At 59.9% G+C, this 55,030-nt stretch carries 58 protein-coding genes (1 of these 58 cut by a window edge); 32 read left to right on the top strand and 26 right to left on the bottom strand.

Annotation, left to right across the window (positions count from 1 at the left end; genetic code table 11):
* The 3 genes in view from ACSQ83_RS20585 to ACSQ83_RS20575 are tightly spaced (at most 18 nt apart) and all read left to right on the top strand, a layout consistent with a single transcriptional unit that may run on beyond the window.
* Positions 1-803: the 3' portion of an ABC transporter permease gene (locus tag ACSQ83_RS20585; protein ID WP_436229415.1), read on the top strand. The gene continues 184 nt to the left of window position 1, outside the view; 803 of the gene's 987 nt are visible here — the last part of the coding sequence; the start codon falls outside the window, past its left edge; the stop codon is at positions 801-803.
* 12 nt (positions 804-815) lie between these two features.
* Positions 816-1,598, top strand: coding sequence for an ATP-binding cassette domain-containing protein (locus tag ACSQ83_RS20580; RefSeq protein WP_414955223.1), 783 nt, complete (start codon positions 816-818; stop codon positions 1,596-1,598).
* Between the two features lie 18 nt (positions 1,599-1,616).
* Complete coding sequence (locus ACSQ83_RS20575) at positions 1,617-2,807, top strand: ROK family transcriptional regulator (protein ID WP_414955222.1); 1,191 nt, start codon at positions 1,617-1,619, stop codon at positions 2,805-2,807.
* Positions 2,808-4,015: 1,208 nt separating this feature from the next.
* Here ACSQ83_RS20575 and ACSQ83_RS20570 read toward each other — a convergent pair.
* Positions 4,016-4,270, bottom strand: a complete 255-nt coding sequence (locus tag ACSQ83_RS20570; protein WP_414970180.1) for a GlsB/YeaQ/YmgE family stress response membrane protein — start codon at positions 4,268-4,270, stop codon at positions 4,016-4,018.
* A 260-nt stretch (positions 4,271-4,530) separates the two neighbouring features.
* Here ACSQ83_RS20570 and ACSQ83_RS20565 point away from each other — a divergent pair, with 260 nt between their 5' ends.
* Positions 4,531-5,028, top strand: coding sequence for a hypothetical protein (locus tag ACSQ83_RS20565; RefSeq protein WP_414953520.1), 498 nt, complete (start codon positions 4,531-4,533; stop codon positions 5,026-5,028).
* Between the two features lie 27 nt (positions 5,029-5,055).
* Here ACSQ83_RS20565 and ACSQ83_RS20560 read toward each other — a convergent pair whose 3' ends face one another.
* Entirely contained in the window at positions 5,056-5,931 is an 876-nt protein-coding gene (locus ACSQ83_RS20560) for a lipid A biosynthesis lauroyl acyltransferase (protein ID WP_414953519.1), read from the bottom strand.
* 403 nt (positions 5,932-6,334) lie between these two features.
* On the opposite strand from ACSQ83_RS20560, the gene ACSQ83_RS20555 reads away from it, so the two are divergent.
* Positions 6,335-6,637, top strand: a complete 303-nt coding sequence (locus ACSQ83_RS20555) for a YciI-like protein (protein ID WP_436229452.1) — start codon at positions 6,335-6,337, stop codon at positions 6,635-6,637.
* A 36-nt stretch (positions 6,638-6,673) separates the two neighbouring features.
* Here the strand turns inward: ACSQ83_RS20555 and ACSQ83_RS20550 are convergent, their stop codons facing one another.
* Both ACSQ83_RS20550 and ACSQ83_RS20545 read right to left on the bottom strand, forming a co-directional pair.
* Positions 6,674-7,717, bottom strand: coding sequence for a LysR family transcriptional regulator (locus tag ACSQ83_RS20550; protein ID WP_436229414.1), 1,044 nt, complete (start codon positions 7,715-7,717; stop codon positions 6,674-6,676).
* A gap of 146 nt (positions 7,718-7,863) precedes the next feature.
* A complete protein-coding gene (locus tag ACSQ83_RS20545; RefSeq protein ID WP_436229413.1) occupies positions 7,864-9,231 on the bottom strand; it encodes a mechanosensitive ion channel family protein in 1,368 nt (455 codons plus the stop codon).
* Positions 9,232-9,396: 165 nt separating this feature from the next.
* Here ACSQ83_RS20545 and ACSQ83_RS20540 point away from each other — a divergent pair, with 165 nt between their 5' ends.
* The 6 genes from ACSQ83_RS20540 (at position 9,397) to ACSQ83_RS20515 (ending at position 13,542) form a co-directional block, all read left to right on the top strand.
* Positions 9,397-9,618 carry a hypothetical protein gene (locus tag ACSQ83_RS20540; RefSeq protein ID WP_436229412.1) on the top strand — a complete coding sequence of 74 codons (222 nt, stop codon included), beginning with the start codon at positions 9,397-9,399 and terminating at the stop codon, positions 9,616-9,618.
* A gap of 16 nt (positions 9,619-9,634) precedes the next feature.
* Complete coding sequence (gene crcB, locus ACSQ83_RS20535; protein ID WP_165104547.1) at positions 9,635-10,012, top strand: fluoride efflux transporter CrcB; 378 nt, start codon at positions 9,635-9,637, stop codon at positions 10,010-10,012.
* Positions 10,013-10,031: 19 nt separating this feature from the next.
* Positions 10,032-10,502, top strand: coding sequence for a GNAT family N-acetyltransferase (locus tag ACSQ83_RS20530; protein ID WP_436229411.1), 471 nt, complete (start codon positions 10,032-10,034; stop codon positions 10,500-10,502).
* Between the two features lie 120 nt (positions 10,503-10,622).
* Complete coding sequence (gene hutH / locus ACSQ83_RS20525; protein ID WP_436229410.1) at positions 10,623-12,158, top strand: histidine ammonia-lyase; 1,536 nt, start codon at positions 10,623-10,625, stop codon at positions 12,156-12,158.
* Positions 12,159-12,178: 20 nt separating this feature from the next.
* Complete coding sequence (hutC, locus tag ACSQ83_RS20520) at positions 12,179-12,874, top strand: histidine utilization repressor (protein WP_436229409.1); 696 nt, start codon at positions 12,179-12,181, stop codon at positions 12,872-12,874.
* Between the two features lie 338 nt (positions 12,875-13,212).
* Positions 13,213-13,542: a DUF4148 domain-containing protein gene (locus ACSQ83_RS20515; protein ID WP_414953510.1), complete on the top strand. Its 330-nt coding sequence runs from the start codon at positions 13,213-13,215 to the stop codon at positions 13,540-13,542.
* Between the two features lie 164 nt (positions 13,543-13,706).
* Here ACSQ83_RS20515 and ACSQ83_RS20510 read toward each other — a convergent pair whose 3' ends face one another.
* The gene (locus tag ACSQ83_RS20510) at positions 13,707-14,390 is read right to left on the bottom strand and encodes a TetR family transcriptional regulator C-terminal domain-containing protein (protein WP_436229408.1); all 684 of its coding nucleotides are present in this window, start codon (positions 14,388-14,390) and stop codon (positions 13,707-13,709) included.
* A gap of 406 nt (positions 14,391-14,796) precedes the next feature.
* On the opposite strand from ACSQ83_RS20510, the gene ACSQ83_RS20505 reads away from it, so the two are divergent.
* The 5 genes from ACSQ83_RS20505 (at position 14,797) to hydA (ending at position 21,908) form a co-directional block, all read left to right on the top strand.
* The gene (locus ACSQ83_RS20505; RefSeq protein ID WP_414953508.1) at positions 14,797-16,056 is read left to right on the top strand and encodes a Zn-dependent hydrolase; all 1,260 of its coding nucleotides are present in this window, start codon (positions 14,797-14,799) and stop codon (positions 16,054-16,056) included.
* 59 nt (positions 16,057-16,115) lie between these two features.
* A complete protein-coding gene (locus ACSQ83_RS20500; RefSeq protein ID WP_436229407.1) occupies positions 16,116-17,453 on the top strand; it encodes an NAD(P)-dependent oxidoreductase in 1,338 nt (445 codons plus the stop codon).
* Positions 17,454-17,478: 25 nt separating this feature from the next.
* On the top strand, positions 17,479-18,771 hold the full coding sequence (preA, locus tag ACSQ83_RS20495; protein WP_436229406.1) for an NAD-dependent dihydropyrimidine dehydrogenase subunit PreA: 1,293 nt from the start codon (positions 17,479-17,481) through the stop codon (positions 18,769-18,771).
* A gap of 128 nt (positions 18,772-18,899) precedes the next feature.
* Positions 18,900-20,408: an NCS1 family nucleobase:cation symporter-1 gene (locus tag ACSQ83_RS20490; protein WP_436229405.1), complete on the top strand. Its 1,509-nt coding sequence runs from the start codon at positions 18,900-18,902 to the stop codon at positions 20,406-20,408.
* Between the two features lie 21 nt (positions 20,409-20,429).
* Positions 20,430-21,908 carry a dihydropyrimidinase gene (gene hydA, locus ACSQ83_RS20485; protein WP_436229404.1) on the top strand — a complete coding sequence of 493 codons (1,479 nt, stop codon included), beginning with the start codon at positions 20,430-20,432 and terminating at the stop codon, positions 21,906-21,908.
* 48 nt (positions 21,909-21,956) lie between these two features.
* Here the strand turns inward: hydA and ACSQ83_RS20480 are convergent, their stop codons facing one another.
* The 8 genes from ACSQ83_RS20480 to ACSQ83_RS20445 are packed head-to-tail and all read right to left on the bottom strand — an operon-like array spanning position 21,957 to position 28,875.
* Complete coding sequence (locus ACSQ83_RS20480) at positions 21,957-23,237, bottom strand: MSMEG_0569 family flavin-dependent oxidoreductase (protein WP_436229403.1); 1,281 nt, start codon at positions 23,235-23,237, stop codon at positions 21,957-21,959.
* Positions 23,238-23,263: 26 nt separating this feature from the next.
* On the bottom strand, positions 23,264-23,548 hold the full coding sequence (locus tag ACSQ83_RS20475; protein ID WP_436229402.1) for an MSMEG_0570 family nitrogen starvation response protein: 285 nt from the start codon (positions 23,546-23,548) through the stop codon (positions 23,264-23,266).
* 9 nt (positions 23,549-23,557) lie between these two features.
* A complete protein-coding gene (locus ACSQ83_RS20470; protein WP_436229401.1) occupies positions 23,558-24,730 on the bottom strand; it encodes an MSMEG_0565 family glycosyltransferase in 1,173 nt (390 codons plus the stop codon).
* A gap of 11 nt (positions 24,731-24,741) precedes the next feature.
* Entirely contained in the window at positions 24,742-25,707 is a 966-nt protein-coding gene (locus ACSQ83_RS20465; protein WP_436229400.1) for a sll0787 family AIR synthase-like protein, read from the bottom strand.
* Positions 25,704-26,264, bottom strand: a complete 561-nt coding sequence (locus ACSQ83_RS20460; RefSeq protein WP_414953499.1) for an MSMEG_0567/Sll0786 family nitrogen starvation N-acetyltransferase — start codon at positions 26,262-26,264, stop codon at positions 25,704-25,706. Before ACSQ83_RS20460 ends, ACSQ83_RS20465 begins: the two co-directional genes overlap by 4 nt.
* Before the next feature lie 2 nt (positions 26,265-26,266).
* Entirely contained in the window at positions 26,267-27,349 is a 1,083-nt protein-coding gene (locus ACSQ83_RS20455) for an MSMEG_0568 family radical SAM protein (RefSeq protein WP_436229399.1), read from the bottom strand.
* Positions 27,342-28,355 (bottom strand): Nit6803 family nitrilase, encoded by a 1,014-nt coding sequence (locus tag ACSQ83_RS20450; protein WP_436229398.1) that lies wholly within the window; start codon positions 28,353-28,355, stop codon positions 27,342-27,344. The genes ACSQ83_RS20455 and ACSQ83_RS20450 overlap by 8 nt, the downstream gene beginning before the upstream one ends.
* Positions 28,356-28,392: 37 nt before the next feature.
* Entirely contained in the window at positions 28,393-28,875 is a 483-nt protein-coding gene (locus ACSQ83_RS20445) for an MSMEG_0572/Sll0783 family nitrogen starvation response protein (protein WP_056365868.1), read from the bottom strand.
* A 413-nt stretch (positions 28,876-29,288) separates the two neighbouring features.
* Between ACSQ83_RS20445 and ACSQ83_RS20440 the strand changes: the two genes are divergently transcribed.
* From ACSQ83_RS20440 to ACSQ83_RS20430, 3 genes are all read left to right on the top strand, one after another.
* Positions 29,289-30,680, top strand: a complete 1,392-nt coding sequence (locus ACSQ83_RS20440) for a PLP-dependent aminotransferase family protein (RefSeq protein ID WP_414953496.1) — start codon at positions 29,289-29,291, stop codon at positions 30,678-30,680.
* 52 nt (positions 30,681-30,732) lie between these two features.
* Complete coding sequence (locus ACSQ83_RS20435) at positions 30,733-31,515, top strand: CDP-diacylglycerol diphosphatase (RefSeq protein ID WP_436229397.1); 783 nt, start codon at positions 30,733-30,735, stop codon at positions 31,513-31,515.
* Between the two features lie 100 nt (positions 31,516-31,615).
* Positions 31,616-32,323: an aspartate/glutamate racemase family protein gene (locus ACSQ83_RS20430; protein ID WP_414953494.1), complete on the top strand. Its 708-nt coding sequence runs from the start codon at positions 31,616-31,618 to the stop codon at positions 32,321-32,323.
* A 33-nt stretch (positions 32,324-32,356) separates the two neighbouring features.
* Here ACSQ83_RS20430 and ACSQ83_RS20425 read toward each other — a convergent pair whose 3' ends face one another.
* From ACSQ83_RS20425 to ACSQ83_RS20405, 5 genes are all read right to left on the bottom strand, one after another.
* Positions 32,357-32,695, bottom strand: a complete 339-nt coding sequence (locus tag ACSQ83_RS20425) for a hypothetical protein (RefSeq protein WP_436229396.1) — start codon at positions 32,693-32,695, stop codon at positions 32,357-32,359.
* Between the two features lie 94 nt (positions 32,696-32,789).
* A complete protein-coding gene (locus ACSQ83_RS20420) occupies positions 32,790-34,034 on the bottom strand; it encodes an aspartate carbamoyltransferase (protein WP_414953524.1) in 1,245 nt (414 codons plus the stop codon).
* Between the two features lie 81 nt (positions 34,035-34,115).
* On the bottom strand, positions 34,116-34,535 hold the full coding sequence (locus ACSQ83_RS20415; RefSeq protein WP_414953492.1) for a secondary thiamine-phosphate synthase enzyme YjbQ: 420 nt from the start codon (positions 34,533-34,535) through the stop codon (positions 34,116-34,118).
* Positions 34,536-34,703: 168 nt separating this feature from the next.
* The gene (locus tag ACSQ83_RS20410; protein ID WP_436229395.1) at positions 34,704-35,024 is read right to left on the bottom strand and encodes a DUF4148 domain-containing protein; all 321 of its coding nucleotides are present in this window, start codon (positions 35,022-35,024) and stop codon (positions 34,704-34,706) included.
* 81 nt (positions 35,025-35,105) lie between these two features.
* Entirely contained in the window at positions 35,106-35,381 is a 276-nt protein-coding gene (locus ACSQ83_RS20405) for a DUF4148 domain-containing protein (RefSeq protein WP_436229394.1), read from the bottom strand.
* Between the two features lie 347 nt (positions 35,382-35,728).
* Between ACSQ83_RS20405 and ACSQ83_RS20400 the strand changes: the two genes are divergently transcribed.
* The 4 genes from ACSQ83_RS20400 to ACSQ83_RS20385 all read left to right on the top strand — a co-directional run bounded on the left by ACSQ83_RS20400 (position 35,729) and on the right by ACSQ83_RS20385 (position 38,749).
* A complete protein-coding gene (locus ACSQ83_RS20400; protein ID WP_436229393.1) occupies positions 35,729-36,403 on the top strand; it encodes an anti-sigma factor family protein in 675 nt (224 codons plus the stop codon).
* Between the two features lie 161 nt (positions 36,404-36,564).
* Positions 36,565-37,083 (top strand): RNA polymerase sigma factor, encoded by a 519-nt coding sequence (locus ACSQ83_RS20395; protein ID WP_414953488.1) that lies wholly within the window; start codon positions 36,565-36,567, stop codon positions 37,081-37,083.
* Positions 37,080-37,943 (top strand): anti-sigma factor family protein, encoded by an 864-nt coding sequence (locus ACSQ83_RS20390; RefSeq protein ID WP_414953487.1) that lies wholly within the window; start codon positions 37,080-37,082, stop codon positions 37,941-37,943. Before ACSQ83_RS20395 ends, ACSQ83_RS20390 begins: the two co-directional genes overlap by 4 nt.
* A 266-nt stretch (positions 37,944-38,209) precedes the next feature.
* Entirely contained in the window at positions 38,210-38,749 is a 540-nt protein-coding gene (locus ACSQ83_RS20385; RefSeq protein WP_436229392.1) for a cytochrome b, read from the top strand.
* A gap of 31 nt (positions 38,750-38,780) precedes the next feature.
* On the opposite strand, the gene ACSQ83_RS20380 is transcribed toward ACSQ83_RS20385, so the two are convergent.
* Positions 38,781-39,818 (bottom strand): S1C family serine protease, encoded by a 1,038-nt coding sequence (locus tag ACSQ83_RS20380; protein ID WP_436229391.1) that lies wholly within the window; start codon positions 39,816-39,818, stop codon positions 38,781-38,783.
* 189 nt (positions 39,819-40,007) lie between these two features.
* Between ACSQ83_RS20380 and ACSQ83_RS20375 the strand changes: the two genes are divergently transcribed.
* From ACSQ83_RS20375 to ACSQ83_RS20340, 8 genes are all read left to right on the top strand, one after another.
* The gene (locus ACSQ83_RS20375) at positions 40,008-41,030 is read left to right on the top strand and encodes an aliphatic sulfonate ABC transporter substrate-binding protein (RefSeq protein ID WP_414953484.1); all 1,023 of its coding nucleotides are present in this window, start codon (positions 40,008-40,010) and stop codon (positions 41,028-41,030) included.
* A gap of 7 nt (positions 41,031-41,037) precedes the next feature.
* Positions 41,038-42,285 carry a sulfite dehydrogenase gene (soxC, locus tag ACSQ83_RS20370; protein ID WP_436229390.1) on the top strand — a complete coding sequence of 416 codons (1,248 nt, stop codon included), beginning with the start codon at positions 41,038-41,040 and terminating at the stop codon, positions 42,283-42,285.
* On the top strand, positions 42,278-42,793 hold the full coding sequence (locus ACSQ83_RS20365; protein ID WP_436229389.1) for a c-type cytochrome: 516 nt from the start codon (positions 42,278-42,280) through the stop codon (positions 42,791-42,793). The genes soxC and ACSQ83_RS20365 overlap by 8 nt, the downstream gene beginning before the upstream one ends.
* A gap of 17 nt (positions 42,794-42,810) precedes the next feature.
* A complete protein-coding gene (locus ACSQ83_RS20360) occupies positions 42,811-43,839 on the top strand; it encodes a sulfonate ABC transporter substrate-binding protein (protein WP_436229388.1) in 1,029 nt (342 codons plus the stop codon).
* Positions 43,840-44,077: 238 nt separating this feature from the next.
* A complete protein-coding gene (gene ssuD / locus ACSQ83_RS20355; protein WP_414953480.1) occupies positions 44,078-45,226 on the top strand; it encodes an FMNH2-dependent alkanesulfonate monooxygenase in 1,149 nt (382 codons plus the stop codon).
* 13 nt (positions 45,227-45,239) lie between these two features.
* Entirely contained in the window at positions 45,240-46,034 is a 795-nt protein-coding gene (gene ssuC / locus ACSQ83_RS20350) for an aliphatic sulfonate ABC transporter permease SsuC (RefSeq protein WP_414953479.1), read from the top strand.
* A complete protein-coding gene (locus ACSQ83_RS20345) occupies positions 46,031-46,855 on the top strand; it encodes an ATP-binding cassette domain-containing protein (RefSeq protein WP_414953478.1) in 825 nt (274 codons plus the stop codon). Before ssuC ends, ACSQ83_RS20345 begins: the two co-directional genes overlap by 4 nt.
* A 98-nt stretch (positions 46,856-46,953) precedes the next feature.
* Entirely contained in the window at positions 46,954-47,169 is a 216-nt protein-coding gene (locus ACSQ83_RS20340; RefSeq protein ID WP_031357267.1) for a TOBE domain-containing protein, read from the top strand.
* A 20-nt stretch (positions 47,170-47,189) separates the two neighbouring features.
* Here ACSQ83_RS20340 and ACSQ83_RS20335 read toward each other — a convergent pair whose 3' ends face one another.
* From ACSQ83_RS20335 to ACSQ83_RS20305, 7 genes are all read right to left on the bottom strand, one after another.
* Entirely contained in the window at positions 47,190-47,936 is a 747-nt protein-coding gene (locus tag ACSQ83_RS20335) for an ABC transporter ATP-binding protein (RefSeq protein ID WP_436229387.1), read from the bottom strand.
* Positions 47,933-48,796, bottom strand: coding sequence for an ABC transporter permease (locus tag ACSQ83_RS20330; protein WP_436229386.1), 864 nt, complete (start codon positions 48,794-48,796; stop codon positions 47,933-47,935). Before ACSQ83_RS20330 ends, ACSQ83_RS20335 begins: the two co-directional genes overlap by 4 nt.
* On the bottom strand, positions 48,793-49,794 hold the full coding sequence (locus tag ACSQ83_RS20325) for an aliphatic sulfonate ABC transporter substrate-binding protein (protein ID WP_414953475.1): 1,002 nt from the start codon (positions 49,792-49,794) through the stop codon (positions 48,793-48,795). Before ACSQ83_RS20325 ends, ACSQ83_RS20330 begins: the two co-directional genes overlap by 4 nt.
* 163 nt (positions 49,795-49,957) lie before the next feature.
* A complete protein-coding gene (locus tag ACSQ83_RS20320) occupies positions 49,958-50,761 on the bottom strand; it encodes a MetQ/NlpA family ABC transporter substrate-binding protein (RefSeq protein WP_436229385.1) in 804 nt (267 codons plus the stop codon).
* Positions 50,762-50,923: 162 nt separating this feature from the next.
* A complete protein-coding gene (locus ACSQ83_RS20315; protein ID WP_436229384.1) occupies positions 50,924-51,778 on the bottom strand; it encodes a CmcJ/NvfI family oxidoreductase in 855 nt (284 codons plus the stop codon).
* Between the two features lie 117 nt (positions 51,779-51,895).
* Positions 51,896-52,711: a MetQ/NlpA family ABC transporter substrate-binding protein gene (locus ACSQ83_RS20310; protein WP_414953472.1), complete on the bottom strand. Its 816-nt coding sequence runs from the start codon at positions 52,709-52,711 to the stop codon at positions 51,896-51,898.
* Between the two features lie 118 nt (positions 52,712-52,829).
* Positions 52,830-53,621 carry an SDR family NAD(P)-dependent oxidoreductase gene (locus ACSQ83_RS20305; protein WP_414953471.1) on the bottom strand — a complete coding sequence of 264 codons (792 nt, stop codon included), beginning with the start codon at positions 53,619-53,621 and terminating at the stop codon, positions 52,830-52,832.
* A 223-nt stretch (positions 53,622-53,844) separates the two neighbouring features.
* Here ACSQ83_RS20305 and ACSQ83_RS20300 point away from each other — a divergent pair, with 223 nt between their 5' ends.
* Positions 53,845-54,792 carry a TauD/TfdA dioxygenase family protein gene (locus ACSQ83_RS20300; protein WP_436229383.1) on the top strand — a complete coding sequence of 316 codons (948 nt, stop codon included), beginning with the start codon at positions 53,845-53,847 and terminating at the stop codon, positions 54,790-54,792.
* Positions 54,793-55,030: the final 238 nt, after the last annotated feature.

Here is a 55,030-nt window from a genome sequence, read left to right as displayed (position 1 = left end):
TGATCGCGATCGGCCAGACGCTGATCGTGCTGACTGGCGGAATCGATTTGTCGTGCGGCATGCTGATGGCTTTCGGTTCCATCGTGATGACGAAGTTCGCCGTCACCATGGGCGTGCCTCCTGTACTCGCCATTATCTGCGGCGTGGCCGCAAGCACATTGTTCGGATTGCTGAACGGTACGCTGATCACGAAGATCAAGCTGCCCGCGTTTATTGTCACGCTGGGGACGCTCAACATAGCGTTCGCGCTCACGCAGGTGTACTCGAATGCCGAGAGCATCTCGAACCTGCCGGACGCCATGATGTTCTTCGGCAACACGTTTCATCTCGGCGGCGCGGAGGTCACGTATGGCACCGTGCTGACCTTGCTGATGTATCTCGTCGTGTGGTTCGTATTGCGCGATACGGTGCCCGGCCGCCATCTTTACGCACTCGGCAATAACGCGGAAGCTGCGCGCCTGATGGGACTTTCGTCGCAGAAGATCCTGATTACCGTCTACACGCTCGCGGGCTTTTTCTACGGCATCGCGGCATTATTGTCGGTGGCGCGAACCGGTGTGGGCGATCCACAGGCGGGCCAGACCGAGAACCTCGACAGCATCACGGCCGTCGTGCTGGGGGGCACCAGTCTGTTCGGCGGACGCGGCACGATTGTCGGTACCTTGCTGGGCGCGTTGATTGTCGGCGTGTTCCGCAATGGGCTGACGCTGATTGGCGTGTCGTCGGTCTATCAGATTCTGATCACCGGCATCCTGGTCATTCTCGCGGTTGCCGCCGATAAACTCGCGCGTCCCCGCGCCTGAGGAGCCAAGCTCATGAGCGACACAATCAAACCCGTTCTGGAAGCACGCGGCGTCATCAAGCGCTACGGCTCGGTGACCGCACTCGACGGCGTCGATTTCGAATTGATGCCCGGCGAAATCATGGCGGTGATCGGCGATAACGGTGCAGGCAAGTCGTCGCTGATCAAGGCGCTGTCCGGTGCGCTCGTACCCGATGAAGGCGAGATCCTGCTGGATGGAAAACCCGTACATTTTCGCAGTCCGCTCGATGCGCGCTCGCAAGGTATTGAAACCGTCTATCAGGACTTGGCAGTCGCGCCGGCGATGAGCATCGCAGAGAATCTGTTCCTTGGGCGCGAGCTACGGCGTCCCGGCATCCTTGGCTCCGTGTTCATGATGATCGACAAGCGGCGCATGTTGCAGGAAGCCATCGCGCATATGGAGGGTTTGCAGATCGGCATCCGTTCGATGAAGCAGGCGGTCGAAACACTGTCCGGTGGTCAGCGTCAGGGCGTGGCGGTAGCACGCAGCGCGGCATTCGCGCGGCATGTGGTGATCCTCGATGAACCGACTGCTGCACTCGGCGTTAAGGAATCGAACATGGTGCTGGAGTTGATCCGGCGCGTGCGCGATCGCGGGTTGCCCGTGATTCTCATCAGCCACAACATGCCGCATGTGTTCGAGATCGCGGACCGCATTCATATCCAGCGGCTTGGGCGGCGCGCGGCGCTTGTCAAGACGAAAGACATCCATATGTCGGAAGCCGTGGCCATCATGACCGGTGCGAAGCAGGCCGACGTGCAGGCGATCGCCTGATCCGTTATGACGCCTTCAATGTCCGCAAGCACGGCATCGCCGAAGCCAGCCGGCATGCGGCAGATGAACGAGCGTATCGTGCTTCAGGCAGTGCGTGTCCACGGTCCATGCCCCAAGTCCGAGATCGCGCGCCTGACGCATTTGAGCACGCAGACTACGTCGCTGATCGTGGATCGTTTGATCGATGACGGCTTGCTCGCCCGGGAAGCCAGGACGCGTGTGCAGGGGCGCATGGGGCAGCCGTCGGTGCCGATCTCGCTGCGTGCGGATGGCGCGTTTTCCATCGGCGTGAAAGTGGGGCGGCGAAGTCTCGATGTGCTGACCATGGATTTCGCGGGTCAGGTGCATGCGCGTGATGTGATTGAGTATGCGTATCCCGATCCGCGCACGGTGTTCGATTTGCTTAGCAAGAAGATCGACCAGATGATGATCGCGCTCGGAAAAAACGCTGCGAAGGTGGTTGGAATCGGCGTTGCGGCGCCGTTATGGCTTGGCGGCTGGCGCAATTTCTTCGATACCCCGCCCGATGTTTTTGCCGCGTGGAACGAGATCGATATCTGCGCGCGGGTCCAGGCGCTGACCACGTTGCCGGTGGAGTTCGCGAAGGACACGACCGCTGCGTGCGCCGCTGAATTGCTGATGGGGCAAGGGCGCGGATTGGGCGACTTTTTGTATGTGTTTATCGGCACGTTCATTGGCGGCGGCCTGGTCATCGATGGACGGCTGCATGCCGGGCCAAAGGGCAATGCGGGCGCGATCGGGTCGTTTCCGCTGATGAGCGAAGGCACGCCGCAGTTGCTTAATGTTGCGTCGGTGTATGTGCTGGAAAAGCGCTTCACCGATGCCGGATTTCCTGCTGCTGCCGCTCACGATCAAAGAGCGTTGTCGCCGGAATTGTGGCCTCTTTGCGAGGCGTGGCTCGATGCTGCTTGCCCGGCACTCGCGACGGCCATTGCGACGGCTGCGGCGCTGGTCGACGTCGATGCAATCGTGATTGATGGGGAACTGGACCGCCAGTTGTTGCGGGAAGTGTTGAGCCGGACGCATAGCGCGCTCGATGCTTTCGACTGGCAGGGGATGGTGCGGCCTAGACTCGTTGAAGGGGAGATTGGCGCCGATGCCCGTGCGATGGGTGGCGCGATTTTGCCCTTGTACGCGCACTTTGCTCCACGCCATGTGTTGTTCTTGAAGTCGGGGATGAGCGCATAGCGGTTGGTTTTCTTGCTCGCACCGGTGGACGGGGTTTGTGGTTTTGGTGGTGCGGGGGGGGGGCGTGGTGGTCTGGGTTGGTGTCGGGTTGCTGCTGTCCAGGTTTTTGCGCGCTTAGTGTTAGCTGATTTCTTTTGCGCTATTAGCCACTGCGCGTGGCGGCGCGTCATTTCTTGGTCCTTAGCGACAAAGAAACGAAGCAAAGAAAACGCTTTCACCGCTCTACCCTAAGTGTCCACAGCGTGCAGTTTTCATTCATGGGTGCCCCAAAAGCACGGTGCTCGCAAGAGCTTAGGATGTTTGAAACCCTCCTTCTCGCGAATCCTGACATTAAAACGCTTCGCCCCGTACGCTCTCGGGGAAGCACCAGTGCCCCACGGACCGGCACGGCCTCACGTGCTTTTAAGGCTCCGTTTCTCGGTCGCTTGGTTGTCCGGTTCGCGCTGCAGAGGCGTGTGGCCAGCTTCGCCAATTACAGCCTGATGCGTATATCTGCTTCAATTTTTGGTGAGTTGATTGGTCGGTTGCATGGAATTCGTGGGTACGGCCTCACGCGTTTTGGTGTGCCTGTTTCGAGGTGGGTTGGCATTTTGGTTCGTCATGCGTACAAATTCGGTGATTGATTTTCCGCGGATAGCGCGGGGCGCTCCTTGGGCAGGTTCAGTCGCTAGTGCTAGCCCGAGAGCGTACGGGGCGAAGCGTTTTACTGTCAGGATTCGCGAGAAGGAGGGGTTCACACATCGGTGGCTCTGGCGAGCACCGTGCTTTTGGGGTACCAATGAATGAAAACCGCACGCTGTGGACACTTAATTTTTAGAGAGGTGAAAGCGTTTTCTTTGCTTCGTTTCTTTGTCGCTTTGGACAAAGAAATGACGCGCCGCCACGCGCAGTGGCTAATAGTGATAAAGAAAACAGCTAACCTAAGCAGACCACTAACCCCGAAAGCACCAACCCGGCAATGAACCAGACCGCTAACGCCAGAACCCGTGCTACCGGGCATTGACCCCGACCGCTAACGCAAGAACCGACCACCCATAAATCAACCCCGCCCACTATCCCCAAAACCGCCAGACCCTTAAACCCCGTCCACCGGCGCGAGCAAAAAAACCGGCGAATTAGGCAAAAAAAAGGCCGCTCCAACCTTCGTTGGAAACAGCCTCTTCCATTCAACCCGAAAAACTCATAAGAACAAATCGAGTCTCAAAGATTCAAGCCCGCCGCCGCACGACCAACCCCCAAATAAACAGCAAGACGATAGCGCCGACGATCGAGGCAATCCACCCTGCAGCCTGCCCTTCGTGATACCAGCCGAGTGCACGGCCGGCATAGCCTGCTACAAGCGAACCGGCAATGCCCAGCACGATGGTCATGATCCAACCCATGCTGTCGTCGCCTGGTTTGATCGCTCGCGCAATCAGACCAATGATTCCCCCGATAATAATGGTCCCGATAATTGAAAACATGAAGATTCCTCCGTTGTGTTAGCGAAAGTTGGCAAATCGCCCGGATTATCCGGGGCGCACGCCGGCGCACATGCGCGCGACACGCCTGCAACAAAAACGGCAGACGGCGTGCAATGTGCCCGTCGAGTAGACCGATCGGCCAGCGTGTGGGCATTTTCGACGATGCCGCGGCTTCTTGCAGGTTAAAATTCGTCGCTTAGGCACTCTGCAACACCCGCGTGCTCCCACACCGTTTCATGCAACTCGAGCTTCTTATTCTCATGACCGATTCAGACTCCGATCTCCAACCCGCCGAAGACACCACGCTCCACGAAGCCCGCCTATGGCGCGACGACGGCTGGACCGCGAAGGTGATCAAGAACGAAGATGACGACGGCTGGGCAGTCGAGATGATCAAGGACGGCGAAGCCGAACCAGCGCTCACCGGTCCCTGGACCATGGGCCGCGACAAAAAGAACCCAAAGCCGCTGGATCCGAACGCGTTCCGCACGCTCATCAAGACGGCGTCCGAAGTATTGCGCCGGCACGAGCAACAGCTTCACGCCATGCTTCACAAGGATTTTACGGTTCGCGCGGACGGCGAGGATGTGACGGTGTCACTGGATATCGTGCCTAATGAGGACGATCCCTACGCAGACCTGAAGGCCCTTGACTCGTTCGGCGCGCTGCTTGCCCACGTGCGAGTGTCCGCGGGATTCAAGCTCACTAAGACGAGCGCGCAGGCCTGGGTGGACAACGACTTCCGCAAGCCTGACTGATCGCGGCGCGCACTGGCACTGGCATTATCAGTAGACGCCGGCCACACCCTCCGGCCGATGTTTAAAGCGACGATGCACCCAGTAATATTGTTCCGGAAAACGCACTATTTGCGATTCCAGGAATTCGTTCATCCGGCGCGCATCGGTTTCATCGCTTGCCGACGGAAAGTCGGCTAGCGGCTCGAAGATCGTCATCTTGTAGCCCTTGTAGTCGGGCAGCACTTCGGTCACAAACGGCACCACGCGCGCGCCGCCAAGCCGCGCCAGTCGCGACACCGAGGTCAACGTGCAGGCCTGTACGCCGAAGAACGGCACGAAGACCGAGTTTTCGATTCCATGATCCATGTCGGCGGCCAGCATGACGGAGCCGCCCTTGCGGAGCAGTTTCAGAATGCGGCGGGCGCTGTCGGCGCGCATGACCATGTCGGCGCCAAAACGGCCTCGCTGTTCGACGGCCAGCGTGTTGAGCCGCTTGCTGGACATCGGCGTATAAAGCGCCGTGATGGGCAGCTTCATGGAGTACAGCATGCAGCCCACTTCAATGGCGACGAAGTGAAAGCCCATGAAAATAGTGGGCTGGGCGTTTTCGTCGTCGAGATCGATACGGCTCTCAAGCTGCACGAGTTTTTCGATAGCGCGAGCCGAGCCGAACCACTGCACGCCGCGCTCGACATAACTGCGCACAACGTGACGAAAATGCGAACGCCCGAGCAGTTCGTATTCAGCGGCGGTCTTTCCGGGGAAGCACAGTTGCAGATTGACCTGCACAATATGTTTGCGACGGCTCGGAATGGAATAAAGCAGTGCGCCGAGGCCGCTGCCGAATCGCGCGACCAGGCCGTATGGCAGGCGAGCGAGCGCGCGGAGCAGCGCTACGACGAGCGCGAAACCGAAATTATTCAAATTTGCCCCTTGAAACGGGCGGCGAAATACGTGTCACGGGCGCCGGGTGAATTTAAACTTCGACGATCGGCATGCGGCCGGATGTCGAAGAGGAGTAACGGCGAAACCCAAGCGCGGCGAGAGTGATTAATCCGAGTGATTAACCCTTCAACCGAAGAACCAAGAGGCGAAAAAGCCGCGGAACAGGCATGTTCCGGAGTATGTCCGACGCTGCCGGAATCTTGAGCGTCGCGGGCAATTCGCGAATCTGCGCGAAGGTAAAAGTCGAAAGTGCCGCCATGATCGCACACACGGACTCCGGCATACAGTTCGACGTCGCTACCCGCTCTTACGCGCGCGTATGTCAGCCTCAAAAGCGGCACAATCGTGCGATTTACGTCTGTTTCATACCGGAGACAAGCTGATGCACTTCCTGTTGATTTACGAATTGAACGCCGATTATCTAGAACGCCGCACAGCGTTTCGTGACCGCCATCTGACGGCGGCGTGGACATCGGCGGAACGCGGGGAGTTGTTGCTGGGCGGGGCGCTGGAGGAACCCGTCGACCGGGCGATCCTGTTGTTCAAGGCGGATTCGCCCGCCGTGGTGGAGGCGTTCGCGCGGGCCGATCCGTATGTGACCGAGGGGTTGGTCACGCGCTGGGAAGTGCGCAAGTGGAATACGGTGGCGGGCGAGGGGGCTACTCAGCCGGTCAAACCGGCGTGAGCGCCCGCGCCCGGCAGCGGTCATGCATGCGGCGCCTCATGACTCGCTAGTGGTTTCTTCATGCGCGTCCTCATCGCGGGCTGCAGCAGGCCTTGGCGCCGCAGCCTTGGTTGAAGCGGAGGCGGACGCCGCAACCGGGCGGCGAGCGGTGCGAAACAGGCGCGTGAGCGTATCGTCCATTTCCTGCGAGCGCTCGAACAATTCCGCGAGCCAGTCCACGAACGCGCTGACCCTCGGCGCGGCTTGCCGGCTCTTGACGAATGCCACCGATACATTCATCGGCATCGACTTCCATTGCGGCAGCACTTCGCGCAGTTGCCCTGAACGCAGGTACGGTAACGCGGCAATGCGCGGCGGCTGAATCAGCCCGAGTCCTTGCAGGCCGCACGCGAGATACGCGTGCTCGTCGGTGACCTGAACGAACCCCGCCATCTTCACGGTCACCGCTTCGCCATCCACTTCGAAGTCGAAGTCACACGGCCGGCCCGTGCGCGGCGAAACACAATTCACCGCAATATGCTGCGCTAGCTCGTCGAGCGTCTTCGGCGTGCCGTGCGCTTCCAAGTACGCGGGCGTTGCACACGTCACGTGTTCAAAGGTGCCGAGACGCCGCGCGATCAGCCCTGAATCCGGCAATTCGCCAAGTTGCACGCTGCAATCCACGCCTTCGCCAACGAGGTCGACAGCGCGATTGCAGATGCCGATAGACAACTCGATATGCGGATAACGCGCATGGAAATCGGGCAGCGCGGGGACGACCAGCGCGGTGGCGACGGTATCGGGCAACTCGATACGAAGACGTCCGCGCAGACGTTCGTCGCGGCCGTGAAAGCCCGCTTCCAGGTCGTCGATATCCGCGAGAATGCGCACGCAGCGCTCGTAACACTCGGCCCCTTCGGCCGTGAGATTGAGACGCCGCGTGGTGCGTGCGAGCAGTTGCACGCCGAGCAGCGCCTCGAGTTGTTGAATGGTCGTCGACACGCTTGCACGCGGCATGCCGAGAGATTCGGCGGCGCGTGAGAAGCTGTTGGTATCGACGACGCGGATGAAAACACGCATAGCATGAACGCGATCGGTCACGGGAGTTTTCCTGTAGAAGCGATGATGCGATGACCGGCGGGCGCCTTCGGTTGATGCAGAAGGAATGCCGGCAAGGTTCACACTTTAGGCATCAGGACGGTTCGCGTGAATACACAAAAGTCGCGGATTCTTGCCTGCTTCTCCGGCTAGAGCGTGGGGAACTCGCCGCGCAAACGGCCGCTGTCCGCGCCGCCAATGGCGCTTGCGCTGCTTGCGCCGCTTGGGCCGATTGCACCGGTCACGCCCCCGCCAATCGCCCTGCTCACGAGTCCGCTCATGTCGGAGCCCGACGGCGCTTGGTAGAGCCGCAGGCCCATCTCCGGCAGGATAGACAGCAGATGGTCGAACACATCGCCCTGGATGCGTTCATATTGTGTCCATGCGGTGACGGCGGTGAAACAATAGACCTCGACCGGAATGCCTTCCGATTGCGGTTCCATCATGCGCACCATCATCGCCATGTCCTGCCTGATCTCCGGATGCCGCTGCAGATACGCGAGCCCATATGCGCGGAAGGTGCCAATATTTGTTAGCCGCCGCCGGTTCGCCGGTTCGCTCGCGAGCTCACCAAGATTCTTGTTCGCCTGGTCGACTTCAAGCTGTTTTTCTTCCAGGTAGTCGTGCAGCAAACGGAACTGCTTGAGCCGGGCGGTTTCTTCATCGGTGAGAAAACGCACACACGTGGCATCTATTCTTAACGTGCGCTTGATACGCCGCCCACCCGATTCGAACATCTGCCGATAGTTTCTATAACTCTCGGAGAACAACTTGTAGGTGGGCACGGTCGTCACCGTGTTGTCCCAGTTCTGCACCTTCACGGTATGCAGTGCGATGTCTTTCACGAAACCATCGGCGTTGGATTGCGGCATCTCGATCCAGTCGCCAATGCGCAACATGTCATTCGATGTGAGCTGCGTGCTCGCCACCAGCGACAGCAATGTGTCCTTGAACACGAGCAGCAATACGGCCGACAACGCACCAAGCCCGGAGAGCATCCAGAGCGGCGAGCGGTCGATCACAATCGACAGCACCAGCACGCCGCATATCAACGCGAGCGCAAGCTTGCCGATCTGTATGTAGCCTTTGATCGAACGAGTCTGCGCCTGCATGCTGTCCGCGTAGACGTCCTGCCATGCGCTGAGCGCGCCGCCCATCGCGAAGAAGACGCAGACCCACGCGCCCGCGTGCGCGAGCCGCTCGATCACATCTGCCATGTGACCAATGTATGGCACCTCGCCGATACCGATGGCGACCGCCGCGAATGGCACGGCGTACCAAAGCTGGTGATACGCGCGATGCCGGGCAAGCGACTTGTCCCACGCTTCGCGTTCGGTCAGCACGAGCAGCCGGTGCGCGAAATACAGCACGATGCGCGCGACCACCCACTGCGCGAACAGCGCGGCCAATACGAGCATCAGCATGCCGAGCGCGAATTGCGCCCAGTGGTGAGTGGGGTAGTGCTGCTGCAAGGTGTCTGCAACAGTGTCTATCAGATCGTCCAGATTCAAATTCATACGGGCAGTGTGAGACCTAAAAAAGCGAACTTGGCTACGACAAACGAAGCGATCCGTATTGTGCATGAAAGGCGGCGTCGCGCTTTCTCGTTTTCTGTGCCGGGTTCCTGATGCGCTCCATTATGATTACGGCTTCATGCATTTCCGCGCGCGAGCGCAACGCCCATGCGAACCGTCAAGCTGGAACATAACGACGACACCGTACTCGATCCCTCCGATCCCGAACTGGTCATACGCGGCTCCTTGCTGCTGGACGGTCACGAATGCGGCGGCTGGGAACAACGGCGCGACGGCACCTGGATTGCGAGGCTTTCGGCATCTGGCGAGACAATTGTCGCGGCAAGCCGTGAGCAACTCATCGAGCGCCTGACGCTCATTTCTCTCTGACCTTCATCCTTCGCCCATGTATCTGTCGATTCTGGCTGTAGGTATTGGTGGCGCGCTCGGTTCCCTGTTTCGATGGGTCCTCGGCCTGCGCCTGAACGCGTTGTTCCCCAATCTCCCGCTCGGGACGCTGGCCGCAAACGTCATCGCGGGCTATGTGATCGGCGTGGCGGTGGCGTGGTTCGCGCGTTTCCCCGGGGTATCGATGGAATGGCGCCTGTTCGTCATTACCGGCTTGATGGGCGGCCTGTCCACCTTCTCGACGTTCTCCGCCGAAGTCGTCGCGCATCTGCAGCAGGGGCGCTACGGCTGGGCAGCGGGCGAGATCGCGATCCACGTGACGGCGTCGGTGGTGATGACCATTTTGGGCATCGCGACGGTTTCGCTTACGCGCTGAAGGCCGCGTGTTGTCGTCGATGCCACCCGTCATTCGGCGTTATGAGGCTGCGGATCTGGACGCAGTTATCGGTGTGTTTTTGCGCTCGGTGCGCGAGGTGGCGTCGCGTGATTACGATGCCGCCCAGATCGCGGCGTGGGCGCAAGTGGACCGCGATGTCTGGTTGCGTCGCCGGCTTGACCGGCCCACGTGGGCCGCTTTAATCGACGGTCTGACGGCAGGTTTCATCGATCTCCAAAGCGATGGGCACATCGACATGTTATTCGTCGATCCTGCCTGCCAGCGCAGGGGCGTGGCGAGCGCGCTGCTCGATACGGTGGAACACGCGGCGCGTGCGCAGCGGCTCGCGGTCCTCGATACCGACGCCAGCATCACGGCCCGTCCGTTCTTCGAAAAGCACGGTTTCCAGCTTGTCCGCGCGCAAGTGGTGGCGTTGCGTGGCCAGCATTTGACGAATTTTCGGATGGTGAAATGGTTGCGCGCTGTATAGACAACTGAACGAAGACATAGCCGATCGATCCCTGAAAAATCCATTTAGGTGTTTTCAGCCCTTGTTTTGGGGGATTTGTTTGTTTAGACTGGTCCGCAACTTGTATAGACAGGACTTGCCATGATCACATTGACCCCCGGCCACCTCACGCTCGCGCACCTGCGCCAGATCGCCCGCGGCTCCGACGCCCTGACACTCGATCCGGCCAGCTTCGCGGCTATTGACGCTTCCGCGCAAACCGTTGCCGATATCGCCGCCAAGGGCGAGCCGGCCTACGGCATCAACACGGGTTTCGGCCGTCTGGCGAGCACCCACATTCCCGCCGATCAGCTCGAACTATTGCAGCGCAACCTGGTGTTGTCGCATGCGGTGGGCGTGGGCGAGCCCATGTCGCGACCGGTCGTGCGTTTGCTGATCGCGTTGAAGGTATCGAGCCTGGGACGCGGGCATTCGGGCATCCGCCGCGAAGTCATCAATGCGCTGATCACCCTTTTCAACGCCGATGTCCTTCCAGTAATTCCGGTGAAAGGTTCTGTCGGCGCTTCGGGCGATCTGGCGCCGCTCGCGCATATGTCGACGGCGTTGCTGGGTATCGGCGAAGTCACCATCCGTGGTGAGCGTGCAAGCGCGCTGGACGGTCTGCGCGTGGCCGGCCTCGAACCGCTGACGTTGCAGGCCAAAGAAGGTCTCGCGCTGCTCAACGGCACGCAGGCTTCGACGGCGCTCGCTCTGTACAACATGTTCGCGATCGAAGACCTGTACCGCACGGGGCTGGTGTCGGGCGCGCTGTCGGTGGATGCCGCGATGGGTTCCGTCGTTCCCTTCGATGCCCGCATTCACTCGCTTCGCGGCCACGCCGGACAGATCGATGCCGCTGCGGCGTATCGCACGTTGCTGGAAGGCTCTGGAATCAACTTGTCCCATCAGGATTGCGACAAGGTGCAGGACCCGTACAGCTTGCGTTGCCAGCCTCAAGTCATGGGCGCGTGCCTCGACCAGATGCGTCACGCAGCGGACGTCCTGCTGATCGAAGCGAACGCTGTATCGGACAATCCGCTGATTTTCCCGGACACCGGCGAAGTGCTGTCGGGCGGTAACTTCCACGCAGAACCCGTTGCATTCGCCGCCGATAACCTCGCTATCGCCGCCTCGGAAATTGGTGCACTCGCCGAGCGCCGGATCGCGCTGCTGATCGATGCAACGCTCTCTGGTTTGCCTCCGTTTCTCGTACGCGATGGCGGCGTGAATTCGGGCTTCATGATCGCGCATGTGACCGCTGCGGCGCTGGCATCGGAGAACAAGACCTACGCACATCCGGCATCGGTTGATTCGTTGCCGACATCGGCGAATCAGGAAGATCACGTCTCCATGGCGACGTTTGCGGCGCGCAAGCTCGGTTATATCGCGGAGAACGTGGCGCATATTCTGGCGATCGAGTTGCTCGCGGCGGCGCAAGGCGTCGACCTGCGCGCGCCGCATCAAACCAGCCCGCGTCTCGCCGAAGTCATGAAGACGCTGCGCTCGGAAGTCGCGCATTACGATCTCGATCATTATTTCGCACCGGATATCGAGGCGATTGCGAAGCAGGTTGTCAGCGGCGAGATCGCGAAACATTCCCCGCTTTCGTTTGCTTCGGAAACACTCACGCACGTTTAACCGGACATCACACGCCCAGCATGAGCACGCCCGCGTATCAGGAAATCAAGGATCACATTCTCACGCGCATTCATGCGGGCGAGTGGAAGGAAGGCGATCAGGTGCCTTCCGAAAACGAACTGGCGCGCGATTTCAAAGTCGCGCGCATGACGGTCAATCGCGCGTTGCGCGAGCTGACCGCCGAGCAGATCCTGACGCGCGTGCAGGGCGCCGGCACGTTCGTGGCGCAGCCGAAATACGCATCGACGCTCGTGGAAATTCGCAGCATCTCCGATGAAATCACGGGGCGTGGCCATGTGCATCGGGCGGAAGTGATGCACTTGGGCGCGTCCGTGCTCGACGAACGTCTCGCGCTGGAGATGCAGCTCACCGAGGGCAGCCCCGTATTTCATTCGCGGGTGCTGCACTTTGAAAACGACTTGCCGATCCAGCTGGAAGAACGCTGGGTTAATCCGGCGCTTGCGCCGGAATACGCGCGCCAGGATTTCACCAAGATCACGCCGAATCAATATCTGATGGTGGCCGCGCCGTTGCAGCGGGTTGAATATCGGATTGAGGCGGCGCTTCCCGATGAAAACACGGGCCTCGCGCTCTCGATGAAAACCGGCAAGCCCTGCCTCATGTTGCGTCGGCGGACGTGGTCGCGGGACGCGGTGGCGTCGGTGGCGAACCTCTGGCATCCCGGCGATCGATATCAATTCACGGGCCATTTCTAGGCACGTCAGTTGTACTTCTATTCGTTCTGGACCTTCCCCAGGTCCGGGTTAATTCTTGTGGAAATCGCAATACGGGGCGCTGTAGCGCCGCTCGTTTTCCAATTTCAGCCGCATTCGTTCGTTTTTTGAGTAATAAATTCCGAATTTCTACCCTCATCTCCACTTAGCCGGCCACTTCCGCTCGATTATTGCGTTCTAAACAATGATGTTTCGCGTAAATAAGGGTTTTCCCTCAAGGTGCTGAAGCATAGACTTCTTACATCCGAAACAAATCGGCAAACGCTTATATCCGCCTGAGATTGTTTCGAGACCACAAACAAAATACCGGAGGTTTCACCATGTTCAAGTCACTTATTCCCGCAGTTGTTATCGTGTCGGCATTGGCAGCTCCGACGTTCGCATTTGCGCAAAGCACTGACAACGGTCCGCTGACACGCGCTGAAGTCAAGGCGCAATTGGTTCAACTGGAAAAGGCGGGATATAACCCGGCTGGCGACCAAGTCAACTATCCGCAGAACATCCAGGCCGCTCAGGCTCGTGTCGATGCTCAAAACGGTCAGGCAGCAACGTCGTATGGTCCTTCGACCAGCGGCACCTCGGCAGCAGGCGTTCGCAGCTCGGCTGCGCCGGCGCAAAACGCTCCCGGTTCGGTGTTCTTCGGTCACTAATCGATCGAGCTGACGCTGAGAAGTTTGAAGTGGACCTGACTGGATCAGGTTCGGCGCAAGAGTTGATTGAATGACGGTTTGTTCTTTCCTAGTCAGCGCCAAATGAAAAACTCGCCCCCGCTTGATAGCGGCTGGCGAGTTTTTTTGTGCTCGAACAACCGCGGTCACTCCGGCGACTTCGCGCCGCACGCCCGGATCACGAGCTTCACCACTTCCTCAGTCGACGCATCAAACGCTTTCTGCGATAGCGCGCGCTTGCCTTTCAACGCCCGGATCTGCGCGTCGAAATCCGCGTAATGCTGCGTCGTCGCCCAGATCATGAACATCAGCGCCTGCGCGTCGACGGGCGCAAGCAGGCCACGCGAAACCCAACCATCGATCACGATTACCCGCGTTTCAAGCCACGGCTTGACGCGCTCGTTCAAGATGTCCTGCATGTGCACCGCGCCGTGGATGATCTCGCTCGCCCACACCTTCGAGCCGAGCGGGCGACGCCGCGACAATTCCATTTTCGTGCGTACATACCCCCCGATTGCTTCGACCGGGTCATCGCTGGACTCGAAGGTATCGGCGGCGCGATGCCAGTCTTCGAACAGATCCTCGAGCACACGCCGATAAAGTGCCAGCTTCGTCGGAAAGTAGTAATGCAAGTTAGCTTTCGGCAAGCCTGCACGTTCCGCAATCATCGCGGTACTGGCGCCTTCAAGTCCGCGCTCGGCAAATACCGACTCTGCGCACGCTAAAAGATGCGCTTCATTAGTCTCGCGAATGTGTGCCTTGCGTCGCCGCAATGGAGTGGGCGCAACGTCGTTTTTCGCGGCCTCTGCGGTCGCTTCGTCATCTCTCATCGTTTTCCTTGCATGGCGCTGTGCGCCTTCTCCATCTTGGTCGCGCCTCATTCTATGCGCATTGACGCCATCGCTGCATAGCCGCTTGTTCGACTCTTCCAAGGCTCTGCTGCACTGCAATGGCACGCTTCTCGCTATGTTTTTACTCTAATCGGAAACCCCGAAAGACGTTGATTTGCAAATATTAATCGGCTACAACCTGTCCAGTTGGACAGGATTTGCGAGGCGATGAATCGTGACTGAATCACCGCTATGAAACGGTCAACGTGAATGGATCAACATTGCACCGGCGCCGTGCGTCAGCGCCCCACAAGCCGACGCCAATGCACCAGATTCGTATCAGTCAAAACCCTTAGTCGAGCAACTAAGTCGAGCAGTCAAGTCGACACATGCAAGGAGAACGCGAATGGATGCGGTAACTGATTCAGCGCTGGATACGTCGATCAGAGTCAATGGCAAGCGTCTCTGGGACAGCCTCATGACGATGGCAAAAATTGGCGCGACCCCGAAGGGCGGCGTGTGCCGGCTGGCGCTCACCGACCTCGATCGCGAGGGCCGTGACCTGATCGTCAGTTGGGCGAAGGAAGCGGGTTGCACGGTCAAGGTGGACCAGATGGGCAACGTGTTCATGCGTCGCGCCGGGCGCAACGCAGATGCCGCGCCGGTCATGACGGGTTCGCACGCGGACTCGCAGCCGACAGGGGGCCGCTTCGACGGCATCTACGGCATCCTGGGCGGCATCGAAGTGATTCGCTCGCTCAATGATCGTGGCATCGAGACAGAACATCCGGTGGAAGTCGTGATCTGGACCAACGAGGAAGGCTCGCGTTTTGCGCCTGCGATGGTCGCCTCGGGGGTGTTCGCCGGCGAGTTCACGCTCGACTACGGGTTGTCGCGCAAGGACGTGGACGGCAAGACGATTGGCGAGGAACTCAAGCGGATTGGCTATGCCGGCGATGAGCCATGCGGCGGCCGCAAGCTGCACGCGGCGTTCGAACTGCACATCGAACAAGGGCCGATCCTTGAAGCGGAAAACATGACGATCGGCGTGGTCACCGACGCGCAAGGGCAGCGCTGGTACGAGATCACGCTGACCGGGCAGGAAGCGCATGCGGGTCCTACGCCCATGCCGCGTCGACGCGATGCGTTGCTCGGCGCGTCGCGTGTCGTTGAGCTCGTGAACCGCATCGGGCTCGATCACGCGCCGCTGGCGTGTGCAACGGTCGGCATGATGCAAGTGCATCCGAACTCGCGCAACGTGATTCCTGGCCGCGTATTTTTCACTGTCGATTTCCGTCATCCCGACGACGCGGTGCTCGCGAAAATGGACGCCGCATTGCGTGCTGGCGTGGAGAAAATCGCAAGCGCGTCTGGGCTCGAAACGCAGCTTGAACAGATCTTCTATTACGCGCCTATCGCCTTCGACGCCGCGTGCGTGAAGTCCGTTCGCGCAGCCGCCGGACGCTTTGGTTATGCGCATCGGGACATCGTCTCGGGCGCGGGACACGACGCGTGTTACCTCTCGAGGGTCGCGCCCACGTCGATGGTCTTCGTGCCTTGCGTCGATGGCATTAGTCATAACGAGATCGAGGATGCATCGGAGGAATGGATCGAGGCGGGCGCAAACGTGCTGCTCCACGCCATGCTCGAACGCGCGGGGCGCTAAGCCTGAACGGGCGTAGTCGAAGATCATTCGCTTGGCCTTACCTTGACGAAGGAACGTGTATGACCATGAAGCCCATTGGCGACATTGCATCGAACAGGCTGTCGCAAGAACAATTGTCGTGTCAGTTTTCGGATGTGGCGCCCCTGCTCAATGCCACGGCGGCGGCCGCAGCGTCGAGCCGTTGCCACTATTGCTACGACGCGCCTTGCATCAATGCATGCCCCACAAAAATAGATATTCCCAGCTTCATTCGCAAGATTAGTAACGGCAACATGAAAGGCGCGGCCGTCGACATCCTGTCGGCCAATCCCTTGGGCGGCACATGCGCACGCGTGTGTCCAACTGAAATTCTCTGCGAAGGAGCTTGCGTCAGAAATCATCAGGATGACAAACCAGTTCAGATCGGTGCGTTGCAACGTCACGCCACCGACTGGGCGATGGCACGCGGCGAGCCGCTCTTCAAACGCGCGGCGGATACCGGACGTCATGTGGCGGTGGTCGGCGCGGGGCCGGCGGGATTGGCGTGTGCGCATCGCCTGGCGCTCGACGGCCACCGGGTTACGCTCTTCGACGCCCGGCCGAAGCCCGGCGGCCTGAATGAATATGGTATTGCGGCGTACAAGGTGGTCGAGGATTTCGCGCAGCGTGAAGTGGAGTGGCTGTATTCGGTGGGTGGGATCGAGGTGAAGAACGACGTGATGCTCGGCCGCGACGTAACGCTGAGCGACTTGCGCAAGCAGCATGACGCCGTGTTCCTTGCCATCGGGCTGGGCGGTGTGCGTGTGCTGGAACTCGAAGGCGAGACGTTTCAAGGCGTGGTCAACGCGGTCGATTTCATCGAACAGGTGCGTCAGGCGGATGCGCTTGCAAACATTCCAGTAGGACGACGTGTGGTGGTGATCGGCGGCGGCAACACAGCCATTGATGCGGCAGTGCAAAGCCGTAAGCTGGGCGCTGAAACGGTGACGATGGTGTATCGACGCGGCGTGGAGAACATGGGCGCCACCTGGGCCGAACAAGAGTTCGCGCAGACCAACGGCGTGACGATCATCACGCACGCGAAGCCGGTGCGTTTAACCGATGCGGGCGGCCAGGTGACGGGTGTTGAGTTCGAAACGCCAGAGGGCGAGCGCTACGTGATTGAAGCCGACATGGTGCTGAAGGCGATTGGGCAAACGCTCGCGCCCGATGGTCTTGCGAACGACATGCTGACGCTCGACGCAAGCCGTATCGCGGTGGATTCGAGCGGCCGTACGACGCTCGACAACGTCTGGGCTGGCGGCGATTGTGCGGCGACCAGCGGCCTCGACCTGACGGTGCAGGCGGTGCAGGACGGCAAGGTTGCGGCCGAATCCATCCATGCGTTCTTCGCGGCAACGGCCATCAAGGCCGCATAAAAACCCACGATAAGGGAGCCAGCTCATGGCCGATCTTCGCAATACGTTTGCCGGTATTAAATCGCCGAATCCTTTTTGGCTCGCATCAGCACCGCCCACCGATAAAGCCTACAACGTCAATCGTGCCTTCGAAGCGGGTTGGGGCGGCGTCGTATGGAAAACGCTGGGCCTCGATCCGCATGTGGTGAACGTGAGTTCACGTTATGGCGCGGTGCAATGGAATGGCCAGCGCATCGCAGGACTGAACAATATTGAACTGATCACCGATCGTCCCCTCGATATCAACCTGAAGGAAATCACCGAGGTCAAGCGCGACTGGCCGGATCGCGCGCTGATCGTCTCGCTAATGGTGCCGTGCAACGAACGCGACTGGAAGTGGATCTTGCCGCTGGTGGAAGACACCGGCTGCGATGGCGTCGAACTGAATTTCGGCTGCCCGCACGGCATGAGCGAGCGCGGCATGGGCGCGGCGGTCGGCCAGGTGCCTGAATATGTGGAGATGGTCACGCGCTGGGTCAAGGAAGGCACGAAGCTGCCGTGCATCGTCAAGCTGACGCCGAACATTAGCGACATCCGCACCAGTTCTCGCGCGGCTTACAAGGGCGGCGCGGACGCGGTGTCGCTGATCAACACCATCAATTCGATTGTCGCGGTCGACCTGGATCTCATGGCGCCCATGCCGACAGTCGACGGCAAGGGTACGCATGGGGGATACTGCGGCCCGGCAGTCAAACCGATCGCGCTGAACATGGTCGCGGAGATTGCCCGCGACGTGGAAACGCCTGACTTGCCGATCTCCGGAATCGGCGGCATTTCGTCATGGCGCGATGCGGCCGAGTTCATGGTGCTGGGCGCAGGCAACGTGCAGGTTTGCACAGCGGCTATGCACTATGGCTTTCGGATTGTGTCCGATCTCGCGGATGGCCTCTCGAACTGGATGGATGAAAAAGGCTATGCCACGCTCAACGATATCCGCGGACGGGCCGTGCAGAATGTGACTGACTGGAAGTACTTGAATCTGAAATACGACATCAAGGCGCGCATCGACCAGGACAAATGCATTGAGTGCGGGCTGTGCCATATCGCTTGCGAAGATACGGCGCATCAGGCGATCATGCGCGAGAAGGACGGCAAGCGGCATTTTGAAGTCATCGACTCCGAATGCGTCGGGTGCAATTTATGCATGCATGTATGTCCCGTCGAGCAATGCATCACGATGGAACGCGTGGATGCCGGCGAATATGCGAACTGGACGACGCATCCGAACAATCCCGCACGCGTGAACGCCGACGTTGAAGAAAGCGTGAAGGCCGCCTAGAGTTGAGAACCCGTAGCAAACTAACGATAAAAGTCCCCCGGGCGTCCGACGCCCGACCTGGAATCACAGCCTGATTTACAAGCCTGATCCGTGGGCGCGGACCGTAATGATCTGAGGAGATCAACCTGATGAAGCAGCCAGCGCATTCTGTCGACCCGCAGTTCGCGGCCGGCGCCAGCAGCAGTCTATATAACGACGATCTGGCGCCAACCACGGCCGCGCAACGGACATGGAAGTGGTATCACTTTGCGGCGCTCTGGGTCGGCATGGTGATGAATATTGCGTCGTACATGCTCGCGGCCGGGCTCACGGAAGAGGGCATGTCGCCGTGGCAGGCGGTGCTCACGGTGCTGCTTGGCAACATGATCGTGCTCGTGCCCATGCTGCTGGTCGGGCATGCTGGTGCGAAGCATGGCATTCCCTACGCGGTGCTCGTGCGCTCCTCGTTCGGTACGAAAGGCGCGAGACTGCCCGCGTTGTTGCGCGCGATCGTGGCGTGCGGATGGTATGGCATCCAGACCTGGCTCGGCGGCAGTGCGATCTATACGTTGATCAATATTCTCGTCGGCAATACGACGCACGGCGCACCGTTGCCCTTCCTCGATATCTCGCTCGGTCAGCTCGCGTGTTTCCTGTTTTTCTGGCTGATCCAGGTCTATTTCATCCTGCGTGGCACCGACTCCATTCGCTTCCTTGAAAGCTGGTCCGCGCCGATCAAGATCATCATGTGCCTCGCGCTCGTGTGGTGGGCGACCTCGAAGGCGGGCGGTGTGGGTGCAATGCTCGCGCAGCCATCGCAGTTCGTGGCCGGCGGGAAGAAGGAAGGTTTGTTCTGGGCGACGTTCTGGCCGGGTCTCACGGCCATGGTCGGTTTCTGGGCCACGCTCGCGTTGAACATTCCTGACTTCACGCGTTTTGCGCGCTCGCAGAAAGACCAGATCATCGGGCAATCGATTGGTCTGCCGGCGCCCATGGCGCTGCTGTCCGTGATCTCGGTGGTGGTGACGTCGGCGACGGTGGTGATCTATGGAAAAGCGATATGGGATCCTATCGATCTGACCAGCCGCATGACGGGCATCGGCGTAGGTGTGGCGCTGGTAATCCTGACGCTCGACACCATGAGTTGCAATCTTGCCGCTAACCTCGTGGGTCCGGCGTATGACTTTTCGAGCCTTTGGCCGAAGGGCATTTCGTATCGCGTGGGCGGGATGATCACGGCGTTCATCGCTATTGTGATGATGCCGTGGAAGATCCTGGCGACCACGCAAGGCTACATTTTTACGTGGCTCGTGGGGTACTCGGCGCTGCTCGGACCTGTAGCGGGCATCCTCATGGTCGACTACTTTCTTATCCGCGGCACCCGCCTGAATACGCGCGAACTCTTTAACGAGAATGGCGAATACAGCTACACGGGTGGATGGAACATGGCTGCCGTGGTCGCGTTGCTCGTGGGTGTTTTGCCCAACTTGCCCGGTTTCCTGCATACGGCATTTCCGGCTGCGTTTCCGAATGTACCCGCGTTCTTCAACACGCTTTACACCTATGCATGGTTCGTGGGCCTTGCGCTCGCATCGATTGTTTATGGCGCATGGATGAAGATGGGCAAGCGCCCGACGGCGCGCATTGCCAGCGCCTGATTTTCTCTTTGGAGACACAAGATGACGATCCTGATTCGCGGCGGCACGGTGATTGACGCGGACCGTACTTATCGAGCGGATGTGTTGTGCGCAGATCCGGGGGACGGCGGCACGATCCTGCAAATCGGCCTCGATCTCGAGGCTCCGGCGGGGACTGAAACAATCGATGCATCGGGCCAGTATGTGATGCCCGGCGGTATTGATCCGCATACGCACATGGAGCTGCCGTTCATGGGCACCACGGCAAGCGATGACTTCTATACAGGCACGGCGGCAGGGTTGTCGGGCGGCACGACGAGCATTATCGATTTCGTGATTCCCCGCCCTAAGCAACCGTTGATGGCGGCGTTCAACGAGTGGCGCGGCTGGGCGGAGAAGGCGTCCTCCGACTACGGTTTTCATGTGGCGGTGACGTGGTGGGACGAGTCGGTGTACCGCGACATGGGCACGCTTGTGCATGATCATGGCGTGTCCAGTTTCAAGCACTTCATGGCGTATAAAAACGCCATCATGGCCGACGATGAAGTCCTCGTGAACAGCTTTGCGCGATCATTGGAACTGGGCGCATTGCCTACTGTGCATGCCGAGAATGGCGAGCTTGTGTTCCAGCTTCAAAAGCAATTGCTCGCGAAGGGCTTCACTGGACCGGAAGCGCATCCGTTGTCGCGGCCGCCCGAAGTGGAAGGCGAAGCGGCGAATCGCGCGATCAGGATTGCGCAGGTGCTGGGCGTGCCTATCTACATCGTGCATGTGTCTTCCAAAGATGCCGTCGATGTCATCACTCGCGCGCGCAGCGAAGGTCAACGCGTGTTTGCTGAAGTGCTGCCGGGGCATCTGGTGATCGATGAATCGGTCTATAGCGATCCTGACTGGACGAGGGCCGCCGCGCACGTGATGAGCCCGCCGTTCCGTACCGCGGAGCATCGGGAGGCGTTGTGGCGTGGTCTGCAATCGGGGCAGCTGCACACCACGGCAACTGACCACTGCGTATTTTGTGCGTCGCAGAAAGCCATGGGCCGCGAGGACTTCACGCGCATTCCCAACGGTTGCGGCGGGGTGGAAGATCGCATGTCGATCCTCTGGCACCATGGCGTGAACAAGGGGCGCTTGACGCCGAATGAGTTCGTGCGCGTGACCTCCACCAATGCTGCGCAGATTTTTAACCTGTTCCCGCGCAAGGGTGCGGTCCAGGTGAGAGCGGATGCCGACCTCGTTGTGTGGGACCCGGCGGCGACGCGGACGATCTCGGTCAAGACCCATCACCAGAAGGTGGATTTCAACGTGTTCGAAGGTATGACCGTGCAGGGCGTGGCGACGCACACGCTCACGCGTGGCGCACATGCATGGGCAGACGGCGACCTGCGCGCGGTGCGAGGCGCGGGGCAATATTTGAAGCGCCCGCCGAACGGCGCTTACTTCGATGCGACCCGGATCGCGAACGAGTTGAAGGAGCCGCATCCGATCCATCGTGCGGGTGACAAGGTCGTGAAGGCGGCTTGAGATAGTAGGTAGTGTTGCAACGAACCGGCGCTTGAGGCGCCGGTTTTTTTAGACCGTCGCTTCGTCGCGTGTAATGACCTTCGCTTCCCGGCAAGCTCCGATCTTCTCCACAACATGCGCAGCGTCCCGTGCGACGCCTGAGAAGCGGCCCGATCCCCATGTGTGCAGCCACGGCAACCCGACGAAGTAGAGCCCGTCCTGCGGGGTCAGGCCACGCGTGTGTGAGGGATAACCGCGGCCGTTGAAAATGGGCGCGTCGAGCCAACTGAAGTCCGGCGTGAAGCCAATGCACCACACAATCGACCCTATTCCGCTCGCTTCCAGATGGAGCGTCGTGCGTTCCTCCGCGGGTGACCACACGGGTTCATAGCGCGATCCGGGCGGAGCCTCGATGCCATGCCTTTCGATGTACGCATCGATGCCCGCGTTGATGCCGTTGAAAGTCTTGTCGGCGCTATCGAGATTCTCAATCAGGTTGGGCGCGAAATGCAGCACGCCGTCTTGCAGGTCCTGAAGCCGGCCGTACAGTTCCATGCCTTCAGCCGCGAACTTGCGCAGATCAATATCGCGGCCACCATCACGGCCGGTCACATAATGATTGGTGTTGTCGCGGACGCCTTCACGCAGCGGATGCTGGTCGACGGGCATGTCGTAGTACTTCATGTCGGCGAGCCAGTCGACCACATCGCGACCCCGGTAAAAGCGAGCACAGCGTGGCGCTTCGCCCACCGCGAGGACAACCTTGCGGCCGGCCAGATGCAGGTCTTCCGCGATCTGCGCGCCCGATTGTCCCGACCCTACGACCAGCACCGCGCCCTCAGGCAAAGCCTGCGGGTTGCGATATTCCGACGATTGAATTTGTTTGATTGAACGCGGCAAGCGCTCAGCCATGCGCGGCACGACAGGCGTGTGATACCCGCCCGATGCAACCACGACCTGGTCCGCCGTGAACTGCCCCTGGCTCGTGGAAACACTGAAACCGCCTTCGCTGTTTCGCGCGACCCGCTGCACTTCCGCGTGCTCGATCACGGGGGCATCGACAGTCCTGATGAAGCCATCGAGATACGCGATGATCTCGTCCTTCTTCATGAAACCGTGCGGATCGTCGCCCGTATAAGGGTAGCCGGGCAGCGCGCATTGCCAGTTCGGTGTGACGAGGCAGAATGCATCCCAGCGTTGCGTGCGCCATGTATGCGTGACGGTGTTTTTCTCCAGCACGAGATGATCGATCCCTGCTTGCTTCAGGTAGTAGCTGACCGACAATCCTGCCTGACCGCCGCCTACTACGATAACGCTGGTGTGCGTTGTGTTGCCCGATGTTGTCGACATGATTCGTCCTTTCGGAAAGAGTGCGCTCAGACGAGCGCGATGACCTTGACCTTCGCGTCCGGCTCACCTGTAAATCGTTCGGCTTGCCCTTCAATCTTCGCTAGCTGATCCATTGCCGCCGAGCATGCAAAACCGTACTTTTCGCGTACGCGTTCAGAGGCGATGTTGAGCGCTTCACGGGCGCGCGAGACGAAGTCATCGACAGGATAATCTTCTCCAGGCGTAAAGAAATCGCTGACCACTTGCGAGGGCGAATAACAATTTTCTTCGCGGTTATCGGGCCACTTGATTCGAAAATGCATGACCGGCATGACGGGTTCCTAAAGTGTTGGAAGAGGGCGGCTTGCAAGCAAGGCGCCATAAATGTCGAGATGTTTTCGTGCCGATGCCTGCCAGCTCATGCGATCGAGCAGCGCGGGTACAGCGTGATTGAAATCGGTTCGATGACGGCCGTCGATCACACGTTCGAGCGCGGAAGCTACCGAGGCGGGATCGGTGGGCGCGGCCCAGCAGCACAGCGAGTCATCGAGATATTCAGTGAACGGGGCGATGTTCGACGCCACGACCGGCGTGCCGCATGCAAGCGCTTCCAGTACGACCAGACCGAAACCTTCTCGCAGAGAGACCATGGCGAGGACATCGGCGCAACGAAAAAGTGCGGGCATGTCGGCGTCATCGAGCGGGCCGGTGATGACTACTTTTTCCAGGAGGCCATACTCGCTCACGCGTTCCATGAGGGCACGCGCGTAAGCGTCATGATCGAGCAGGCTTGCACCACCCGCGATAATCAAACGCGCATGGGGATGACGTTTGGTCAGCGCCGCGAATGCATCAAGCAGGCCAAGCGTGTTCTTGCGCGCTTCAACGCCACCGACTGCGAGCACAATCGGTCCGTTGCCATCATCGATACCAAGACGCTGCCGCAATCGTTCATCGTGAGGCGTGCGCTGCGTCGAATAGCGTGTCAGGTCGACGCCGTTCGGCACTGTCGCCGCTTCTATGTCATAGGTATCGCGCATCTCACGCGTCCACATTTCACTCACGCACAGCACGTGGTCCGCGTCGCGCCACGCTCGCGTTTGCCACGCGGCGAGGCGCGGGTTGTCGAAGTGATCCAGGTGATGCACTGTCCGCACAAAGCCTGCTATTCCACCTTCCGCCGTTAGCTCGGCAAGCGCGTTTCCACTGATGCTGTCCTGCGCGTGCAGCACGTCGAAGCTGCGTGGATCGCAGGCTTTGACGCTGGCCTTCAGCGCGCGAATGCGCGCGTCGACCATGGCAACGGTGTTGTGTTGTAACCCTTCGATGGCCGCAAGAATCACCCGGCATGGCGGCTCCCGGAAGAGCGTTTCTCCGGCAGCAGCCGGCGCGAAAAGAGTCACCTCATGGCCTTCGTCAACCAGCGCGCTGGCGAGTTCGAGCGCATGCACCACACCGCCGCGCGGATTGACCGAATGCGTGGTGAGGGCAATTCGCATCGCCGTGGGTGTCATGACCGGCTCCCTTATCTTCCAACGATGAACGCATCATCGTTGAAGTTCCAAAGCTCAGCCGATTCATCTCCTTCATGCAGCACCACTTTGCGCGACGCATCGACCGTGCCGATCACCGCACACGCGAGCTCACGTTCAACAAACAACTGCTCTACCCGAGCCGCGTGTTCCTCGCGCACGGACATCACGAATCCAAAACTGGGGAACGCGCTTAACCAGCGCAGCCGGTCGTGTCCGGGCGGCGAGGGCAGGCGCGAAAGATCGATGCTTGCACCTGCGCCAGAGCATTCGAGCAGCATCAGTGTGGTGCCCAGTGAGCCGGCCATGCTGATGTCCTTGGCGGCATCGCAGAGACCGCTCTCGGCGAGCATGGGCAGTAATTCGAGGTCGGCTCGCAGACGTGCGGCCGGCGCGCCAACCGATGCATTCCAGAACGGATACGGATCTTCGAACGCGCCGCGCAGATCGACTGCCATCATCAGGAGGTCGCCAGGACGCGCATTGAAACTCGACAGCAATCTGTTCGCGCGCCCAAGAATTGATACTGCCAGTTGGGCCTGATCGCTGCGCGTATTGCTATGACCGCCGACGATCGGCACGCCGTATACGGACGATGCCGCCGCCATGCCCGCAAGCACGTCTTCGGCTGCGCCCAAGCCGTTGCTCCATAGGGCGTCGACTACAGCGATCGGGCGTCCGCCCATCGCGTAGATATCGCTGACGTTGACCATTACGCTGCTATAGCCCGCGAACCAGGGCATGTCGCGCACGAAGTCGCTGACCAGGCCTTCGATGGCGAAGAGTAAGTAGCCGTCTTTGTCGACAATGGCCGCGCAGTCGTCGCCGATGGCGACCGAGTCGCTTGAGGCGTTACTCGGGACGAACCGGGCGAGGGACGACATCACGCCTGCAATATCCGTCTTGTGGCGAAAGCCGCGCGTTTCCCTGAGTGCGGCGACAAGGTCCGTCAACGTCATGATGCCTTCCGCGCGGACGAATATTGCGTCATGAAACCGCTTTGCGGTGTCACGCAAGGCGGGTAGAACGCAAGGTCTGCCTGCATCAGATGATGCGGCCGGCCATGCATGAGTTCTTCGGAGAGCGTGGTCCAGTGCAACGCATGAAACAGCGCGGCGTTCTGGCTCTGGACATGCGCGAGGAAGGTCGTACAGCCAAGCGCATGCGCGCTGCTGACCGCCAGCTTGATCAGGGTTGCGCCAATCTTGCCGTGGCGCCGAAACGCGGCATGCACCGCGAGGCGCGAGCCGGTCCAGACGCCCGGCGCGTCTTCATGAATGCGTACCGTACCAACGACCTGCTCAGGCATCCCGCCGATACAACTTACCGCGACGATCAACTGCGCGCGCTCATCGATTTCATCGCGGTCATCCCCGATAAAAATCCCTTGCTCGATGCAGAACACCGCGCGCCGCAGCTTATACGCTTCGTTCGCTTCCCACGGCAGCGTGATCCACTTGATCGCGTAGCTGGCGGGCGTATAAAGCGCTGCAAGATCTTCGGTATCGGCGAGCATGATCAGACCTCGTAGGATGACAACGACGAACACGCGCCGCATTTGCCGCAGCCTGCCTTGATATCGGCGGAGCGCATGCCGCCCGCCGACACCATCGCGCCAAGCGGCTGCAAGACCGACTTCATGAATTCGGGCGAGGGCGCGGGATGATCCTCGAGTGGCGTGCCGCTGATCGGCACGAACGGGACCACGAACGGGTACACGCCGAGATCGACCAGCTCGCGCGAGATCGACAGGATGGCGTCTGCCGTGTCACCGAGACCCGCGAGTATGTAGGTGCTCACCTGACCCCGGCCGAACACCGCCACCGCCGCCTTGAACGCTTCCATGTAGCGCGCGATGGGCACGCTCGCCTTGCCCGGCATGATCTGTTCGCGTAGCGCAGGCGTGACCACTTCGAGATGCATGCCGAGCGTATCGATACCGCTTGCGCGCATGCGCTCGAACCATTTATCGTCATCCGGTGGTTCGCATTGCGCCTGGATCAGCAGGTCGACCGCGGCCTTGATCGCGAATGCACTTTCGCACAGGATCTGCGCGCCGCGGTCCTTGGTCGGCGGCGTGCCGGTGGTCAGCACCATATGCTTCACGCGATCGAGCAACACGGCCGCGCGTGCGACTTCCGCCAATTGCTCCGGCGTCTTGCGCGCGATCGTCCTGCCCGCAGCAAGCGATTGCCCGATCGCGCAAAACTTGCAGGTCTTCTTGCGGCTTTCATAACGGATGCAGGTTTGCAGAACCGTCGTCGCAAGCACGTCCGATCCATGCAGCGTTGCGATGTGCGAATAGGGCACGCCGTCGAAGGTCTGCATCGCGTAGAAACGCGGCGACTTCGGAAAGCTGATGCTCGCAATCGGTATCGATCCTCGCAGCAACGCGCTGCTACCGTGGGCGTCAGGTGCGGACGCCACGAACGGCGAGTGCCACGCGGTATTCGTATGCACCGGCACCATGATGGTCACGCCGTCGATGGTGACCGCCTTGTGATCGGACGGCCCCGCGCCGCCGCGTCGGCTGGCCACGCCAAGCGCTTGCCCCGCACCCGGATTGGCGAGACGCAAACCTGTCGATTGCAGTTCAGTCATCAGTTGCCGGCTCGTGGTCGACAAGGTCTCGTTCGCGTTCAAGGTGCAATCCCCCGGTGGAAGGTGAGAAGCTGTTCATGGGTGCCGACGTAACCGCGGGCCGGTCGTTGATCGCGAGGCTCAGTAGTTCGGGCCGCGCGTAGTGACCGACCGAATCCATCATGCGTTTGCGTTTGGTGATCAGCGACATGTCCAGGTCAGCGATCACCAGTCCTTCGCCCTCGCGCAAAGGCGGGGCGAGATGCTGGCCCTCGGGTGAGATGATGGCCGTGTTGCAGCCGCCGCGAAGCGCCTTCTGCAAGCCCGGATCCTTCGTGATTGATTCAATCTGCGGCTCGGTCAGCCAGCCCGTTGAATTGATCACGAAGCAGCCGGATTCCAGTGCGTGATGGCGGATGGTCACTTCAATCTGCTCACCAAAAATAGGGCCGACCAGCGAGCCCGGAAACTGGCTGCAATGAATCTCTTCGTGCTGCGTCATCAACGCATAACGCGCAAGCGGGTTGTAGTGTTCCCAACACGCGAGCGCACCCACTCGACCGATGCTGGTTCCCGCTACCTTCAGTCCGGCTGCATCGCCCATGCCCCAGATCATCCGTTCGTGGAACGTCGGAGTGATCTTGCGGCGCTTGAGCAGCAGCTCGCCGTCGGTATCAAAGATTAGTTGTGCGTTGTATAAGCTGCCGTGATCGCGCTCGTTCACCCCCAGCACGACGACCATGCCATGCCGACGTGCGCGCTCCGCGACCGCCTGCGTCACCGGACCGGGCACGACCACCGCTTCGTCATAGAGACGCATGTGTTCGACACCCGATGCCACCGGCGCCCGCACGAACGAAAAGTACGGGTAGTAGGGCAGGAAGGTCTCGGGGAAGACGATGATCTGCACGCCTTCGCGCGCAGCGTCGTCGATCGTCGCAAGGACCTTCTCCAGCGTGCCACCGGGCCGTTCGAGGTCCGGTGCGATCTGGACCGCGGCGGCGCGGACGATTCTCTTGTCGGGCATGGTCGTTCCGTGTTGATAAGAGGCTTGAGGCGCGGCGTCAGACGGTCCAGGTGTTGATAATCAGCGCGCCGTCCTTGCGATGCAGCAGCTGGATGTCGAGCACGTCGAGCGGACTGATCGGCTTGATGCCTTCGATCAACGACGCTTCGCCCTGCCCATACAGCGCTTGCAGCGCAAAGCGGCATGCATAGACCTTGCCGCCTTCCTCCATGAACTTCTGGATCTGCTTGTTGAAGTTCAGATGGCCAGGAAACGCTTCGTCGCCGAGGGTCGGAAAGCCGCGTTGAAGCCCAAGCGTCACACCTGGGCCATAGAGCAGCACCGAGGTCTCGAAGCCCTTGCGCAGCAGCCGGGTGGCCTGCAGCAGGTTGACGAAGCCGATGGAACCCTCGAACGCGACCGTGTGGAATGTCACCAGCGCCTTTTCACCCGGCGCGGCCTTGACGTCTTCAAATACCTTCTCTTCATAATCGACAAGGTAATCGCCTTTCTTGTGCATCGGGATATTGACGGCAGGCATTCTAATCTCCAGTAAATAGACGTTTGAACCAAAGGCACCGGATTTTTTAACCCGGAGCAAATTGCAGAATACGAAGCTGTTAATGCAACGGGCGTGCCATTCAATGAGCGCGTTAATACGATCAATACCCGATCATTCAAACGATCAGTGCGCTTAGAGCAATGAAAAATTTTAGTGACGATCCCGAGGTGCCCTGTACGGCTTGGCTTCCGGCCTGATAAGGCAGTGAGTCTGCACCAGTCTGGCGTGATCACAATGGTGCTGCCGCGCCCGCATGGTGCAATAAACACCGGATACGTGCATTGACCCTTGATTGATTGGTTTCTCCACACGATCACTCAATGCGATCACTTTATTTTTCCAGCCGCCGGCGTGTTATTGTTTTTTTAACCGTATTAATCCGAGAGCGCCTCATGGCCAGTCTTACTCATCACTGGATCAGGAAACTGACAGAAAGCCGTAAGCCGGCTTATTTACTGATTCCGGAATTAATCGAAGAAGATCTGGCGAGCGGACGCCTGCGCCCGCGCGATCGGCTGCCCGGTTTGCGCGACCTGGCTGAGGAACTGCAGCTCAATTACACGACCGTGGCGCGGGCCTACGCCGAGGCGCGCAAAAGAGGGCTGCTTGACTCGCGTGCCGGCAGCGGCACATTTGTGCGCGGCCGGACAGCGACGCTGCCGTTGTCCGGTGGCAGCAGTGTCGAGATGACCATGAACATGCCGCCTGAGCCCGCAGAACTCGCCGCACGTTTGCGCGATTCCGCGGCGCGGCTATTTTCCGCTACGGACCCGTATCGGCTGCTGCGGTATCAGGATTTCGGTGGCACTGCTGACGATCGGGCCGCCGGCACGACGTGGCTGAAGCGCCGTTTCGATGATTGCGATGAAGACAAGGTGCTGGTTTGCCCCGGCATTCATAGCGCGCTGGTGGCGCTGGTGTCGCAGCTTGCGCGACCCGGGGGAACCATCTGCCTCGATACGCTGGCTTACCCGGGCATCAAGGCGATTGCCGCTCAACTAGGCGTGCGTTTGCAGGCGCTGGCACGCGATGACGACGGACCGCTTGCCCATGCATTCGAAGCGCTGTGCAAGAGCGATAAACCCAGCGCGTTCTATTGCAATCCGACCATCCAGAATCCGAGCACGGTGACGTTATCGTCGAAGCGGCGCGAGGCGCTTGCCGATGTGGCGCTAAGGTACAGCGTGCCGATTATCGAAGACGATGCGTATGGCATGTTGCCGGTCCAGGCACCCGATGCGCTGGCTACGCTGGCTCCGGATCTTACTTACTACGTCACCGGGTTCTCAAAGAGTTTTGGCGCCGGCCTGCGCGTGGCTTACATTCGTGCGCCGTCCGCCCGGCGCTCTCAGCATCTTGCCGGGGCGTTGCGCGCAACCACGGTCATGGCCAGCCCCTTCACCGTGCTGCTGGCGACGCAGTGGGTGAATGACGGTACAGCAGACCTCATGCTCGATGCAATTCGTACGGAGTCCGCAGCACGTCAGGAACTTGCTGCGCGGGTGTTGTCCGGCTGGAAGTTCGATGCCGATCCGGCCGGGTTTCATCTCTGGATGCCTATTCCGGCAGAGTGCGGATGGAACGCCTCCGAGCTTGCATTGCAACTGCGATCGCAAGGGATTGGGGCGGTATCGGCGGCGGCTTTCGCGACCGATGGCAATCCGCCCGAAGCCATTCGCATCTGCCTTGGCGGTCCCAAGAGTCTCGATGAATGTGAAGACGCGCTCAGGCTGATTGCGGACACCGTCGAACATCCGCATCATCTCCATTTGCCGGTGATGTGAGCGCTTGAGTTGCGCGCGGCCGTCATGAAGTCTTGTTACGATGCAGGCTTTCGTGTCGACCGCTCACTCCATGCGCAATGTCCGGCTCCTTGTTCGCTTCGCCTCGTTCACTATCGCCGCGCTGTTCGTCTCCATTGCTCACGCGGGCAACCCCGACGCGTTATGGCAGATCGTCCACAACTGGTGCGAGCCTGCGGCACGTGGCGCGAACGTCCCGCAGAAATGTGTCGATGTCGATCCGTCGGGCGGCTTCGCGGTCCTCAAGGATCTCAACGGCGTTGCCCAGTATTTGTTGATTCCGACCGCTCGCATTGGCGGCATCGAAAGTCCGGATTTGATGATGCTGGGCTCGCCGAATTACTGGCGCGCTGCCTGGGAAGCACGGCGTTTTGTTGAAGCGAAGTTAGGGCGGGATCTTCCCCGCGATGAACTCTCGCTCGCCATCAACTCGACCAGTGGCCGCACGCAAAACCAGTTGCACATTCATATCGATTGCCTTGCACCGGATGTCGTTCGCGCATTGCGTGAGCAAGGTCCGAAGATCGGCACGGAGTGGACCCCATTCCCCAAGTTGTTGCGCGGACATGCATACCGCATTCGGCGTATTGATGACGCGGATCTGGCTTCCATCGATCCCTTCAAGCTGCTTGCCCCCGACGTGGCGCGCGAAGGTCAGATCATGGCTGATCAAACCTTGCTGCTAGCGGGAACCACGGCGCCCGACGGCAAGCCGGCATTCTTTCTTCTCAATGATCACGTGCAACGCGATAAAGGTGACTTCGCGTCATCGGAGGAGTTGCAGGATCATAGTTGCGCAGTCGCGCGTGCGAAGTAGGTTGGGCGATCGGCCGACATCTTGAAATTCCGCACTAGCCACTCCTCCCGCTTCGCTGCACTATGTTGCTTCAATCAATCTGATTTGCAGGACGGGCATCATGAACAGCATGAGAACCATTGGCATGATCGGCGGGATGAGTTGGGAATCGACTACGGAATATTATCGGCTGATCAACCGGGACGTACGCACGCGGCTCGGCGGCTTGAACTCCGCGCAAGTCCTGTTGCACAGCGTGAATTTCGCACCGATAGAACAACTCCAACGCGACGGACAATGGAACATCGCCGGCATTCGGCTGGCCGACGCAGCGCGTCATCTCGAAGCCGGTGGCGCGCATTGCATCGTGCTCTGCACGAACACCATGCATCTCGTCGCGCCGCAAATTGCGGCGGCCGTGTCCATTCCGTTCCTGCATATTGTTGATCCGACCGGGATCGAAGCGAAAAAGCGGGGCATACGCAAGGTCGGTTTTATCGGCACGGCGTTTTCGATGCGCGAAAGTTTTTTCCGCGACCGCCTGCAAGAGCGGCATGGCATTTCCACGCTCTTGCCCGAGCCTGCCGAACAAGCGGTGATTCACGACATCATCTATCGCGAGCTGTGTCTGGGGATTGTCAACGACGATTCGCGCAAGCTGTATCGCGATGTGATGCACGGACTCGCCGCGCGTGGTGCGGAAGCGATCGTGCTGGGTTGCACCGAGATCATGCTGCTGGTGAACGAAGCCGACAGCCCCGTCCCGTTACTCGATACCACCGCGCTCCACGCCCGCGCCGCCGTCGATTTCTCGTTGGCGCAGATTTGAGTCATCGGCCATGAAAGCCATGAAAGCTGCGCTTCAATGCTCGCGACGATGCGTGAACACACGCGGACGCACGGCTTCGATAACCGCTTCGGGCAGCACCTGATGCAGCGTGCGCACGGTGAACTCCAGGTCTTCCATTGCCACATCGAAGACCAGCCGGAGGTCGTCATGATCGCGCGATGCCTGGCTGACATACACGCCTAGCGGCGAGTGGAACAGCCGCCTGATGCGCTCGCGGGCGGCTTCATCCTGCCTGCTGTGCAGGACGGCGGAGAGATGCACACGGGACACGCAGGACGCTGAAATCGCTTCCTGCGTGTCCGTTTTTTTCGATGTAGCCGAGCCGGCAAGTCTTTCAAGGACAAGGTTCATTACGCTGCAAGCTCCTGTATTCGGGATCACTTCCAGCGTAACTTTTTGTGTGTAAACGCCGCGTTAATATTAATGGCGGCGCTGTATAGATCGCTTAATCGATGCCGTGGAATACCGCATCGTCAGGACCAATGTAAGCCGGTGACTTCCAAGCCGCGTCGCGCATGGAATGCTGGACCTGGCGTTCTACTCCTAACAGCACTGCAAAGATTGCCATGCGAACCGGAATGCCATTGTCCGTTTGCCGAAAGATAGCAAGTCTTGGATCGTGGTTGAGGTCGGTGCTGAGGTCATTGGCCCCGGGGCGTCCATCGCGCGGCAGCGGATGCATGATCAGCGTATCAGGCCCGCACACGCTATCGACCAACGCTTGATTGATCTGGAAATCCGGCGTGTAACCTTCAATGGATTCGTCGGCAAAGCGCTCTTTCTGAATCCGCGTTGCATACACCACGTCCGCGCCTTTCAACCCCGTCTGCAAGTCGTTGGTCTGCTCGACCACATGATCGTTGCGATTGATCTGATCGAGAATAGCAGCGGGCATTTCGAGCGAAGCAGGCGAAATCAGCGTGAACTTCAGTCCCCGATACAGCGCCAGCAGCTTGACGAGCGAATGGACCGTGCGACCGTATTTAAGGTCACCAACCATTGCTATATGCGACCCGTCGACAATCTTCCCCACGCGCGAGAATTCGCGCTGGATGGTGTAGAGGTCGAGCAACGCCTGACTGGGATGTTCGCCGGGGCCGTCGCCGGCATTGATGACCGGCACGTTGGTCGCACGCACAAATTCGGCTACTGATCCCTTCTCCGGATGGCGCACGACAAGTGCGTCGGCGTAACCGCTGATCACGCGGCTGGTGTCGTAGATTGACTCGCCTTTGGCCATCGATGAAAACGTGAAGCCGGTCGTGTCGCAGACCGAGCCGCCCAGCCGGCAAAATGCAGCACCAAAGCTCACACGCGTGCGCGTGCTGGCTTCGAAGAACAGGTTGGCAAGGACCGCGCCCTCAAGCACGCGCGTGATCTTCTGGCGGCGCGCGATGGGTTGCATGGTGTCGGCGACCTGGAACAGCGCCTCGACGGAGTCACGCGAGAATTGATCGACGGACAACAGATGTGGCCGGCCTTCGTGAAGAATAGATGGTGAATATACGCGTTGTGTATAGTCGTCGCCGGACGGGATTCTTTCCACCAGCTCCATGACGTAGCGGCTCGCGATCTCGGGCATGGCGCGCGATTCCGCCGATTCATCCGGGAGCAGCCATGTATCCAGCGCTCGGCGCGATACGCCAATCCGGTTCGCGAACGCGTCGCGGGTCATGTTCAGGCGGCGCATGGCATCGCGCAGGATAGTTTGCTGTTGAGCTTGCACGGTGGACGCTCCGTCGGTGGTTATGTACGCGATGCGTATATTAAATCACTCGCCGAAAAGGTGCAATACAACTTCACGTCGACTCGGGCCGCGCCGGTGCTCAAAGACATAAATGCCTTGCCACGTGCCGAGGACCATCCGGCCGGCATCGACGGGAATGGATAACTGAACTTGCGTCAACGCGGTTCGCAGATGCGCGGGCATGTCGTCGGGGCCTTCCGCGTCGTGGACATAGCGCCCGGGTGCTTCCGGCGCGATGGTCTCGAAGAACTGTTCAAGGTCGGTGCGCACGTCAGGGTCGGCATTTTCCTGGATCAGTAAGGAAGCGGAGGTGTGCCGCAGGAAGACGGTCAACAGCCCGGTCTGGATGTCCTGCAGAGTAATCCAGCGTTCAATGTCGCGAGTGATTTCGTGCAGTCCGCGCGTGCGTGTGGGCACGGTTAGATGTTGAAGCGCCTGCTTCATGTCGATGTCTCCGGAAGGGTAAGCGCGACGGGAAGCGGTCGCGCGTGCCTGTGAAGTTTATCGGCTGGAGCGGGGAGCGGGTTTTTGAACAATCGGCAAGCGCGCGGACCGGATGAGCGTAGAGCAGGCTTTGGTCATCGCGCGCTGGCGCCTTGCCGTGCATGCGGCTCAATGACCGAAGAAGACCGATTGAGGGCCGTTATCCGGCGCGGTATGTGCTGACATACCCGATGCAGACGTGCCGCTAACCGCCGCTCCGTACGACGAAGACGCAACGCCTTGTTGTTCGGCTACGCGTTGCTCGGCGGCCTGGATGTCCTGCGGATAATTGACGTCTTCACCGCCCGGGCTGTAGCCGGCTTTTTCCAGTTGAACGAGTTCGGCTCTGACTTGGGCGCGGGTGACAGGGCCGTTGCTTTGTGCGAACGCGAAGGCAGGGGCGGCCAGTGCCGACGAGAGAACGAGAGCGGAGATAAGGAATTTGTTCATGATGACCTCAGGGGTAAAGTGAAAATTGTTAGGATGACGATTTATTTAACTGGCTGGCGAAGATTGATTTGGCGCGATGGTTCAGTTCGTTGCGCTGGACGAGTTGCTAGCCGATGAGCTGGCTACTGTATTGGCGTTGGTCGTCTGGTTCTGAGCCAGGCGTGCTTCTTGTTGTTCGAGTTGATGCGCGAAGATCGGGTTGACGTCGGGGTAGGACGTATCGGTGACGAAATCGCGGCCGTCCTGCTGCGCCGCGATCAGTTCCTGGTAGACCTCGGCGCGGGTCTTGGTTTGAGCAAAGGCGTGTGCTGAGGCGATCGTGGCGAGAAACAATACTGCGACGCTTAAGGTTTTCATGGTTCGCTCCTGCGAGGTTTAATCTGTACTTGAATGTGTGCAGCTTGCAATGGAGAGAACCCGTAATGGGTGCGGGATATTCCCGATAGATTTGATTATTTTTATGTTCGGATGAATCACGAGTGAATCAGAATTTATTTCGGATCGGACGGAATAACCCGCTAAAGACGGTGTTTACGCGCGCGGGGGATTACATAGGGGAATCTTGCGCCCGGTGTGGAATAAATCCCGGTGCTTTGTGTTCGCCCTAGTACGTGCAGCCAACATGCAGCCAACGAACCGCCAAACATAGCCAGATCATGCCCATAACAACACCCCCAACGGAACCCCGGCTCTCGGAGTCGGACGTGCAGGCATTCGCCGACGGCATGCTGGATCCCCAACGCGCGGCGAGTGTAGAAACGTATTTGAAAAGCCGCCCCGACGAGGCCAAGCGAGTAGCGTTTTACGGGCGCCTGAACTGGCAGATGCAAAACACCTTTCACGAACCCGACGACGAAACGGCGCCCCAAGCACCTGCGCCTCGTCGGCGCCTGTCGAGACGGAGCCTTCGGGCGCTGCTTATCGCGGCGGTCGTGACGCTGGCAGTCGCTGCCACGGCAATCCTCGCGTTCGACATTTCCGATTCAGCGCTCGACAATGCCTCGATGATGGCGCTGGAACAGGCGGTGGCCGCCCAGGAGATGGCATCGGGTGCAGTGGGTTATGAAACCTCCGCAGGGGCTTTGGCAGGCGCCCCGGATCTATCCAGCGTCGGTTTCCATCCCGTTGCGCGCCGGAAAATGCCGGTGGGGCCATTCGCTTCGGCAACGGAATATGTGTATCGCAATCGAGGTGAAGAGGCCGCCGTGCTGCTTGTGGCGCCGGGCCTGTTTGCGAAGCCGCAGCCTCAGTGGAAAGCCCATCGCGTGGGTGCCAGCCGTTTGCTTGCATGGACTGCGGGCGACAAGCGTTACGTGCTCGCGGGCCGTGCGAAGACCCGCGGATTGATGTTGGCCGCCGACCTGATGACGGGTAGTTAGGGATTAATCCGTTATCAAAAAATTGTCGACGGCATAATCACGCACCTCGCCGACAAAAATACGCCGGCAGCAGGAATATTCGCCACGACCCGGTGTTAGCCCAGCATCAGAGCAACGGTTTATCGAACGTTTGCGTAAGCTTACAAAATGAAGGAAGGCCAATGGGCGTCCGTGACGAGTTAATGGAACATGTGCCGCGATTGCGCCGCTACGCGCGAGCGCTGATCAACAATCGCGATCTCGCCGACGATCTGGTGCAGGACACGCTTGAACGCGCTCTCCGGCACACCGAGAAGTTTCAGACCGGCACCGACTTGCGCGCGTGGCTGTTCACGATCATGCACAACGTGTTCGCGAATCAGGCCCGCCGTGCAGGTGTGAAGGCTGTGCATATTTCAGTCGATGACGAAAACATATCGGAGCGCGAATTTGCCGTGGCGGGCACGCAAACGCAATCGCTCGAAGTGCGCGATCTCGACTTCGCGTTGCAGCGCTTGCCGCTCGACCAGCGCCAGGTCGTGCTGCTCGTAGGACTGGAAGAAATGAGTTACGCCGATGTGGCGCAGGCGCTGGAAATTCCGATTGGGACGGTCATGTCGCGCCTGTCGCGCGGACGTGAAAGACTGCGCGCGCTGATGGCCGGCGCGCAACCGGGCGCTAAATTACAGGTGGTGCGATGAGCGACCAACAAACACCCATCACGGAAGACGAAATTCACGCGTATGTCGACGGATCGCTGGCTGAGCATCGCCGCGAGGAGATCGATCGTCTGCTGGAGCGCGACGAAGCACTGGCGACGAAAGTCAGCGACTATTTCTCGCTGAACAGCATGTTCCATGACCGCTATGACCGCGTGCTAAGTGAACCCGTGCCGCAGCGTCTGCTACCGCCGGAACCCAAGCGCTGGCGTGTTGCCGCCAACTGGCCGCAGTTCGCGGGCATGGCGGCGGCGCTGGTGCTGGGCGTCGGCATCGGCGTAGCGGGCATGACAGGGACCGTGGGCCATGACACGTTCATGGCGGGAAACGGCGGGGCATCGGTGCAACGTGCAAGCTATGCCGTCGGCGAGTCGTTCGCACGGCAATCGGCCATAGCCCACGTGATGTACGCGCCGGAAGTGATGCGGCCCGTGGAAGTGGGCGCGGATCGCGAGCAGGAACTGGTGAGCTGGATTTCGAACCGGCTCGGTACGGACGTGCGTCCGCCCATCCTGACCCGCTCGGGATTCGAGTTGATGGGCGGCCGCCTGTTGCCCGGCGACGACGGCCCCGTGGCGCAGTTCATGTACCACGACGCGAAAGGCGAGCGGATTACGCTGTGCATATCGCATCGCAAGATCAGCTCGGACACGACTGCGTTCAAGCTGTATCAGGATGGATCGGTGAACGTGTTTTATTGGATCGACGGGGATTTCGGTTACGCCGTCTCCGGTGCAATCGACCGGAAAGTGCTGCTTGACCTGTCGCACGACGTCTACTCGCAGTTGACCGCAATGGGCGGGGCTAAAGCGCCATCGGGTGCTTCCGTGTCTACGCAATAGCCTGTTCGAAGCCACGGTGTTGAAGAACATCGTGGCTTCGGAATAAGCGGCCACGCAAAGCTGTTCACTCCGTTGTAACCCCCCAAAATTAAAGAACTGAATCGTGCTTGCCCGTTAAGAATTCGTATTCATAAGGATATCGAATTAATGACAAAGGCGACAAACCGGATTGACTATCGATGCAAACGGCAAGACTCACATCGTCCGCTGGTCGATGATGCCCGAGACTCAGTACGCACCCGTCAACAACCAGCACGGAGTCACGAATGAGCGTCGATCGAAAGCACTTCAGTCCGTCAGCGCGATTTTTGCACTGGCTCATGGCGCCGCTTGTCATCGCTATGTTGTTCATCGGCGTGGGGATGGTGGCCACATTATCTTCATGGCATCAGACGCTGCTTGCCATTCACAAGCCGTTGGGTATAGCCATTCTTGTGCTGGTGAGCTTCCGTTTCATTGTGAGGCTGACACATCGAACGCCTCGTCTGCCCGACGACATGCCGCGATGGCAGCAGCAGATCGCGCATCTGTCGCACTGGGTTTTCTATGCGCTGTTGTTCGCCATGCCGCTGGTCGGCTGGTCGATGTTGTCGGCCGGCGGTTTTCCGATTCATCTATTCGGACCGGTGAACCTGCCGCCTATCGTCCAGCAGGATGTACGCCTTTATGCGTTGCTTCGATCAGCTCACACGGAGCTCGCCTTGCTGCTGTTCGCGGCTTTCCTCGCGCATCTCGGCGCGGCCATGTTCCACGGTCTGATTCGACGCGACGGCGTATTTTCGAGCATGGCAAAGGGCCGCGATTAAGCGGCCAGCTTGACATGCGGCGCCAGTTGTTTCAACCAGCCTGTTCGACCGGCGTCACGTCCAGTTCCAGCTTTTGCGTGCCGCGCAATACTGTAACCTTCACCGCCCGATCGATACGCGATGCATCCAGCGAGCGCTGCAGGCTATCCACGCTGTCTACCGGCAATGTGTCGATAGTCACGATCCGGTCGTCGGTCCGCAATCCGCCGAGCGCGGCCGGACTTCCTTTAACAACTTCCATCACGTGCACGCCGTTCGCCGCCGGCAGCTCGAAGTATCGCTGCACGCGCCGCGAGATGGGCATGGTCGTGCCGGCCACGCCAATGTAAGCACGCCGCACACGCCCGTATGCGAAGAGCTGCATGATGACCCACTTGGCGGTATCGATAGCGGTCGCAAACGAGATCGATTGAGCGCCGGCAATGATCGCCGTGTTCACGCCGATCACCTGACCCGCCGAGTTGATCAGCGGGCCGCCCGAGTTGCCGGGATTGAGCGCGGCGTCGGTCTGGATCACGTCGTAGATCATGCGTCCGGAGTTCGATCGCAAGGATCGTCCGAGCGCCGAGACCACGCCGGTCGTGACCGTCTGCACGAGCCCAAGCGGGTTGCCCACCGCGATCGCGATCTGCCCGACTCGCAGCTTGCCGGACTCGCCCAGCTCGACGTGCGGTAACGCCTCGGCCGAGCCAATGCGCAGCACCGCGAGGTCGCTGTCGGGATCGTCGCCGACGAGATCGGCGTCGAATGTGGCACCGTCGGCGAGCGTCACGCGGATATGCGTGGCGCCGTGGACGACGTGGCTATTCGTCAGCAGATAACCGTCGGGCGTGAAGATGAATCCCGAGCCTGAGCCTCCTTGTGCGCCGCGAGCGCCGCGGCCGTTTTTGTCGCCGGGCAAACGCCGTTCGACTGAAATAAAAGCGACCGCTTGCTGCACGCGTTCGAGCGCGCTGATCACGGTCTGGGAGTAAGTGTCCAGCAGGGCTTCGTCGCCGAGCGGGGCTGCGAAGGTCGCGCCCGCCGGACCCCGCGAGAGATCATCGATGAATTGGGGACGGCTTCCCATGATCGTGCTCCGGATAAATGGATCATGAGATGCGGGATTCTTGCGGGTATTTCAAGTCCGCACCGCGCTGTCCCGGGGCTCGCGACCCGCTCAGCATTTCCGCTGCAATCGATATCACGATTGATCGTTTAGTGCTGGACGCGCGCGTTGTTAGCATGATCGGCTGCTTAATCTGCCTGCGATATCCCCATGAAAATCTTCACCCGTCTGGTCGCGTGCGTTGCGCTGGCCGTGACTGCCCTGAGCGCGGTGAGCGCCATGGCGCAAACGCCTTCGGGCGATCCGGTCAAACTGCGGATCGGCTTTCAAAAATCGTCCACGCTGATCGCGATCCTCAAGGCGCGCGGCACGCTGGAACGCGCCGTGGCGCCGCTTAACGTTCGCATTGAATGGGGTGAATTCGCGAGCGGACTGCCGCTCACCGAAGCGCTGAACGCGGGCGCGGTGGACTTCAGCGCGGACGTGGCGGATACCGTGCCCGTCTTCGCGCAAGCGGCCAACGCAAACTTCGTCTACGTCGCGCAGGAAACGCCGTCGCCCTCGGCGCAAGCCGTGATCGTGCATCGCGACGCACCCATCCACTCGCTCGCCGACCTGAAGGGCAAGCGCATTGCCGTGACCAAGGCAGCCGGCAGTCATTACCTGCTGCTCGCCGCGCTGGCTCGCGCCAAGCTCTCGCCGGCCGATGTCAAGATCAGCTATCTCGCACCCGCCGATGCGCGCGCGGCGTTCGAGCGCAACGACGTCGACGCGTGGTTCGCGTGGGACCCGTATGTCGCTTCCGTCGAACAAGATCCGGGCGCGCGCATTTTGATCCGCGGCGATGGCCTGGCGTCGTATCAGCGGTATTACCTCGCGTCCACGCCGTTTGCACAGGCGCACCCGCAGATCGTCGATATCGTGTTCAAGCAGCTCGTTGAAGCGGGCGTCTGGACCAAGGCGCATCCGCAAGAAGCGGCGAAGATCCTGGCGCCGGTGTGGGGTCTCGATCAAGCAACGGTCGAGCGCGCGAATAGTCGGCGCACATATGCGGTGCGTGCGGTCGTGGCGAAGAACTTCGGCGAGCAACAAGCCATTGCCGATACTTTCTATCAGGCGAAGCTGCTGCCCAAGCCCGTCGATACCGCCAGCGCGCTCGTCTGGGACTTCGCTGCGCACAAGGCCGTCGCGACGAATGTAGCCACGGCGTCGCTGACTGCCACGCAGCCCTAGGCAGTCGATGAGCTCCCGAAAGTCCTCACCTTCACAGGGTCGCAGACGCCTGCTTGGCAGTCTGGCTGCCGGCGGGTTTGCCGCGTCGCAAGCCGGCGCCGCCGAGTTGCTGAAACCGCTTGAAATTGCGCCTTGGTCGAAGACGCCCGGCACGCCAATCCTCGAACATCCCTACGGCTTGCCGTCACGATACGAAGCCGACGTCGTGCGCCGCGCGGCCAAGGCCTGGCCATTGCCCGGCGCGGCGTCCTCCATGACGCCGCTCGCCGACCTGCATGGTTCGATCACACCGAACGGTCTCGTCTACGAGCGTCATCATGCAGGCGTCCCGGATATTGATCCGGCGCTGCATCGGCTGGCTATTCACGGACTCGTACGGAATCCGAAGCTTTTCACCATGGACGATATCCTGCGATTGCCGTCGGAGTCGCGGATTCATTTCATCGAATGTTCGGGGAATACCGGTAACGAATGGAGCGGTCCGAGCGGCATGCCCGTGCAACTCACGCATGGCCTGTTGTCGTGTTGCGAATGGACGGGCGTGCGTTTGTCCACGCTGCTGGAGGAGGTGGGCGGCACGACCGGTGGATCGGGATGGGTGCTGGCCGAAGGCGCCGATGCCGCCGCGATGACTCGCAGCCTGCCGTTGTCGCGCATTGCGGATCGGGCGCTCGTGGCTTACGCGCAAAACGGTGAACGCCTGCGTCCCGAGAACGGGTACCCGTTGCGGCTGATCGTGCCAGGCTTCGAGGGCAATACGCACGTCAAGTGGCTGCGTCGCCTAAAGGTGGTCAGCGCCCCTTTGCAAACGCGTGAAGAAACCTCGAAGTACACAAACCTTCTCGCCGATGGCACCGCGCGCCAGTTCGTGTTCGAGATGGACGCGAAGTCGGTGATCACGCGGCCTTCGCCGGGACATCGGCTGACGACGCACGGGTTTTATCCGATCTCCGGACTGGCATGGTCGGGACGCGGCACGATCCGCCAGGTGGACGTCTCGACGGACGGCGGCGCGACCTGGCGAGCGGCGCGGCTGGAAACGCCGGTCCGTGACCGTGCGCTGACGCGTTTTGAGGCCGACTGGAGCTGGACGGGTGAACCGGCAAGCATCCTGTCGCGCGCCACCGATTCAACCGGCTACGTCCAACCCACGCGCGAAGCGCTGGTCGCCGCGCGCGGTCTCAACTCGCAGTATCACTACAACGGGATCCAGCAGTGGCGTATTGATGCGGCAGGCGAGGTGCGCAATGCGTAAGGCGCTGCTGCTCGTGCTGTTTGTTGTGACGCCCGCATGTTTTGCAGCACACGACCTTGGAACACCACTGACCGCGGACGAGATCGCTGCATGGAATATTGACGTGGCGCCGGACGGTCGCGGTCTTCCCGCTGGTAGCGGCGACGTGACAATGGGCGCGCACGTATTCGTGGAGAAGTGCGCAGCCTGTCACGGCGCGTTGGGTCAGGGTTTGATCGGCGATGCGCTGGTGGGTGGCCGGGGCACGCTGGCGAGCGCAAAACCCAAACGCACGGTTGGTAGTTACTGGCCGTACGCCACCACGCTGTTCGACTACATTCGCCGCGCGATGCCGTACAACGCACCCGAGTCCTTGTCGGCTGACGAAGTCTATGCGCTCAGCGCGTATCTGTTGAATCAGAATGGCATCGTACCGCCCGATACCCGGCTTGACGCGCAATCGTTGCAGAAAGTAAGGATGCCGAATCGTGATGGTTTTGTGCCAGACCCACGTCCCGGCCGACTTTGAATACTGAGGAGCAAAGCATGTCCGACCATTACCGAACAAAAGACGAAACGCTGCCGCAACCGGCCGCACCATCACGCCGTCAGGCATTGCTCAGGATAGCCGCGCTAAGCGCCGGCGCCACCAGCGTTCTGACCGGGACCGGAGCACTACTCTCGAGCCAGACGGCACGTGCCGAAGAGCCGGGAAAAATCTTTCGTATCGGTTATCAGAAGTACGGCAATTTCGTCGTTCTGAAGGCGCGCGGAACGCTCGACAAACGGCTGGCTGCGCAAGGCGTTACCGTGCAATGGCTCGAATTTCCCGCTGGACCGCAACTCCTGGAAGGCCTCAATGCAGGCGCAGTCGATGCCGGCACAGTAGGTGAAACGCCGCCGATCTTTGCACAGGCCGCAGGGGTGGACTTTGTGTATGTCGGCAACGAACCGCCTGCACCGCAAGGCGAGGCGATTGTCGTGCCGCACGACTCGGCTATCCGTAAGGTAGAAGATCTGCGCGGCAAGAAAGTGGCGTTGAACAAGGGCTCGAATGTCCACTATCTGTTAGTGGAAGCGCTGAAGAAAGCAGGGCTTTCGTATGCGGATATTCAGCCGGTCTACCTCGCTCCCGCCGACGCGCGCGCGGCGTTCGTGCAGGGCAGCGTCGACGCATGGGTCATCTGGGACCCGTATCTCGCGGCCGTGGAACGTCAGGCGAATGCGCGGGTAATCGTGGACGGCACGGGGCTGGTGCGCAACACACAGTACTACCTTGCAACACGTAAGTTCGCGACCGCTCAGCCGCAGCTTGTGCATGCGTTGCTGGAGGAACTGGATCACGTCGATCAATGGGGCCGCGACAACGTGCCCGATGTCGCAAAGCTGCTGTCGCCGCTGGTCGGGCTGGATCAGCCGACGCTTGAACGTGCGTTGAAACGGACCGCGTATGGCGTGCAGCCGATCACGCCGGAGACCCTCGCGTACCAGCAGCAGATTGCCGATACCTTCACGGACCTGAAGCTGATTCCGAAGAAGCTGGCGGTCACCGATGCGCGCTGGAACGTTGCTTAGGCGCACTCGTTTAGACCTAACCTTGCGCTCCTGCGTCGCTAGAGACGCATAAGCAGAATTGGCGAGAACCTTAGCTTAAATAAATCGTTCATGCCCCAAGTGGGCATCGCTAAGATGAATCATCTGAACGGGACGGGTGACTCGTTTCGCGCGAACATGCGTCGTGTTTTTGTTCGTTGCGCTTGCGCTCGCTTCCCCACTCAACACTGAACTTAGATCCGTAAGGCAGGAGCCTCCGATGAATGTTTTCTGGTTCATTCCGACCCACGGCGACAGCCGCTATCTCGGCACGACGCAAGGCGCGCGCGCCGCGGATTACGACTACTTTCGTCAGATCGCGGTAGCGGCAGATACGCTGGGCTACGAAGGCGTGCTGTTGCCAACGGGCCGTTCTTGCGAAGATGCCTGGGTGGTTGCGTCGAGCCTGATTCCCGCCACGAAGCGTCTCAAGTTTCTCGTCGCGATCCGTCCCGGTCTGACTTCACCCGCATTGTCCGCACGCATGGCGTCGACCTTCGATCGCCTCTCCGGCGGGCGTCTGCTGATCAACGTGGTGACGGGCGGCGACCCGGTCGAACTCGCTGGCGACGGCGTGTTCAACGATCACAATACGCGCTATGAAGTGACGGACGAATTCCTGCAGATCTGGCGCGGTTTGCTCGAGTCGTCGCATGAAGGCGGCACGATCGATTTTGACGGCAAGCACCTGAGCTCGAAGGGCGGCAAGGTGCTTTATCCGCCGGTGCAGAAGGCGCATCCGCCACTGTGGTTCGGCGGTTCGTCGCCGGCTGCGCACGAGATTGCGGCTGATCATATCGATACCTATCTGACCTGGGGCGAACCGCCCGCCGAAGTTGAAAAGAAACTCGCCGATATCCGTCGCCGTGCAGCCGATAAAGGCCGCGAGATCAAGTTCGGTATCCGGCTGCATGTGATCGTGCGCGAGACCGAACAAGAGGCATGGGCCGACGCGGACAAGCTCATCAGCAAGCTCGACGATGAAACCATCCAGCGCGCGCAGGCATCGTTTGCAAAGATGGATTCGGAAGGCCAGCGGCGCATGGCGGCGTTGCACGGCGGCCGGCGCGACAAGCTCGAGGTCTATCCGCATTTGTGGGCGGGTGTCGGGCTCGTGCGTGGCGGCGCAGGCACGGCGCTGGTGGGGAATCCTGAGCAGGTCGCGGGCTTGATGAAGGAGTACGCGGCGCTTGGCATCGACACCTTCATCCTGTCGGGCTATCCGCATCTCGAAGAGTCGTACAGGTTCGCCGAACTCGTCTTTCCGCTGCTGCCGCGTGAACAGAAAGAGCGCACGTCGGGTCCGTTGTCGGGACCGTTCGGTGAGATCGTCGGCACGTCGTACTTGCCGCGTGCATCGCAAAGTTGAACCCGGAGGTCCGATGAACGCAGTTTCGTTTTTTCGTCGCACCGGTGTACAGGCTGCGCCGTGGCTTGTGCCCATCCTGATCCTGATTGCATGGGAACTGGCCGCGCGCACGGGCGGTTTGTCGTCGCGTGTGCTGCCCGAGCCGCTTGCTGTTGTCAAAGCGGCTTGGGAGCTGATCCAGTCGGGCGACATGTGGGCGAACGTGAAGGTCAGCGCGTGGCGCGCCCTGACGGGCTTCGCTATTGGCGGGAGCATTGGCTTCGTACTGGGGCTGGGAACGGGGCTCTTCAAACCGGCTGAGATTGCCCTCGACTCAACCGTGCAGATGATCCGCAACATCCCTGCGCTCGCGATGATTCCGCTGGTGATCCTGTGGTTCGGTATCGGCGAGGAAGCGAAGTTGTTCCTGGTCGCGCTGGGCGTATTTTTCCCCGTTTATACGAACACGTATCACGGGATTCGTTCAGTCGATGCAGACCTGATCGAGATGGCTCGAAGCTACGGACTCTCGGGCTTCGCGCTGTATCGTGACGTGATCCTGCCGGGGGCGTTGCCCTCCATTCTCGTGGGCGTGCGGTTCGCATTCGGGCTGATGTGGGTGATGCTGATCGTGGCCGAGACCATCTCCGCGCAATCGGGCATCGGCTATATGACCATGAACGCGCGCGAGTTCCTGCAGACCGATGTGGTGGTGGTCGGCATCCTGCTTTATGCGCTGCTCGGCAAGCTGGCCGACATGCTTGCCAAGTCGATCGAGCGTGCCACGCTACGCTGGCATCCTGCGTATCAGAAGGGAGCAAAAACGTGACATCAAGCTACGCATCGTATGCATCGGGCAACGCCGTGCTGGAAGGCAACCAATCGGAAGTTGTCGCGCGCGAACGGGCGCCGGCGGCGGTTGTCCCTCGTAATCAACCCGCCGACATGGCCGTCGCGCTGCAAGGTGTCGACAAGCATTTCGGCGAGCGCAAGGTGTTATCGAACTTTGATTTCGCCATTGAGCGCGGCAGTTTTGTATCGATAGTCGGGCGCAGCGGCTGCGGCAAGTCCACGTTGCTGCGTTTGATCGCGGGCCTTGAAAAAGCGACCGGCGGTGTCGTGCAACGCAACGCGGCCGCAGGAGCAAACACCCTGGAGACACGCATCATGTTCCAGGATGCGCGCTTGCTGCCATGGAAAAGCGTGCTGCAGAACGTGATGCTTGGGCTACCGCGTTCGTCTCGTGAAGACGCTCGCGCGACGCTGGCTGAAGTGGGCCTGAGCGAGCGCGAGGGCGATTGGCCCGCGCAATTGTCGGGCGGTCAGCGGCAACGGGTAGCGCTTGCACGCGCGCTCGTGCACCGGCCGGACCTGTTGTTGCTGGATGAACCGCTTGGCGCGCTCGATGCGTTGACGCGCATTGAAATGCACGCGCTGATCGAGCGTCTGTGGCGCGAGCATCGCTTCACTGCGCTGCTGGTTACGCACGACGTGCAGGAAGCGGTCGCGCTGGGCGAGCGGATTGTGTTGATCGAAGCGGGGAAGATTTCCTTCGATGCCGCCATCACTCTGCAGCGCCCGCGTTTGCGCACGGCGGAAGGGTTCGCCGAGTTGGAAGAACAGGTCTTGTCGCGCGTTCTCCGGACATAGCTCAGCGATTTGACTCATCGATTAGATTCATTGATTCGATTCACTCATTGCCGCTGTCGACTGGCCCCGGCACTATTTAATTTATACGGAGCATCATCATGGGCATCACGGCAATCAATGTACGCAACCAGTTCAAAGGGCACATCAAGGAGATCATCCGCGGTTCGGTGGTGTCGGAAGTCGATGTGGAAACGCCTTATGGCATTGTCACGTCGGTGATCACCACGCGTTCGATCGATGAGCTGGAATTGAAGGTGGGGAGCGAAGTGATTGCGTTCGTGAAGTCGACTGAAGTGTCGATTGCGCGTCTTTGAATTTTCCCTGAAGGGTGGCACTAGACAGTGACCGCCCCGAGACCTTCAAGCAATTCACCCCGCAGGCCCGCGAGCAAGAGATCACGACGATCGCGCGGCCGCTCGACCTTCACCTCGATCTCACGCACAATCTTTCCCGCACCGGATTTACCCGACGGTGTCATCAGCAGCACGCGATCCGAAAGATAAAGCGCTTCGTCCAGATCATGCGTGACCAGAAGCGCCGTCGTGCCATGCGAGCGCACGAGTGATAACAACAGATCCTGCAAACGCATCCGCGTCATTGCATCGACAGCGCTGAAGGGCTCGTCAAGCAGCAACAGGTCAGGCTCTGGAAATAGACCCCTGGCGATTGCCACCCGCTGCGCCATGCCACCGGACAACTGCTTGGGAAGGTAAGCGCGCGCCTCGGCAAGACCCACTTCAACCAGCAATTTTCCTACACGAGGATCGTTCCCGCGACGCGGGCCCGCCGGAAACGCGACGTTATCGGCCACGCTCAGCCAGGGCAATAAACGCGGCTCCTGAAAGATCACGCCGATCCTGCTCGACGGTCCGTGTTGTGGTTTTCCGTCGATGAGGATCTCGCCATTGAAGTCACGATCGAGGCCAGCGAGAATCCGCAGCAGAGTGCTCTTGCCGCAACCGCTCGGACCCACAAGACTGACTATTTCGCCGCGCCGGATCGAGAGCGTCAAGCGTTCGATTACGACGCGCGCATCGTAGTGTTTTTCCGCTACACGCAGGTCGAGAAGAGGGGCGCTCATCGGCTGTTTCCGGTGCTGGTATCCCGCCAGGAGAGTACACGGGTTTCGATCGCCTTGAGCACGCTGTCGCTTAGTTTGCCGAGCAATGCGAGTAACAGGATCGCTCCAAATACGAGGTCCGGTCGTCCCGTTTCACGGCCGTCGCTCAGCAGATAGCCAAGGCCACGTGTAGCGGCAATCAACTCGGCGGCGACCATGAACATCCATGCAAGGCTCAGGCCGGTTCTAAGGCCGGTGAAGATTTGCGGTAGCGATGCCGGCAGCAGAATGCGCGTGAAAAGCGCTCGCTGACTCAGGCGATTTACCTCGCCCAGTTCGATCAGCTTGCGGTCCACGCCGCGGATGCCGGCGACTACGCTCAAGTGCACTGGAAAGAAGGCGCCGATTGCGACCAGCGTGATCTTGGGCGCTTCATCAATACCCATCCACAGCAGCAGAACGGGCACCCACGCCAACGATGGAATCGCTCTTAGCGCCTGAAAACTTGGATCGAGCAGCGCGTCTATTCTTCGGCTTAGCCCCATCGCCGCACCAAAAAAGATTGCTACGAGTGCGCCAATGGCGAAGCCCGCAAACACGCGCAAACTACTCACGCCGATATGTCGCGCGAGCCGCTCACCACCGAGTTGCCAGAGTGTTTCGGCGATGGTGCTTGGCGCCGGAACGAGGTGTTCGGGAACTACATGCGTTCTCACCAAAATTTCTATGAGCCCGAGAAACGCGAAGGGCAGCAGGAGCCCGGCAATGCGCCATGGTTGGAGCGGAGACCGGGCTGTTTTTCTCCAGGGCGTTAGTTGCCCGGGCAGCGCGAGTGATTCATCGGAAGAGATCACCTGCGCCCTTAGCGCGGGACGATTCATTTGGCGTTAGCCGATGCTATGACCGGCTGCGCGAGCTTGACATCAATCAGTGCATCGATCACCTGATTTAGATCTGTGCCCGGCTTGACGAGCTGTTCTTGCGTGAGAATGGGCGCAGCCGCCTTCAGCGCATCGATTTGTTCGGCACCCAGTTGCGGGTGGCTGAAGTCATTGCGGCTCAGTTGCAACTTTGCTACCGGCAACGACAACTTCGACTCCTCGGCAATGATCTTCGCGGTTTCGTCGGGATGCGCAGCAATCCATACGCGTGCCTGTTCGTACACTTTAAGCACATGCGCGAGGGTCTCCGGATGTTCCGCGATGAAGTCCTCGCGGGCATTCAGAAATCCGTATGTGTTGAACGCGACGTTACGATAAAGCAGCCGCGCGCCGTCATCAATTTGTGCTGCGGCCATGTGCGGATCAAGACCGGCCCATGCATCGACTTGCCCGTTGGCGAGCGCGGTGCGCCCATCCGGATGTTGCAGGTTGACCAGTTCCACATCGTCGCGCGTCAGGCCGATCGTGTGCAGTGCACGCAACGTAAAGAGGTAAGGGTCTGTGCCTTTGGTCGCGGCAATTTTCTTGCCCTTCAAATCCGCCAAGGTCTTGATCGGTGAATTCTTGGCGACGACCAGCGCGGTCCATTCGGGCCGCGAGAAAATATAGACTGCGCGGATAGGGTTGCCGTTGGCACGCCCGAGCAGGGCGGCAAGGCCGGCTGTCGAGCCAATATCGATCGCGCCGCTGTTCAGGTATTCGAGCGCACGATTGCTGCCGAGGCTCAACACCCACTTGACCTGAGTGTGATCAGGCGCAAGCTCTTTTTCCAGCCAGCCCTGACGCTTGATGACCAGGCTTTCGGGCGAGTAATACGCGTAGTCGAGCTTCACCTCGGCGGGCGGTGCGGCGTACGCGGCGGCCGGTACCCATGCTGCCGCCAACACGGCGAGCGAGGTAATGAAACGAGAGATTAGCGTACCCGTGGCGAGTTTCATCGATTGATCCTGATGGTCTGTGATGCAATTTTTTAGTGACCGGTCAATGTAATGAAAGGCGCCGCCGGGGCGAACCAATAAAAGCTCACAACTTAAGCACGTCGGGAGCTATGGCCGGTTCGCCGCGCGGCGTGAGGGTCTTGCTTAGCCCGTTTAGTCTCGCTTAGAACGCTGGAATGATCGAACCCTTGAACTGGGTATCGATGAAATTCTTTACGTCCGGTGACTCATACGCCGCGACCAGTTTCTTGACCCACGGCTTATCGCGATCCTGAGCGCGAACCGCGATCAGGTTGGCATAAGGACCCTTCAGGTCTTCAATGGCAATGGCGTCTTTCGTAGGCGACAGGCCGGCTTTCACGGCGTAGTCCGTATTGATCGACGCAGCGGCGAGGTCATCCAGCGAGCGCGGCAATTGCGCTGAGTCGAGTTCGACCAGCTTGATGCCCTTCGGGTTTTCGACCACGTCGAGCGGCGTTGCGTTCACGCCGTCTTTACCCACGCCGGCCTTCAACTTGATGATGCCGTTTTTCTGCAGCAGCAACAGCGCGCGGTTGCCGTTCGACGGGTCGTTCTGGATACCGACTTTCGCCCCTTGCGGCAGGTCCTTCAACGACTTGAACTTCTTCGAATAGAAGCCCATTGGCGCAACGTAAGTCAGGCCCACGTTCACGATCTTGTAGCCGCGTTGCTTGATCTGGCTATCGAGGAAAGGCTGGTGCTGGAAGCCGTTGGCATCGAGGTCGCCGGCATCGAGGGCGGCATTGGGCTGGATGTAATCGTTGAATTCGATCACCTTGATCTTGAGACCTTCGTGCGCGGCCACCTTGGACACTTCGGTCCAGATCTGCGCGTCGGGGCCACTCATGGTGCCGATTTTCAGCGGGACATCTTCCGCGTGCGCGATGCTGAAGACAGCGCCGAGTGCGGCGAAGGCAAGACTTGCAAGAACAGTTCTACGATGCATGTTGAAACTCTTTCTGGTTGGCAGGCGCGAATCCTCTCATGACTTGCGCGCCGGGCTAACCATTCAGTTTTCATGTGTTTATGCCAATTTGAAAGCTTAGCTAAGATCCGGCGCATGCATGGCATCCGTGGCATGCACCGGTCAGCGATCGCCCAATCCGCCTCATTCCTTCCAGAAGACCAGTGCGCGCAATTCGATACTTCTGCGTGGTGCGGCGCTTTCCGGCGTGGTCGGATCTGCAAACGCCGTGTGTGCGGTCAGGCGTGCCGTGCCGTCGTCGCGAGAGTCGTAGATCTTGAGCAGCAGCGCTTCGTCGGGTCGCAGCTTCGGGAAGTAGTACCAGCGATGCGCCGGGTTATGCGTAAAGGAAAAGGTCTCGCCGACTTTATCCTTGTACACAAGATCGCTTGGTACCAGATCGTTTGCCGCTATCGAGCGTGCGTCGCAGAGCGCAAGGGGTAGTTGCTCCACTACATCGAGCGGACGCCATAGATTGATGATCGCAAAGCGATGCGTGAGGCGTCGCGCGGCTTCATCGGCAGGGAGGTGGTCTCGCACGCGACGCGGCCCGGACACGAACGTCTGGTCGTTGTGCACACGCCTTACTGGTTCACGCAACGACGAGGTTGCACGCGAGCCGTTCAAGCTGTCGCGCAGGGTGTGATCGAATACGACAACCTTTTCCGCGCCGGTCGCCTTGAGCAGGACCTGGGCGGATTCGTCGTAGTAGATCGAGCGAATGACGGCGTCGTCGCTGAAGTCGGTCAGCGTACTTCTATGTTCGATGCGTTCGAAGCCGCTTTTATCCAGCGACAACTCTCCTGCGGCGGCAAGCGGCCGCGCGTCGCGGATGGTCACGCGGCGGGGTTCAAGCGCGCCGGATGTCCAGGGCACGCCGGGCGGCGGCTCGAACGTGTAGCTCACCGGCCGGCCTTCGCCAGCGCGCAAATAGTTTAGTTCAGCTTCCACCGCCTGCAAGGTTTCTGCCTGCGGACGCTCTTCGAATACGGTGCTCATAGTCGTTCCTCAGCCTGGGGTCAGGCATTCAAAGTCAGACTTCAAAGCTATACCCGCATGACCCGAAGCTGAACGAATAAAATTCCATAAGGTTATTCGGCAGGCGTAGCGATAACCCTACTTGCTAGCAAAGTATTCGGGCAGACGGAAGCCATCGTAGAAGTGATTGTTCAGGATGACCTGCTGAAAGGCAGGCGATTGATATGCATTGACAATGTCTTGCGTACTGCGCGACGTCTTGTTCGCAGCCCTGACCACAACCTGGTTGATGTACGGCGGCGTCATCTGTTCGAGGGCCAGTGCATCGGTGAGCTTGTAGCCGCTGAAGATGGCGAAGTTGCCCTGAATGGCGGCGAAATCGACGTCATCGAGTGCGCGCGGCGCCTGTGCATTTTCAAGCGGAACGATCTTGATGCCGGCCGGATTCGCGATGACGTCACGCTCGGTGACATCGACCGGATTGCTGTTCGGACGAAGCTTGATCCAGCCGATCCGCTGCAGGATCTTGAGCGCGCGCTCCAGGTTGACCGGATCGTTGGGCACGGCCACTGTCGAGCCGGCATGGACGTCAGTCAGCGCATGATGCTTCTTCGAATACAGGCCCATGGGCGGCGTGGGTACCTGGACGACGGGTACGAGATCGGTTCCGTTGCGGTCGTTGTATGACTTCAGATAGACCTCGTGCTGCATCACGTCTGCTGCGATCTCACCCCGATACACAGCCTGATTCGCCTCCAGCCCCGTGCTGAATTCAACGTACTTGATCGTATAACCCTTCTGGCGCAATTGCGGCTCGACGCCGGCCTTGAATTCATCGGCATAAGGTCCGGGCACGAAGCCGATGCGCAGTTCGTTTGCACCGGCGGCGCGGGCGCTGAATGGAGCGAGCGCGGCGCATAGCGCCAACGCAAGCAGGAAGGGGCGTTTCGACATGGGGGAATAAATGGAAGAAGTAAATGACTGTCATGCGCACCAGCAAGGAACGCATGACATTGAAATCAAAGCTAACCGCGCGCAAGGTCGCACAAGGATTTAGCGCGCAGCTTGTTGTTCAGAACGTTTCCTTGAACGGACGCAGATCAAGTTCCTGCGTCCATGCGCTTCTATGCTGACGATGCAATTGCCAATAACTCTCCGCTATGGCGCTTGCTTGCAGCAAGCCATCGTCGCCGGCTTGTTGTACGCGCTGCGGTGCGGATTGCCGAAGACGCTCGCCGTCGATACCGCCATCAATCACGATATGCGCCACATGTATGCCTTCGGACCCGAACTCGCGAGCGAGTGTCTGGCTTAATGAACGCAGTGCGGCCTTCGATGCGGCAAAAGCAGCGAAGGGTGGTTTGCCGCGCAACGCAGCCGTGGCGCCTGTAAACAGCAGCGTGCCGCGCCCCGTTGAGCTGGTGGCATTCAGGCCGTTGTTCAGGATCCGGCGCAGCGCTGCCTGAGCAAACAGGAAACCCCCGAGCACGCCGCTGCGCCAGGCTTGCTCGAAGTTCTCTGCGGTCAGTTCAAGCGTGGGCGCACGGCTTGCACCGCCCGCGTTGAATATGGCCGCCGACAGCGGGCCAAGTTCACGCACGCGGTTGGCAAGCTCGGTGACGGTTGCTTCGTTCGAGATATCGCCAGTTAAGGCGTGAGCCACGCCGCCCGCGGCGCGAATCTCTGCCACTATGCTTTCGACACGTTCGGCTGTGCGTCCTGTGAGGGCGACCGTGAAGCCGCCCTCCGAGAAGCGCCGGGCGACTGCTGCGCCGAGTCCCGCGCTGGCGCCGACGCCGGCGATCCACGCGACGGGTGCTTGTTCATGCGGGAGAGTGGAAGATGATTGGATAGTTGAGTTCATGGCGGTGACGTTAGACCGGCTCCTGGCGATTGGGAAGGAAGAAAACCCGATAACGTTATTCAAGGTTGCGAGATTGATTCTAGTCCTGATCGATCTTTTGCGTCCGGCGTGGTTTGCATATGCGGATCGATTGGTTGAGGCCGCTGCGGGGCGGTCGTAATGTGCATATCGAAGCCAATCTTGCCCATATCAGACTGGCGATTCCCTTTTCAGGAGACACGCAATGAACGCAGCCGTCGCAACCCATACCGAGTCCGTCCAGGTCACGCCGCTGTCGGCGTTTATAGGGGCTGAAATCAGTGGTGTCGATTTATCGCAGCCACTCGACGCCCAGCAGGTCGCGCAGATTCGTGCGGCGTTGTTGAAGTGGCGTGTGGTCTTCTTTCGCGAGCAGTTCCTCACGCATGCGCAGCATGTGGCGTTCTCGGCGCAGTTCGGCGAACTCACGTTGGGGCATCCCGTGTTTGGACATGTTGAAGGGCATCCGGAGATCTATTCCATTTCCAAGTATCGGAAGGCAACGCGTTTTGAAGGGCAGGCGTTGTTGCGTCCGTGGACCGGCTGGCATACCGATGTAACCGCTGCGGTTAATCCGCCATTTGCATCAATCCTGCGTGGCGTCACCATCCCGCCTTATGGAGGCGATACGCAGTGGACAAGCCTCGTTGCCGCGTATGAAAAACTCTCTGCGCCGCTGCGTGATTTTGTCGATGGCTTGCGTGGCGTGCATAAATTCACACCGCCTGCCGGAGCCAGCGCCACTAGCGCATTCGAGCAGGCGGTGCAGCAGCGCGCGCTGGTCACGGAACATCCGCTGGTGCGCGTGCACCCTGAAACTGGTGAGCGGGCGCTCTATGTCAGCCCGAGTTTCCTGAAGCATATTGTTGGTGTGACGCCGCGTGAGAGTCAGGCGATCCTCGAATTGCTGTGGGAACATGTGACGCGTCCTGAATTCACGGTGCGGTTCAAATGGGAACCGGGCAGCATCGCGTTCTGGGATAACCGGTCGACGGCGCATCTTGCTCCTTCCGATATTTTTGATCTGGAATTTGATCGGCAGTTGTATCGGACTACGCTGGTCGGTGATGTGCCGGTGGGGCCGGACGGACGCGCTTCCGTCGCGCTGGAAGGTTCGCCGGTTAATGCGGCGGCGGCCGTGGCGCTGAATTGAACGGGGTTTTCGTTCGCACTTTGGGGGTGGGTTCTGGGGTTAGCGGTTGGGGTTGGCGCCGGGTTGCACGGGTTCTGCGTTAGCGGTCGGGGTCAATGCCGGGTTGCTGCTTTCCAGGTCTTCGCGCGTTTTACGTTAGCTGATTTCTTTATCACTATTAGCCACTACGCGTGGCGGCGCGTCATTTCTGATATGACTTTCCGTGTCAAGCGTCGATGTTCAGATTTTTATTTCACTT

It is taken from the genome of Caballeronia sp. LjRoot29 (genome assembly GCF_964252755.1).
Classification (GTDB): domain Bacteria; phylum Pseudomonadota; class Gammaproteobacteria; order Burkholderiales; family Burkholderiaceae; genus Caballeronia.
This window is presented reverse-complemented; position numbering and strand designations above follow the sequence as displayed.

What these genes read in the sequence shown, in the direction of transcription:
- ACSQ83_RS20440 (WP_414953496.1), top strand. Translation starts at nt 29,289, where the DNA reads ATGGCCAGTCTTACTCATCACTGGATCAGGAAACTGACAGAAAGCCGT.
- ACSQ83_RS20570 (WP_414970180.1), bottom strand. Translation starts at nt 4,270, where the DNA reads ATGTTTTCAATTATCGGGACCATTATTATCGGGGGAATCATTGGTCTG.
- ACSQ83_RS20380 (WP_436229391.1), bottom strand. Translation starts at nt 39,818, where the DNA reads ATGGGAAGCCGTCCCCAATTCATCGATGATCTCTCGCGGGGTCCGGCG.
- ssuD (WP_414953480.1), top strand. Translation starts at nt 44,078, where the DNA reads ATGAATGTTTTCTGGTTCATTCCGACCCACGGCGACAGCCGCTATCTC.
- ACSQ83_RS20385 (WP_436229392.1), top strand. Translation starts at nt 38,210, where the DNA reads ATGAGCGTCGATCGAAAGCACTTCAGTCCGTCAGCGCGATTTTTGCAC.
- ACSQ83_RS20360 (WP_436229388.1), top strand. Translation starts at nt 42,811, where the DNA reads ATGTCCGACCATTACCGAACAAAAGACGAAACGCTGCCGCAACCGGCC.
- ACSQ83_RS20565 (WP_414953520.1), top strand. Translation starts at nt 4,531, where the DNA reads ATGACCGATTCAGACTCCGATCTCCAACCCGCCGAAGACACCACGCTC.
- ACSQ83_RS20420 (WP_414953524.1), bottom strand. Translation starts at nt 34,034, where the DNA reads ATGCGCCGCCTGAACATGACCCGCGACGCGTTCGCGAACCGGATTGGC.
- ACSQ83_RS20375 (WP_414953484.1), top strand. Translation starts at nt 40,008, where the DNA reads ATGAAAATCTTCACCCGTCTGGTCGCGTGCGTTGCGCTGGCCGTGACT.
- ACSQ83_RS20505 (WP_414953508.1), top strand. Translation starts at nt 14,797, where the DNA reads ATGGATGCGGTAACTGATTCAGCGCTGGATACGTCGATCAGAGTCAAT.
- ACSQ83_RS20540 (WP_436229412.1), top strand. Translation starts at nt 9,397, where the DNA reads ATGCGAACCGTCAAGCTGGAACATAACGACGACACCGTACTCGATCCC.
- ACSQ83_RS20305 (WP_414953471.1), bottom strand. Translation starts at nt 53,621, where the DNA reads ATGAACTCAACTATCCAATCATCTTCCACTCTCCCGCATGAACAAGCA.
- ACSQ83_RS20315 (WP_436229384.1), bottom strand. Translation starts at nt 51,778, where the DNA reads ATGAGCACCGTATTCGAAGAGCGTCCGCAGGCAGAAACCTTGCAGGCG.
- ACSQ83_RS20335 (WP_436229387.1), bottom strand. Translation starts at nt 47,936, where the DNA reads ATGAGCGCCCCTCTTCTCGACCTGCGTGTAGCGGAAAAACACTACGAT.
- hutH (WP_436229410.1), top strand. Translation starts at nt 10,623, where the DNA reads ATGATCACATTGACCCCCGGCCACCTCACGCTCGCGCACCTGCGCCAG.
- hutC (WP_436229409.1), top strand. Translation starts at nt 12,179, where the DNA reads ATGAGCACGCCCGCGTATCAGGAAATCAAGGATCACATTCTCACGCGC.
- ACSQ83_RS20320 (WP_436229385.1), bottom strand. Translation starts at nt 50,761, where the DNA reads ATGCATCGTAGAACTGTTCTTGCAAGTCTTGCCTTCGCCGCACTCGGC.
- ssuC (WP_414953479.1), top strand. Translation starts at nt 45,240, where the DNA reads ATGAACGCAGTTTCGTTTTTTCGTCGCACCGGTGTACAGGCTGCGCCG.
- ACSQ83_RS20405 (WP_436229394.1), bottom strand. Translation starts at nt 35,381, where the DNA reads ATGAAAACCTTAAGCGTCGCAGTATTGTTTCTCGCCACGATCGCCTCA.
- ACSQ83_RS20460 (WP_414953499.1), bottom strand. Translation starts at nt 26,264, where the DNA reads ATGCTCGCCGATACCGAAGATCTTGCAGCGCTTTATACGCCCGCCAGC.
- ACSQ83_RS20470 (WP_436229401.1), bottom strand. Translation starts at nt 24,730, where the DNA reads ATGACACCCACGGCGATGCGAATTGCCCTCACCACGCATTCGGTCAAT.
- ACSQ83_RS20545 (WP_436229413.1), bottom strand. Translation starts at nt 9,231, where the DNA reads ATGAATTTGAATCTGGACGATCTGATAGACACTGTTGCAGACACCTTG.
- ACSQ83_RS20575 (WP_414955222.1), top strand. Translation starts at nt 1,617, where the DNA reads ATGTCCGCAAGCACGGCATCGCCGAAGCCAGCCGGCATGCGGCAGATG.
- ACSQ83_RS20450 (WP_436229398.1), bottom strand. Translation starts at nt 28,355, where the DNA reads ATGCCCGACAAGAGAATCGTCCGCGCCGCCGCGGTCCAGATCGCACCG.
- ACSQ83_RS20580 (WP_414955223.1), top strand. Translation starts at nt 816, where the DNA reads ATGAGCGACACAATCAAACCCGTTCTGGAAGCACGCGGCGTCATCAAG.
- hydA (WP_436229404.1), top strand. Translation starts at nt 20,430, where the DNA reads ATGACGATCCTGATTCGCGGCGGCACGGTGATTGACGCGGACCGTACT.
- ACSQ83_RS20510 (WP_436229408.1), bottom strand. Translation starts at nt 14,390, where the DNA reads ATGAGAGATGACGAAGCGACCGCAGAGGCCGCGAAAAACGACGTTGCG.
- ACSQ83_RS20500 (WP_436229407.1), top strand. Translation starts at nt 16,116, where the DNA reads ATGACCATGAAGCCCATTGGCGACATTGCATCGAACAGGCTGTCGCAA.
- ACSQ83_RS20410 (WP_436229395.1), bottom strand. Translation starts at nt 35,024, where the DNA reads ATGAACAAATTCCTTATCTCCGCTCTCGTTCTCTCGTCGGCACTGGCC.
- ACSQ83_RS20430 (WP_414953494.1), top strand. Translation starts at nt 31,616, where the DNA reads ATGAACAGCATGAGAACCATTGGCATGATCGGCGGGATGAGTTGGGAA.
- ACSQ83_RS20455 (WP_436229399.1), bottom strand. Translation starts at nt 27,349, where the DNA reads ATGACTGAACTGCAATCGACAGGTTTGCGTCTCGCCAATCCGGGTGCG.
- ACSQ83_RS20465 (WP_436229400.1), bottom strand. Translation starts at nt 25,707, where the DNA reads ATGACGTTGACGGACCTTGTCGCCGCACTCAGGGAAACGCGCGGCTTT.
- ACSQ83_RS20425 (WP_436229396.1), bottom strand. Translation starts at nt 32,695, where the DNA reads ATGAACCTTGTCCTTGAAAGACTTGCCGGCTCGGCTACATCGAAAAAA.
- soxC (WP_436229390.1), top strand. Translation starts at nt 41,038, where the DNA reads ATGAGCTCCCGAAAGTCCTCACCTTCACAGGGTCGCAGACGCCTGCTT.
- ACSQ83_RS20415 (WP_414953492.1), bottom strand. Translation starts at nt 34,535, where the DNA reads ATGAAGCAGGCGCTTCAACATCTAACCGTGCCCACACGCACGCGCGGA.
- ACSQ83_RS20300 (WP_436229383.1), top strand. Translation starts at nt 53,845, where the DNA reads ATGAACGCAGCCGTCGCAACCCATACCGAGTCCGTCCAGGTCACGCCG.
- preA (WP_436229406.1), top strand. Translation starts at nt 17,479, where the DNA reads ATGGCCGATCTTCGCAATACGTTTGCCGGTATTAAATCGCCGAATCCT.
- ACSQ83_RS20365 (WP_436229389.1), top strand. Translation starts at nt 42,278, where the DNA reads ATGCGTAAGGCGCTGCTGCTCGTGCTGTTTGTTGTGACGCCCGCATGT.
- ACSQ83_RS20340 (WP_031357267.1), top strand. Translation starts at nt 46,954, where the DNA reads ATGGGCATCACGGCAATCAATGTACGCAACCAGTTCAAAGGGCACATC.
- ACSQ83_RS20395 (WP_414953488.1), top strand. Translation starts at nt 36,565, where the DNA reads ATGGGCGTCCGTGACGAGTTAATGGAACATGTGCCGCGATTGCGCCGC.
- ACSQ83_RS20325 (WP_414953475.1), bottom strand. Translation starts at nt 49,794, where the DNA reads ATGAAACTCGCCACGGGTACGCTAATCTCTCGTTTCATTACCTCGCTC.
- ACSQ83_RS20530 (WP_436229411.1), top strand. Translation starts at nt 10,032, where the DNA reads ATGCCACCCGTCATTCGGCGTTATGAGGCTGCGGATCTGGACGCAGTT.
- ACSQ83_RS20390 (WP_414953487.1), top strand. Translation starts at nt 37,080, where the DNA reads ATGAGCGACCAACAAACACCCATCACGGAAGACGAAATTCACGCGTAT.
- ACSQ83_RS20480 (WP_436229403.1), bottom strand. Translation starts at nt 23,237, where the DNA reads ATGTCGACAACATCGGGCAACACAACGCACACCAGCGTTATCGTAGTA.
- ACSQ83_RS20330 (WP_436229386.1), bottom strand. Translation starts at nt 48,796, where the DNA reads ATGAATCGTCCCGCGCTAAGGGCGCAGGTGATCTCTTCCGATGAATCA.
- ACSQ83_RS20310 (WP_414953472.1), bottom strand. Translation starts at nt 52,711, where the DNA reads ATGTCGAAACGCCCCTTCCTGCTTGCGTTGGCGCTATGCGCCGCGCTC.
- ACSQ83_RS20490 (WP_436229405.1), top strand. Translation starts at nt 18,900, where the DNA reads ATGAAGCAGCCAGCGCATTCTGTCGACCCGCAGTTCGCGGCCGGCGCC.
- ACSQ83_RS20555 (WP_436229452.1), top strand. Translation starts at nt 6,335, where the DNA reads ATGCACTTCCTGTTGATTTACGAATTGAACGCCGATTATCTAGAACGC.
- crcB (WP_165104547.1), top strand. Translation starts at nt 9,635, where the DNA reads ATGTATCTGTCGATTCTGGCTGTAGGTATTGGTGGCGCGCTCGGTTCC.
- ACSQ83_RS20515 (WP_414953510.1), top strand. Translation starts at nt 13,213, where the DNA reads ATGTTCAAGTCACTTATTCCCGCAGTTGTTATCGTGTCGGCATTGGCA.
- ACSQ83_RS20475 (WP_436229402.1), bottom strand. Translation starts at nt 23,548, where the DNA reads ATGCCGGTCATGCATTTTCGAATCAAGTGGCCCGATAACCGCGAAGAA.
- ACSQ83_RS20445 (WP_056365868.1), bottom strand. Translation starts at nt 28,875, where the DNA reads ATGCCTGCCGTCAATATCCCGATGCACAAGAAAGGCGATTACCTTGTC.